This window comes from Microcoleus sp. OTE_8_concoct_300, from assembly GCF_031383065.1.
Taxonomy (GTDB): Bacteria; Cyanobacteriota; Cyanobacteriia; order Cyanobacteriales; family Microcoleaceae; genus Microcoleus.
This window is the reverse complement of the sequence record NZ_JANMZH010000009.1, coordinates 1-48150: the sequence shown is the minus strand read 5'-3', so window position 1 is coordinate 48150 and position 48150 is coordinate 1. Positions and strand designations below refer to the sequence as shown.

Annotated in this window: 35 protein-coding genes and 1 tRNA gene; 15 read left to right on the top strand and 21 right to left on the bottom strand. The window is 44.6% G+C overall.

The features are described 5' to 3' along the window. The first annotated feature begins 317 nt into the window (after positions 1 to 317). Both ACUVJL_RS00690 and ACUVJL_RS00685 read left to right on the top strand, forming a co-directional pair. On the top strand, positions 318 to 530 hold the full coding sequence (locus ACUVJL_RS00690; protein WP_445244079.1) for a MerR family DNA-binding protein: 213 nt from the start codon (positions 318 to 320) through the stop codon (positions 528 to 530). Then, entirely contained in the window at positions 527 to 667 is a 141-nt protein-coding gene (locus ACUVJL_RS00685; protein WP_445244077.1) for a hypothetical protein, read from the top strand. Before ACUVJL_RS00690 ends, ACUVJL_RS00685 begins: the two co-directional genes overlap by 4 nt. A 423-nt stretch (positions 668 to 1090) precedes the next feature. Here ACUVJL_RS00685 and ACUVJL_RS00680 read toward each other — a convergent pair whose 3' ends face one another. The 5 genes from ACUVJL_RS00680 to murA form a co-directional block, all read right to left on the bottom strand. Then, entirely contained in the window at positions 1091 to 2014 is a 924-nt protein-coding gene (locus tag ACUVJL_RS00680; protein WP_445244076.1) for a spermidine synthase, read from the bottom strand. A 217-nt stretch (positions 2015 to 2231) separates the two neighbouring features. Beyond that, positions 2232 to 3107: a DMT family transporter gene (locus ACUVJL_RS00675; RefSeq protein ID WP_445244075.1), complete on the bottom strand. Its 876-nt coding sequence runs from the start codon at positions 3105 to 3107 to the stop codon at positions 2232 to 2234. 159 nt (positions 3108 to 3266) lie between these two features. Further along, a tRNA-Leu gene (locus tag ACUVJL_RS00670) sits at positions 3267 to 3348 on the bottom strand. Next, positions 3327 to 4196 carry a M48 family metallopeptidase gene (locus tag ACUVJL_RS00665; protein WP_445244074.1) on the bottom strand — a complete coding sequence of 290 codons (870 nt, stop codon included), beginning with the start codon at positions 4194 to 4196 and terminating at the stop codon, positions 3327 to 3329. The genes ACUVJL_RS00670 and ACUVJL_RS00665 overlap by 22 nt, the downstream gene beginning before the upstream one ends. A gap of 249 nt (positions 4197 to 4445) precedes the next feature. Then, positions 4446 to 5864: a UDP-N-acetylglucosamine 1-carboxyvinyltransferase gene (gene murA, locus ACUVJL_RS00660; protein ID WP_445244073.1), complete on the bottom strand. Its 1419-nt coding sequence runs from the start codon at positions 5862 to 5864 to the stop codon at positions 4446 to 4448. 365 nt (positions 5865 to 6229) lie between these two features. Here murA and smc point away from each other — a divergent pair, with 365 nt between their 5' ends. Together smc and ACUVJL_RS00650 are read left to right on the top strand one after the other, a co-directional pair. Continuing rightward, positions 6230 to 10324: a chromosome segregation protein SMC gene (gene smc, locus ACUVJL_RS00655; protein WP_445244072.1), complete on the top strand. Its 4095-nt coding sequence runs from the start codon at positions 6230 to 6232 to the stop codon at positions 10322 to 10324. A 452-nt stretch (positions 10325 to 10776) separates the two neighbouring features. After that, positions 10777 to 11793, top strand: a complete 1017-nt coding sequence (locus ACUVJL_RS00650; protein WP_445244071.1) for a PRC-barrel domain-containing protein — start codon at positions 10777 to 10779, stop codon at positions 11791 to 11793. A gap of 98 nt (positions 11794 to 11891) precedes the next feature. Here the strand turns inward: ACUVJL_RS00650 and ACUVJL_RS00645 are convergent, their stop codons facing one another. Further along, positions 11892 to 12131 (bottom strand): hypothetical protein, encoded by a 240-nt coding sequence (locus ACUVJL_RS00645; protein WP_445244070.1) that lies wholly within the window; start codon positions 12129 to 12131, stop codon positions 11892 to 11894. 150 nt (positions 12132 to 12281) lie between these two features. Between ACUVJL_RS00645 and ACUVJL_RS00640 the strand changes: the two genes are divergently transcribed. From ACUVJL_RS00640 to ACUVJL_RS00625, 4 genes are all read left to right on the top strand, one after another. Further along, positions 12282 to 13340, top strand: a complete 1059-nt coding sequence (locus ACUVJL_RS00640) for an SGNH/GDSL hydrolase family protein (protein ID WP_445244069.1) — start codon at positions 12282 to 12284, stop codon at positions 13338 to 13340. 713 nt (positions 13341 to 14053) lie between these two features. Continuing rightward, positions 14054 to 15061, top strand: coding sequence for an SGNH/GDSL hydrolase family protein (locus ACUVJL_RS00635; protein WP_445244068.1), 1008 nt, complete (start codon positions 14054 to 14056; stop codon positions 15059 to 15061). 141 nt (positions 15062 to 15202) lie between these two features. Further along, a complete protein-coding gene (locus tag ACUVJL_RS00630; protein WP_445244067.1) occupies positions 15203 to 17383 on the top strand; it encodes a hypothetical protein in 2181 nt (726 codons plus the stop codon). A 129-nt stretch (positions 17384 to 17512) separates the two neighbouring features. Then, on the top strand, positions 17513 to 19345 hold the full coding sequence (locus tag ACUVJL_RS00625) for a DUF6798 domain-containing protein (protein ID WP_445244066.1): 1833 nt from the start codon (positions 17513 to 17515) through the stop codon (positions 19343 to 19345). 136 nt (positions 19346 to 19481) lie between these two features. On the opposite strand, the gene ACUVJL_RS00620 is transcribed toward ACUVJL_RS00625, so the two are convergent. The 4 genes from ACUVJL_RS00620 to rfbC all read right to left on the bottom strand — a co-directional run bounded on the left by ACUVJL_RS00620 (position 19482) and on the right by rfbC (position 23938). Beyond that, positions 19482 to 20456 (bottom strand): glycosyltransferase family 2 protein, encoded by a 975-nt coding sequence (locus tag ACUVJL_RS00620; protein WP_445244065.1) that lies wholly within the window; start codon positions 20454 to 20456, stop codon positions 19482 to 19484. A 92-nt stretch (positions 20457 to 20548) separates the two neighbouring features. Further along, on the bottom strand, positions 20549 to 22306 hold the full coding sequence (locus tag ACUVJL_RS00615) for a hypothetical protein (protein WP_445244064.1): 1758 nt from the start codon (positions 22304 to 22306) through the stop codon (positions 20549 to 20551). A 211-nt stretch (positions 22307 to 22517) separates the two neighbouring features. Further along, a complete protein-coding gene (rfbD, locus tag ACUVJL_RS00610) occupies positions 22518 to 23390 on the bottom strand; it encodes a dTDP-4-dehydrorhamnose reductase (RefSeq protein WP_445244063.1) in 873 nt (290 codons plus the stop codon). 2 nt (positions 23391 to 23392) lie between these two features. After that, complete coding sequence (gene rfbC, locus ACUVJL_RS00605; protein ID WP_445244062.1) at positions 23393 to 23938, bottom strand: dTDP-4-dehydrorhamnose 3,5-epimerase; 546 nt, start codon at positions 23936 to 23938, stop codon at positions 23393 to 23395. 50 nt (positions 23939 to 23988) lie between these two features. On the opposite strand from rfbC, the gene ACUVJL_RS00600 reads away from it, so the two are divergent. After that, a complete protein-coding gene (locus tag ACUVJL_RS00600; RefSeq protein ID WP_445244061.1) occupies positions 23989 to 24663 on the top strand; it encodes a class I SAM-dependent methyltransferase in 675 nt (224 codons plus the stop codon). A gap of 62 nt (positions 24664 to 24725) precedes the next feature. Here the strand turns inward: ACUVJL_RS00600 and ACUVJL_RS00595 are convergent, their stop codons facing one another. Continuing rightward, entirely contained in the window at positions 24726 to 25271 is a 546-nt protein-coding gene (locus tag ACUVJL_RS00595) for a Uma2 family endonuclease (protein WP_445244060.1), read from the bottom strand. Positions 25272 to 25465: 194 nt separating this feature from the next. Between ACUVJL_RS00595 and ACUVJL_RS00590 the strand changes: the two genes are divergently transcribed. Both ACUVJL_RS00590 and ACUVJL_RS00585 read left to right on the top strand, forming a co-directional pair. Beyond that, the gene (locus ACUVJL_RS00590; protein WP_445244078.1) at positions 25466 to 26068 is read left to right on the top strand and encodes a Uma2 family endonuclease; all 603 of its coding nucleotides are present in this window, start codon (positions 25466 to 25468) and stop codon (positions 26066 to 26068) included. 112 nt (positions 26069 to 26180) lie between these two features. Further along, positions 26181 to 26798: a hypothetical protein gene (locus ACUVJL_RS00585; RefSeq protein WP_445244059.1), complete on the top strand. Its 618-nt coding sequence runs from the start codon at positions 26181 to 26183 to the stop codon at positions 26796 to 26798. A 157-nt stretch (positions 26799 to 26955) separates the two neighbouring features. Here ACUVJL_RS00585 and ACUVJL_RS00580 read toward each other — a convergent pair whose 3' ends face one another. From ACUVJL_RS00580 to ACUVJL_RS00570, 3 genes are all read right to left on the bottom strand, one after another. Then, on the bottom strand, positions 26956 to 27414 hold the full coding sequence (locus tag ACUVJL_RS00580; RefSeq protein ID WP_445244058.1) for a hypothetical protein: 459 nt from the start codon (positions 27412 to 27414) through the stop codon (positions 26956 to 26958). Between the two features lie 221 nt (positions 27415 to 27635). Next, the gene (locus ACUVJL_RS00575) at positions 27636 to 28058 is read right to left on the bottom strand and encodes a hypothetical protein (protein WP_445244057.1); all 423 of its coding nucleotides are present in this window, start codon (positions 28056 to 28058) and stop codon (positions 27636 to 27638) included. 78 nt (positions 28059 to 28136) lie between these two features. Further along, positions 28137 to 28475: a hypothetical protein gene (locus ACUVJL_RS00570; protein ID WP_333372148.1), complete on the bottom strand. Its 339-nt coding sequence runs from the start codon at positions 28473 to 28475 to the stop codon at positions 28137 to 28139. A 326-nt stretch (positions 28476 to 28801) separates the two neighbouring features. Between ACUVJL_RS00570 and ACUVJL_RS00565 the strand changes: the two genes are divergently transcribed. Beyond that, positions 28802 to 29287 (top strand): helix-turn-helix transcriptional regulator, encoded by a 486-nt coding sequence (locus ACUVJL_RS00565; RefSeq protein WP_445244056.1) that lies wholly within the window; start codon positions 28802 to 28804, stop codon positions 29285 to 29287. Between the two features lie 347 nt (positions 29288 to 29634). On the opposite strand, the gene ACUVJL_RS00560 is transcribed toward ACUVJL_RS00565, so the two are convergent. The 7 genes from ACUVJL_RS00560 to ACUVJL_RS00530 form a co-directional block, all read right to left on the bottom strand. Next, positions 29635 to 30699 carry an NAD-dependent epimerase/dehydratase family protein gene (locus ACUVJL_RS00560; protein WP_445244055.1) on the bottom strand — a complete coding sequence of 355 codons (1065 nt, stop codon included), beginning with the start codon at positions 30697 to 30699 and terminating at the stop codon, positions 29635 to 29637. Further along, on the bottom strand, positions 30692 to 31453 hold the full coding sequence (locus ACUVJL_RS00555) for a glycosyltransferase family 2 protein (RefSeq protein WP_445244054.1): 762 nt from the start codon (positions 31451 to 31453) through the stop codon (positions 30692 to 30694). The genes ACUVJL_RS00560 and ACUVJL_RS00555 overlap by 8 nt, the downstream gene beginning before the upstream one ends. A 3-nt stretch (positions 31454 to 31456) precedes the next feature. Then, complete coding sequence (locus ACUVJL_RS00550) at positions 31457 to 33556, bottom strand: hypothetical protein (protein WP_445244053.1); 2100 nt, start codon at positions 33554 to 33556, stop codon at positions 31457 to 31459. A 450-nt stretch (positions 33557 to 34006) separates the two neighbouring features. Next, complete coding sequence (locus ACUVJL_RS00545) at positions 34007 to 36013, bottom strand: chromosome partitioning protein ParA (protein ID WP_445244052.1); 2007 nt, start codon at positions 36011 to 36013, stop codon at positions 34007 to 34009. A 56-nt stretch (positions 36014 to 36069) separates the two neighbouring features. Continuing rightward, on the bottom strand, positions 36070 to 39075 hold the full coding sequence (locus ACUVJL_RS00540; RefSeq protein ID WP_445244051.1) for a peptidase domain-containing ABC transporter: 3006 nt from the start codon (positions 39073 to 39075) through the stop codon (positions 36070 to 36072). A gap of 140 nt (positions 39076 to 39215) precedes the next feature. Then, entirely contained in the window at positions 39216 to 39965 is a 750-nt protein-coding gene (locus tag ACUVJL_RS00535) for a peptidylprolyl isomerase (protein ID WP_445244050.1), read from the bottom strand. Positions 39966 to 40284: 319 nt separating this feature from the next. After that, a complete protein-coding gene (locus ACUVJL_RS00530; protein ID WP_445244049.1) occupies positions 40285 to 44136 on the bottom strand; it encodes a glycosyltransferase in 3852 nt (1283 codons plus the stop codon). 369 nt (positions 44137 to 44505) lie between these two features. On the opposite strand from ACUVJL_RS00530, the gene ACUVJL_RS00525 reads away from it, so the two are divergent. The 3 genes from ACUVJL_RS00525 to ACUVJL_RS00515 all read left to right on the top strand — a co-directional run bounded on the left by ACUVJL_RS00525 (position 44506) and on the right by ACUVJL_RS00515 (position 48001). Beyond that, positions 44506 to 46179 carry a methyltransferase domain-containing protein gene (locus ACUVJL_RS00525; protein ID WP_445244048.1) on the top strand — a complete coding sequence of 558 codons (1674 nt, stop codon included), beginning with the start codon at positions 44506 to 44508 and terminating at the stop codon, positions 46177 to 46179. Positions 46180 to 46263: 84 nt separating this feature from the next. Beyond that, complete coding sequence (locus ACUVJL_RS00520) at positions 46264 to 47133, top strand: calcium-binding protein (RefSeq protein WP_445244047.1); 870 nt, start codon at positions 46264 to 46266, stop codon at positions 47131 to 47133. Positions 47134 to 47173: 40 nt separating this feature from the next. Continuing rightward, positions 47174 to 48001 carry a Uma2 family endonuclease gene (locus ACUVJL_RS00515; RefSeq protein WP_445244046.1) on the top strand — a complete coding sequence of 276 codons (828 nt, stop codon included), beginning with the start codon at positions 47174 to 47176 and terminating at the stop codon, positions 47999 to 48001. Positions 48002 to 48150: the final 149 nt, after the last annotated feature.

The window sequence follows — 48150 nt, the reverse complement described above, 5'->3', positions numbered from 1 at the left end:
GCTAACGTTACCCCAAAAGGGGAGGGAGACAACCATATCTCCAATGGAGGGGCAACCATACCCCTCCGCTCCGAAAGGGGTTTTGATTTAATGTAAAGCCGTCCTGGAAGGACGGGGTTTCTAACCCAGCAATTTCGATGACTCATGGCTAAAAGCTTCAACTAAGATTAATTAAATTAGGGTGGGCTACACCCGAATTAACGCCTGTGGACAAGAATGAGCCGACTCCCTTGGATGAAACAGGAAGCAGACCCTTCAGAAGTAATTCTGATTGAATGGTGAGACTTAAATAAGTTTAGCCAAGTTTTGTGTAGCAGATTAAGGATATTTTACAAGTTCGCGGTCGGGGAGAGTTGCCTTGCTCTGAAGCGAAGCAGCATCTAACGGCGAAGGTAGAGGAAATTTCCGTGCAAATTGCAGCCTTAGAAACTTTGAAGGGGGAGTTGCAAGGCATTCTCAACTGCTGGCAAGAGCAACCCTCGCCCGAGTCCATTACTCGCACGATTTGTCCGAACATTCAGCGGGATTGAGCAGCAAAAACATACAAAATAAGGGAAGGAATTATCGGTTTCCTTCCCTTGATGGTTTTGTTGGTGGTTTTGTTGCTGGTTTGGTCGATCGTATTGAACTTTTAACTGTTTTCGCAGAGTTTGCTGTTGCTTTTTGAGTTGCCGAGCCCTGGCTGAGCCGCCTTTGCCTTTGGAGTTTCTGCCCTCGCTGCGGGGAGACTCCCAACTTTTTAGTCTCATGTTTTTAATTGTTTGTACTACTTCTATAGTACACTGACGCAATTTCACTGTCAAGTATTTTTTAGACAGATCTTCGCTAATATCAACTATTGACTGATTCTGATTTGGTATGAGGACTTACGCACGGGTCGCCAGAAACCGGGTTTTTTAACCAAATACCTGGTTAAAACCCTCAATATCTGTTAAAAAATCCGCTTTTTTTGTGGGCGAGTACGTCAGTCATATAGCGGTTCTCAAGCGTGGTGAGGTATGCCCACGGAGGCCTATGCCCACGGAGGCCTATGCCCACGGAGGCCTATGCCCGCGAGAGCACCTCATGTTACTGAGAAAGGCTATATTTATCAGTCCAAATATCCTGCGGGTATTTCAGCATCTGTAAAAATTGGCAGCGTTTCCCAATTTTTTACCCATTCCGGCAATTCGGCTACTTTTTTTAGCTCAAGCGACATTTCTATTAAAGAAAATTGTAAATTGTGGAAATCTTGAATAAGTTCGGCTTTCAAGAAAATTTCCTTGTTAGCTAAATCGGGAGCATTAGTCGCAATGACAATGCTGTTGCCGGTGTCTAAATTGCATATATAAACTTGTGCGAACACAGTTTGAATTGTTTTCACCGCTGCGGCATTAAACTCTTGTTTGTGGAACAGGTGGACAACTAGAACACCTGCGCTTGACAAGCGAGTTTTGCACAGTTGGTAAAATTCTTGTGTCACCAACCAATAGGGCATATAGCCGCTGCCAAAACCAGCATCCACGATAATTATATCGTTTTTTACTGTGGAATTTTGTTGGGCTAGATATTCGCGCCCGTCTTGAATGGCTACTTTGAGTCTGTCGTCGAATTGAATACCAAAAAATTTTTGAGCTACTTCGACTACTTTTTGGTCAATATCTGCACATTCGACTATCGCGTTAGCGAAATAGTGGTGAAAAAAACTGGGGAGGGTGCCGCCACCAAATCCGATTACATAGATTTTTTTTGGTAGAGTTTTCCAGACTAATGCTAGCAGCACGGCTCGGGAATAGGGAAAGATTAAATTTAGTGGATTGTTGAGGTCGAGGATTGATTGAGCTACATTTGTGATTAAGGTTTCTCTGTCTGCTAAAAGCAGTAGTAGCCATGAGTTTATTTTTTTTACTGCTATGCAGTTGTCGCCGGAGTTTTGTTGAAATAGGATGCCGTCTGGCTGTTGCTGAAGCCAATTGATTTGTTGGTTAATAAGTGTTAAATTTCTAGGAGGCAGCTCGCCTTTATAATCAGTCATAGGATTTTAGATTTTAGATTTTAGATTTTAGATTGGGGAATCACTGATGACTATGCTGATCGCCTTTATAATCACTCATAGGATTTTAGATTTTAGATTTTAGATTTTAGATTGGGGAATCACTGATGACTATCATGGTGGGGAGGAAATCTACAGTTTCATTTTTTTGGGAACTGGTATCAAATCTAAAACCTTAAATCACTCTTCTCACCTTTAATCACTTCAAACCCAATAATAGCGAGATTCCGCCGATCGCAGCCACTACGCCCACAACAGCCCGAAGGCTTACTTTTTCGCCCGCCAGCACCGCTAAAGGCAGTATAAATAGGGGACTGGTAGAAGTGAGTGCTTGAGCTATTCCTGCGGGTGCATATTTCAGCGAAATCTGTTGCAGGAAAATCCCGAGATAGGTTCCTAAAAAAGCTGCTATAATTATTGCACCTAATATTTTTGGCGCTTTTAATTGTTGGAAAGTGTCAAGGTTTGTTGGGTTCAAGAAGCATAGCATGACTGCGATGCCACCGCTCAAACGCAAGGCTACTGTCCACAGGGGATCAATATCTATTTGAGTGAAGGCCGCCCGGGATAAAACTGCTCCGGCGGCGTGGCTTGTTTGTCCTAATAAACTAATGGCTAATCCTTGCCAAAGATGTTTTGATGATAAGGTTGTTTCGGCTGTTTGTTCTGCAATTACCCAAGCTACCCCACAGATTGTTAAAAGAATGCCTGTACAAGCAATGGGCGATAATTTTTCTTGCAAAAATATTAAGCCAAGTAAAGCTGTTAAAGGGGGAGATAGGGTTTCTAAAAGCAGCGTTCGCCTCGCGCCTAAATATTTTAATACGATAAAGAAAGCGGTGTCTCCGATGCCAATTCCTAGGGCGCCGCTGATGAGCAGCATTGCTAAAATATGGGGATTGAGTGCTGGTAAAGATGTGCCTAAAATTAGTACAGTGGCAAGGAGCATGAAAAGGGCGATCGCGCCTTTGAGCAAGTTTAGCACCACTGCGGGGATTTGCTGTCCCACTCGCTGCCAGATGGTGGAAGATAGAGCCCAGACAAATGCAGCGCCTAAAGCGGCGATTTCACCCATAAAATCTGTTGACTGTTGACGGTTGACGGTTGACTGTTGACTAATGACTAATGACTAATGACTAATGACTAATGACTAATGACTAATTCCCCATCCCATATAAATTAGGGTTCCAGACTTATCATCTGGAACCCTAGATTTATTAAGCTTTTCTAGCAGTGGGCGGGGAGAGAATCGAACTCTCATACCTTTCGGTGTCAGATTTTGAGTCTGATGCGTCTACCAATTTCGCCACCCGCCCTTTTTGTTGGTTTCACCATCATAACACACCGATCGATTTTGCACAAGAGATTCATAATCTTTTGAACTTGCCCAGCGATCGATCTCTCTGGCGCGCAATACTGGTACAGGATGGGACAACTGAGCCGTCTGAGCTTGTTTGAGCAGTTCTCCGAGTTGAGTGCTGCTGAGGTCGTCGTAGGCTCGCGCCTGCGCCAAAAACGCATCTACATTCAGTTTGGGAGCTAAAGTCGGCGAACCTCCGGCCAGTTTCATCAGCACCGATGCTACCACTTTTGGGTCTTGGGTGGCGAGCAAGGCGGCGCGATCGCACGTAAATTCGGCACACCGTAACCATTCCAACATTTGCGCCTGCAAACCCTGCACTAGCACGGTTCCCACAGGCGAAATTTGACCGGCGGCCAACACAATTAAATTAGCCAGAGTCAGGTAAACTCCGTGCTCGCACTTCAAATGCCCCAACTCGTGAGCGATTACTGCCTTAACTTCATCGTCTGTGAGCAAATCAATCAGAGAAGTGTGCATCACCACAAAAGGCTGTTTTCCCCGCATCGCAAAGGTGTAAGCATTCGGCATCGGATGCTGGCGGACATAAAGCTGCGGCACCTCCAAATCCAGAGTTTTGCAGGCATCCACCAGCAATTGATGCAGGTGGGGCAATTGATTTTCGCCGACTTGGACGCTGGAGGCGAGATTTTCGAGCATGAAAAACTGTTCGCCAAGTTGTCCCAGCAACTGCCGCACCATCAAATCCAGGCCGGGCAGTTGTTTGAGAGTGCTGGTGGCTTCCAAGTCTAGCGGGTGGCGAAACTGGTCTGCTTTCAAACCGATGAGCGGTATGTTCGACATTTTAATCCTGAGTCATTAGTCAATAGTCACTCGTCGTTAGTCATTGGTCATTGGTCATTGGTCATTAAAAATGAGTGATTTTTTTCTGCTTCATGCTAGACCTGAATTGCATAAATCTTTGATTAATACGAAAACCGCAGATTAAAGGCAGATAAACGCAGATAAACGCAGATAATTTCGAGAGAGGAAAGCGACTTATGCAATTCAAGTCTAGTGACTAATGACTGCTGACTAATGACCACTGACTAATTAACAGTTTAAACCCGATCGCACGGGATTGACAGGAGCCTCAGCAGTCGCCGGGTCTGTGCCCTCTTTGACGCGCCGCAACTTAGCTCCCAATTTTTGCAGTTTGACCTCTAACTGCTCATAGCCACGGTCTAAGTGCTGCAAGCTGCTGATGGTGGTGACACCATCGGCTGCCAGTCCGGCTAGCACTAACGCCGCCGAAGCCCGCAAATCTGTTGCCACTACTGGCGCACCCGACAGCAGCGACACTCCGCGCACAATCGCTACATTGCCTTTAAGCCGAATGTCGGCGCCCATGCGGTTGAGCTCTGCTACGTGGCGCAAGCGATTCTCAAACACGGTTTCTTTGATCAAGCTGTCTCCTTGGCTCAGGGTCAGCAAAGCCATAAACTGAGCTTGCATATCTGTGGGGAAACCTGGGTAAGGCAGAGTTTCGATGTCTGTGGCGGAGTGAGTTTGGCCCGGAACTATCCGCAAAAGGTCGGGGGATTCTGCAATAATTTTCGCCCCAATTGTCTTTAATTTGGCAATGACTGCGGTCAGGTGGTCGGGAATTACCGGGGACAAAGTGATTTCGGAGTGAGTGATGGCTCCTGCTACTAAAAATGTTCCGGCTTCGATGCGATCGGGAATAATTGAATAGTCTACTGCGTGCAGCTTGGGAACTCCCGAAATGACGATCGTATTCGTGCCGGCGCCTCGAATTTTTGCTCCCATAGCACGGCAGAAATTCGCCAAATCTGCGACTTCCGGCTCTTGAGCCGCATTTTCAATCACGGTTTCTCCTTCAGCCAGAGTCGCCGCCATCATCAAAGTTTCAGTTGCACCAACGCTGGGGTAGTCCAAATAAATTTTGGCTCCTTTGAGGCGGCGGTTCGGCCCTTTGACGTAAGCGTGAACCGTGCCGTGGTCGATGTGGACTTCGGCGCCGAGGGCTTGCAGACCGCGAACGTGGAGTTCAACGGGTCGGGCGCCGATGGCGCACCCACCGGGCAAGGGCACTTTGGCAAATCCCAAACGCGCTAGCAGTGGGCCGATGATGAAGAAGCTCGCCCGCAGTTGGCTGACTAATTCGTAGGGGGCTTGAGCGTCTATGAGGTTGCTGGCGTTGATGTCTAAAACGTCCCCGTTCTGCTGTAAGTGGACTCCTACAGCGGAGAGTATTTGCCCCATGCGGGCGACATCGACTAGACCGGGAACGTTGCGGAGACGGCAATCCTCTGGGCATAGCAGGGCTCCTGCCATGACTACTAAAGCCGAGTTTTTGGCGCCGCTGATTTTGACGTGTCCTTTAAGGGGCTCGCGACCCCAAATTTGTAATACTTGTTCGTCGCTTTCAGGTGAAGCTGGCAGGTTAGACGAGTTCTGAGCTGGTGTAATGGGTTTGCCCTCCATAATGCGCTTCGTTACTTTATACATTATTAATTTTGGTTCGATTTTACCGGAAAGTTTTTATATGTCTAGGGGGCACATGAGTAATTCCAGGCATTATATTTCCTGCCATTGAGTCTGGGTGAGGCTTTCAGGTACGATCGCACAAATAATGTCGATCGAGTCTGATGAAGTTATCTGTATCAAAATTTACGTTCGTTTGTGGGGGTCCCTCGGATCACAGATGTTGTACTTTTGTCAATAAGCTTTTTAAGTAAAAGCCGACTGGGTTGTTGACAAAGGTGTAAGATATCGGTTTGATCGACAATGCCGGAAAGTTCACACATTGTCGATCGCCCCATTGCCTGTGCTACCCTGTGACAACAACCTAGAGCCAAAGCTACTCCTAGCATATGGTTCACATTAAACGGATTGAACTAACTAACTTTAAATCTTTTGGCGGCACAACGTCCATTCCCGTGCTGCCGGGTTTTACTGTGGTTTCCGGGCCCAACGGTTCTGGCAAGTCCAATATCCTCGATGCTTTGCTGTTTTGTCTGGGGCTTTCGACTTCTAAGGGAATGCGGGCCGAACGTTTGCCGGATTTGGTCAACAGCGCCCAAAACAAGCGCGGTACGATCGAAGCTAGCGTTACTGCGACTTTTGCCCTGGAAGATGTGGGGGAGGAATGGTTCGCCCGGGATGAAGATGAGGATGAAAATGCAGCAGATGAGTTATCTGTTGAAGCAGAGGAAGTCGAAGGGATAGAAATTGCCGAAACTCAAGACAACAACGGCCAATCATCTCCTGTCAATCGAAAATCGCCTCTATCTGTTGAAGAAGTCGAAGGGATAGAAATTACCGAAACTTTAGACAATAACGGCAAGCCATCTCCTGTCAATCGAAAATCCAAAATCCCAAATCTAAAATCGCCAGAGTTATCTGTTGAAGCAGAGGAAGTCGAAGGGATAGACACTGCCGAAACTCAAGACAACAACGGCCAATCATCTCCTGTCAATCGAAACTCGCCTCTATCTGTTGAAGAAGCCGAAGGGATAGAAACTGCCGAAACTCAAGACAACAACGGTCAATCATCTCCTGTCAATCGAAAATCAAAAATCGAAAATCGAAAATCGAATGAGTTATCTGTTGAAGACGTAGCAGAGATTGAAATCGCAGAAAATCAAGACAATAACGGACAACTACTCGCTACCAATCGAAAATCGAAAATCGAAAATCGAAAATCGGATGAGTGGAGTGTGACGCGCAAACTTCGGGTAACTCGTCAAGGTACTTACACTTCAACTTATTACATTAACGGTCAACCTTGCACGCTGACTCAACTTCACGAACAACTCAACCGCTTGCGAATTTATCCCGAAGGCTATAACGTCGTCCTGCAAGGAGACGTTACCAGCATTATTTCGATGAATTCTAAGGAACGCAGAGAAATCATTGACGAATTGGCTGGGGTGGCTCAGTTCGATCGCAAAATCTCTTTAGCTAGGCAGAAGTTAGATGAAGTTAAGGAGGTGGAAGAACGTAGCCGAATTGTGGAAAAAGAGCTGATTTCTCAGCGCGATAGATTGGCTTCCGATCGCACAAAGGCGGAAAAATATCAAAAATTGCGGGCGGAATTTCAAGAAAAGTCGCAGTGGGAAATTGTGCTGAAATTCCGCCACTTGCAGCAGCAAGAATGGAAACTCCGAGAACAAATCGAAACGGGCGATCGCACTTCTGCATCTCTCACCGAACAACTGCAAACAATTAGCACCCAAATTCAAGAAGCAACCGCCGAACTTGACGCGCTGAATGCCCGCGTTAAAGCTTTGGGAGAGTCGGAATTGTTGGCTTTGCAAGCGACGATTGCCACTCAGGAAGCGGAACGGCGGCAACTGCAAAACCGCAAACAGGATTTGGAAACAACTGCGGGGCAAATGGCTGCTAATATAGCACAAACCGAGGAAGAAGTTCGGCAATTCCGGCAAAGTTTGGAGCAAATTGAGATTGAAATATCTTATGTTAAGTCTCAGCAGGGGAGTTTTCAGGAACAGCGGGACGCAGCCCAGCAAAGTTTAAATGAAAATCGGGAAGTTGCAAATGCGATCGCCTCGACGGCCGAAGTTTGGGTACAGCAGCAAACGGAACTGCACCGCCAAATCGAAACAATTCAACAAACTTTGGAACCACAGCGTACAGAACAAGCTACTATCGGAGAAAGAGCCGATCGCCTGGAAAGCCAAATTCAAGAACAAAACCAATCGCTGCAAGTATTGGAACAGGAAATTGCAGCGAAAAAAGAGCAGCAATCTCGCCTTGTGGAAACCAAAGGCCTGGCATCTTTGCAAGTAGAATCGCTGAATCAGATTTTAGTCGAAGCCGAACAAGAATTGCAACTGCAACAGGAAACTCAAACTCGTTTGTTGGAAGAACAGCGGGAAAGACAGCGCAAATTAGACAAACTAGAAGTGCAGTTTCAAGCACTGCAAGAAGCGACGGGAACGTTTACTGCAAAAATTGTCGCGCAAAGCGGAATTGGCGGAGTTTGTGGCTTGGTGGCTCAACTGGGCAGGGTAGAACCGCGCTATCAGTTGGCGCTGGAAATAGCGGCGGGCGGGCGCATGGGAAATATGGTGGTGGAAGATGACAGCGTGGCTGCTGCTGCGATCGAATTGCTGAAACAAAAACGGGCGGGAAGGATGACGTTTTTGCCTTTGAATAAGATTAGAGGCGGGAGGTTTTCGGTGAATGAAAATATGCGGCGCGCGGCTGGGTTTGTGGATGCGGCTGTTAATTTAATTGATTGCGATTCGCGGTATCAGGAAATTTTTGCTTACGTTTTTGGCAGTACGGTTGTGTTTAGCAACCTCAGTGATGCCCGCCGCTATTTGGGACAGTACCGGATTGTCACTTTGGACGGGGAAATTTTGGAAAGTAGCGGGGCGATGACTGGGGGAAGTTCTACTAACAGATCTACCTTGCATTTTGGCACGGTTGATGCTAGCGAGGCTGCTAGTGAAGCGCGGACGATCGCCTCTTTGCAAGAAAGGTTGGAGGAAATTGAGCGGATTTTGGAACGGTGCAAAATTGCGATCGACCGGGTGTCTATTTCAGTCAAAACTCGCAGCCAAGAATTGATGGAAGCGAAACAGAATTTACGCGAAAATCAGTTGCGCTTGGAACAGTTGGATTCAGAAATTAAGAATTTGCAAGCGCAACAGGCACAAGTGCGATCGCAAATTGCGAAAAACACACAGGAATTAACTAATTCGCGATCGAGATTGCAGTTGCTGGAGGGAGAATTGCCCGCACAGGAAACTCAATTGCAGCAGTACCGGCAAACTTTGGCGCAGTTGGAAGAGTCGAACAGTCACAGCGAATGGCAGCAAATGCAATCGAGTTTGCGCGCTCTCGAAGCACAACTGCAAGAGCGAGAATTAGCTCTGAGAAACGTCCAGCAGCGCCAAGGAGACTTGGAAAATCAATTCGGGCGTTTGTCAGAGAAAATTAAGGAAGGCAGCGAGAAATTGCAGGAATGGCAAGTGCAGCAAAACGCGGGGGCGGATGCGATCGATCGCATAGTTTCGCAGCAGTTAGAACTCGATCGGCAAATTGCCGAAGCTAGGGCAGCTTTGGGGGAAATAGAGGAAAAATTGGGCGTGCAGAAGGAAGATCGCGATCGGGCGGAATCTCAATTGCGAGAGAAGCATTTAGCCAAACAGCAGTTACAATGGCAGTTGCAAAAACTGCACGAAACCCAGCAAGAACGCCGGGAACAATTAGCCGCAGTCCGCACTCTATTGGAAACGCAGCGGGCGGAAATGCCCGACCCCGTGCCGTCGATTCCTGAAAATGTCGAGAAAGCCAATTTGACGGAATTGCAGCAGGAAGTAAAGGCGATCGCCAAACGCATTCAAGCCCTAGAACCAGTCAATATGCTAGCCTTGGAAGAGTACAACCGCACTCAAGAACGCCTTCTTGAATTGAGTCAAAAATTGACAACATTAGAAGGAGAACGCACTGAACTGCTGTTGAGAATCGAAAACTTTACCACGCTCAGGCGGCGCGCTTTTAAGGAAGCTTTCGACGCGGTTAACGAGAACTTTCAGACTATCTTTGCGGAACTTTCCGAAGGCGATGGCTATCTCCAGCTAGATGACCAGGAAGACCCCTTCAGCAGCGGCTTGAATTTGGTTGCTCACCCGAAGGGCAAACCCGTACAGCGGCTGGCTTCCATGTCTGGAGGCGAAAAGTCGTTGACGGCGCTGAGTTTTATTTTTGCGCTGCAACGCTACCGCCCATCTACGTTCTACGCTTTTGATGAAGTGGATATGTTTCTGGATGGGGCAAATGTGGAGCGATTAGCTAGAATGATAAAACGACAGTCTGAACAAGCCCAGTTTATTGTTGTGAGTTTGCGGCGACCTATGATTCAATCAGCCCAGCGTACAATAGGTGTTACTCAAGCACGGGGAGCTTATACTCAAGTCATAGGACTGAAGTTGTAGTCCCGGAGTTTCTGTTAACGCTCGTGTTGAGTGATATATGTACTTATTGACACTCCTCGACCTGAAGGTACGAGGATTCTTGGCTCACCCAGACCACTTAAACTAGATTCCTTGAAGTCTCTAGCCCAGAGGTGGGACTCTCCCCAAGCGTTAATTCGGGTATGCCCTACCCTATTTGCTTTTAGGCAAGTCCTGTTTCAGTTTGAAGCAAATTCGCTTCAAATGCTGTTTGTCTAGCTCCTCTGAATCTTTTACCTACTGCGAGGTGGAGTCTAGAAAAATGCAGTAGAACCGCTTAGATTCAATTTTCAAGGTTCAGCGCTTTGTCTTTTGACAGCTAGGTTTTTAGAGTGGTTGATTACCTTTCCACTACTACAAGCATACAGCAAAGCCGTGCTAGAAGCACGGGGGTTTTAGGCCCATTTTTATGATAAATCAGGATTAAAGTTAGAATGACATCAGAACAAATCTGCCAACGCTCCGATATTCTCGGCACTCAAGTCATCACTCGCGACAGAGGTAAACGCTTGGGGGTGGTTAGTCAATTATGGGTGGACATCGATCGGCGGGAAGTTGTGGCGATCGGTCTGCGTGATAATATATTCGCGGTCGCTGGAATGCCGAGGTTTATGTTCCTCAGCAATGTCAGCGAAATCGGCGACGTGCTGTTGGTGGAAGATGAGAGCGCGATCGAAGATGATGTTGATGTTGAAGTCTACAGCATTTTGATTAACAGCGAAGTTATTACCGAAACCGGCGAACTTTTGGGTAGGGTGCGGGGCTTTAGGTTCGACCCCGAAGACGGTAAGTTAGTTTCTATAATTATCGCTTCCCTGGGCATCCCCCAAATCCCCGACCAAGTTCTCAGCACTTACGAGTTGGGGATTGAAGAAATTGTCAGCAGCGGTCCGAATCGCTTGATTGTGTTTGAAGGTTCCGAGGAAAGGCTCAGGCAGCTTACTGTGGGTTTGCTAGAGCGCGTCGGTTTGGGTCAAGCACCTTGGGAACGGGAAGAGGACGAGCAAGGTTATTATCCGAAACCCGTGGCTACAGCAAATCAATTGGGCCCGGGCGTGCGGATACCTGCACCGGAAATGCGCAGCAAGGTAGCGCAGCCTGCGGTAGAGGAAGTCCCTTGGGATGAGGATTCGCAGTGGAATCGGCCTGCGGTGCGCCAGCCGATGCGCGCGGTGCAGCCTGAGCCGATTATCGACGATTACGAGGATTACGAAGAGGATAATTGGGGCGGCGAGGAGGACGATTACGAGGAGGAGTACGAGGAGAAGCCACAGTACACTCGCTCTGAGAGCTCTCGCCCGAAGCAGCCGGTGGTGGAGTACGAGTACGAAGATGATGTGGAGGCCGATGCTTGGGCTGACGATGAGGCGCCGAAGCCTTACAAGGCTCCTCGGGTGAATATCCCTGAGAAGACTAAGACTCCTGAGTACGAGGAGGAGGCTGGTTATTAGAAATTAATCAATTAGCTGAAACCAATATTTTGCACTCTTCTTAAGAACGGGCAAGATGCCCGTTCCACAATCAAGTTTATTTTTTGTGGAACGGGCTTCTAGCCCGTTGCTGATACAAGTTTATTTTTTGTGGAACGGGCTTCTAGCCCGTTGCTGATATTGGTGCAAGATGTGAGTTTAAACTGAGATGTTGCACCATTCTCAAGAACAGGCAAGATGCCTGTTCCACAAAGAATGAGTTTTCTTGTGGGGAGTAGGGGTTGGGCATCCTGCCCGCCCAAAAAAGGATTATTGATATTGGTGCAAGATGTGAGTTGAAACCAATATTTTGTAGCCACGGGTTTTACGAATAATATTTAATTCTCGTAAACCATCTAGTGGGGTAGGTTGGGGGATGCAGTGAAGGCGCTCAATCTAATTAAATTAGATCCATTAACTAGATAATACTCGCATGGCAGTTTACTGTACTTTTGCTGACATTTCATATTATGTTAATGATCGAAAAAGATTTTGCTAAAAATGTTGCTTTCAGATTAATAACATATGTAATTTTTCCAATTTTTTTATCTACCACTACGGCTGAAATTGTCTTGCGAGTTGCGGGATACAAACCCTGGCAAATAGAAAATGTTGATGTTGCCGTCGAACCAAAAGGTAACTTTTTTACCAAAGACTCGGAACTCGGCTACAAACATTTGCCGGGAAAATTCAAGGTAACACTTAACGGCAATTACTCATTTAATGCAACTCACCTCAATAATAGTCTCAGAATAACACATCCACTCAATACTTACAATTCCTCCTCAAAAAAACCTGAAATTTGGATATTTGGCTGTTCTTTTACCTACGGTTGGTCATTGAATGACAGCGAAACTTATGCTTGGTTGCTGCAAGAGAAATTACCCAAATATGAAATAGTTAATTTTGGCGTTAACGGCTACGGCACACTGCACTCGTTGATTCAATTCAAAGAAGCACTCAAACAAGCACATAAACCCAAAATTGCGGTGATTGCTTATGCGGGATTTCACGACCGTCGCAATACTTTGTTAAGGGCGAGAAGAAAGCAAATGGCTGCTTGGAATAAACTCGGTATTCTTTTGCAGCCTGATGCTAGGCTGAATGGAGAAAATAATTTTACCTACAAGATGGCCAAACTTGAATATCGCGAGTTCCCCCTGATGCGGGTTTCTGCATTAAGCCATTTTTTGGAGGTTAATTACAATCAATTTGAAGAGGGATTGTATAGAAGCCATGAGGTTTCTAAGGCAATTATTGAAGAGTTTAACCGTGTGGCTGAGGCTAAGGGTGTTAAGTTAGTTGTGGTGGGAATTAATAGCGGTTCTGCTAAGATGTTGCAGGAGTTAAGTCAGGAGGGAATTGCTACTGCGGATATTTCGGTTGATTTGAAAATACCTGCCAATAATAATTTACCTCATGACCTTCATCCAAGTGCGATCGCGAATCGGCAATATGCAGAAAAGTTGGAAGGTTTTTTGCAAGGGGCGGGTTTAACCAACTATATCGGCGTAAAACCAACAATATAATAAACCCGATACATAGATTGAAGTTACTGCAACTGTTACGAGAACAACTAAAAACAAGAAAAACCCATCAATCAGAAACTTACGAGGCAATTTAAAAGAAACAAAATCAAATAATCCATCAGTCTAGCAACCCTAAATCAATTGTATAGTCCTAGACGCACGGGTAGTCAGAAACCGGGTTTTTTTGCCAAAATCTTGCATCAAAGCCTTTAATTTCGGTAAAAACCCGGTTTCTTTGGTATGGAGGCGCGTCCAAGATTGTTACCTTAAAACAGTATCTACAATGGCCCTGGGGGGCTGGTTTTACAAACCATATTTGAGGTTCACAAAAATTTATATAAACCCGCCCCGACACAGCCGATAATCTAGATTAACCTCAGGTTCGAGCTCATCCAAAAAAATGTAGAGGCCGATTATTCCTTGGGCGGGGCGGGTTGATTATATTGTTGGTGTTACGCCGATATGGTTGGTGAAACCCGCCCCTACAATGGCCCGGAGGGGCTGGTTTTACAAACCATATTTGAGGTTCACAAAAATTTATATAAACCCGCCCCGACACAGCCGATAATCTAGATTAACCTCAGGTTCGAGCTCATCCAAAAAAATGTAGAGGCCGATTATTCCTTGGGCGGGGGCGGGTTGATTATATTGTTGGTCTTACGCCGATATGGTTGATGAAACCCGCCCCTACGATAAATTATGAAAAAAAAATCATGAAAACCTCTATTTTCAGATTAATAACATATCTAATTTTTCCAATTTTTTTATCTACCACCACGGCTGAAATCGTTTTGCGAGTTGCGGGATACAAACCCTGGAAAATAACAGATGCTAATGTTGCTGTCGAACCAAAAGGTAACTATTTCATCAAAGACTCGGAACTCGGCTACAAACATTTGCCGGGAAAATTCAAGGTAACACTTAACGGCAATTACTCATATAATGCAACTCACCTCAATAATGGTCTCAGAATAACACATCCACTCAATACTTACAATCAATCCTCAAAAAAACCTGAAATTTGGATATTTGGCTGTTCTATTACCTACGGTTGGTCATTGAATGACAGCGAAACTTATCCTTGGTTGCTGCAAGAGAAACTACCCAAATATGAAATAGTGAATTTCGGGGTTGGCGGCTACGGCACGCTGCCGTCGTTGATTCAATTCAAACAAGCACTAAAACAAGGAAATAAACCCAAAATTGCGGTGATTGCTTATGCGGGGTTTCATGACCTCCGCAATACTTTGGTAAGGGAGAGAAGAAAGGAACTTGCGGGTTGGAGTAAACTGGGTGTTCTGTTGCAGCCTGATGCTAGGCTGAATGGAGAAAATAAGTTTACCTACAGCATGGTAAAAGCTGAATATCGCGAGATCCCACTGATGCGGGTTTTTGCATTAAGCAATTTTTTGGACGATAGTTACAATGGATTTGAAAAGACATTGTATAGAAGCCATGAGGTTTCTAAGGCAATTATTGAAGAGTTTAACCGTGTGGCTGAGGCTAAGGGTGTTAAGTTAGTTGTTGCGGGCATTCATCCCAGTGCTGCTAAGATGTTGCAGGAGTTAAGTCAGGAGGGAATTGCTACGAGGGATATTTCGGTTGATTTGAACATACCTAGCAATAATAATTTACCTTATGACAGTCATCCAAGTGCGATCGCCAATCGGCAATATGCAGAAAAGTTGGAAGGTTTTTTGCAAGATACTGTTTTAAGATAACACTCTTGGACGCGCCTCCATACCAAAGAAACCGGGTTTTTACCGAAATTAAAGGCTTTGATGCAAGATTTTGGCAAAAAACCCGGTTTCTGACTACCCGTGGGTCCAGGACTATACAATTGATTTAGGGTTGCTAGACTGATGGGATTATTTGATGGTGTTTCTTTTAAATTGCCTCGCAAGTTTCTGATAGATGGGTTTTTCTTGTTTTTATTTGTTCTCGTCACAGTTGCAGTAACTTCAATCTATGTATCTAGGGAACATACTTTTTATTGGTGGGATTACGCGGGATACAATACCGCTACAGTCAACACGGCAAATTTATTTCGAGACTCGCCAGATCAAGCATGGCGCGGAGTTATAGAATCGCTATCTAAGGAAAAAAACCTGTTAATTTCTCTGCCGTTAGTGCCGTTTATTCTCTTATTTGGCGAGTCTCGGCTGAGTTACATTCTCAGCGTATCCCTGATTTATGTGCTGCCGTTTCGCCTGTTGCTGGGGGCAATTTCTGCAAAGCTAATTCCAGTTTATTCCCGCCGGGTGTTTTGGTCAACTGTGCTGCTGAGTTTATTAATTCCTATGAGTTGGATACCGACTCTGCGGGGATATCTAGATACTGGCGGCTGTGTGTTTGTAGCCTTGGCAATTTTGGTTTATTTGCAGGATGTTAAGCTGAAAGCTTGGTGGAACATCCCGTTGATTGGGTTTTTGCTGGCGGCGGCTATTCTGTGGCGGCGCCATTTTGCTTATAGTGCGATCGCATTTTTTTGTGCAGCGACTTTACAGGCTTTCATCGAGTTTATTGTACTAATATACCGTAGGGAAACGGCATTGTCGTCTCCAAAAGACAAGGAGGGGGTAGTGCCGTTTCCCTACAGATGCTTGTGTGAATCCGGCATCAAATTGGGCTTGATAGCTGTAACTAGCTTGACTATTTTAATGTTGGTAGCGGGAGATTTTACTCGCAGTGCTCTGACGGTTGACTACCGCAATTTGTATGTCGCTTGGAGTTTGCCTGTAAATGATATTTTAACTCGTTATGCGGATTTTTACGGTTTGGGGACTTGGCTGCTGGTACTGATTGGTTTCTCGGCGGGAATTCTCACTCGAATGCTGGTTCCTGCGGCGGCTATTTTTGTTTCGTTGTTTGGGGTTTTGTCGCTGATTGAATGGCTGTTAGTCTTGCGTTACGGCTACTTGCACTATACAATTCATATTACACCGATCGCACTTTTAGGACTATCCACATTTTTCTGGACAACTTGGCTGACTCTCAAGGGAAAAGTCCGGTATTTCATGCTGGCCGCGGCGGGTTTGTACCTGGTTTTGAATGCCGCAGTCGGGTTAATTCCTCTCAAAATTGATTTGTCAAGACTGTTTATGGCTAATTTTCCGCCGTTAGTGCGATCGGACTACGACGAAGTTGTAAAATTAGTAGAGTTTCTGCGAAAATTAGCACCCAACGAAGAACCGATTTATATTGTCGGTGCTTCTAACAATTTCAATGCTAACATCCTCAGGCAAGCCAACCGAAAATTAAACCCGCCGGAGGGTTGGTGGAAATTAAATACAATCGGGAGGCCGCAAATTGACTCGCGCGATACTTACCCGCTACCCGAGTTGTTGCAGTCACAATATGCGGTGGTTGCTGTACCTTTTCAGCAGGTGTTACCGACTGACGAACAAGTTTTGCGATCGCACGAACAAGATGTTGTTAAAGTTGTGTACGATGCCTTTACTCAAAACTGGGAAATTGCCCGTGATTTCCAATTGCTACCGGAACAGTTTAAGCTAGAAAACGGCGTGACACTCAGCGTTTACCGGAGGATGCGGCCGACTGATACAGCAACGGCAGTTAGGACTCTGGATGCGATGCAGCGGCAAATAGTCGATCGACCGGACACGCAGTTAGATTGGATTAGTTTGCATCAATCAATCTACACAAGTGCCAATTATTCAGTCAGTCAAGAATCGGATAACCTATATAATATTGTAACTCATCCAATTAAAAACAGCAAGAAACTCGATACATCTTTCCTGTATTTAGGTTCCATCTCAGACAAAGCGAAAGTTACCGGCAAACTCAATTTACCTAACAAACAATGTCCGGGAATTGCCCTGCGCTTGACTTTGTGGGACAACCAAGGTAAATTAGTAGACTCAGCAGAGATGGCTTATAGTCAAAAAAGTGCGATCGGCTTAAATCTATTAGTTGAGGGCAAAAATCCCCTTTATCTGCTGCTTGAGGTATTGAGTAGCAGCAAACAGGATTTAACAAACCAATGCCAACTGGAGATTAACAATTTAGCTGTCAGTAGGTAAATTGAACCGTAAATAAGACAAGATTGCCTAAATCATTAATAGATACAGAAACCGCAGATGTAAAGCAGATAAACACAGATAGACGCAGATGTATTTGAAGATGATTTGGGAATGATTGCAAGAGGTATAATGCAGAAATATCAAAAATCCCACAAGTATTTTAATTTATCTCTATATACTTTTGCCATCATCGCCTCCCTGATGGCAACTGGCTATATTTTCCCCATTGGAGGCAATTTTCCCGAAGTGCCGCCAATTCAATTTATGCTAAATCCTGAACTGTATAAAAATGATTATTACGTTCAAGAAATGGTGAAATTTAATCCCAGGTACTACTACTATTATATTATCTATTTGCTCGCCAACTTAGGAACAAGCATTCCCCTAGCGCACTTTATTTATCAATTCCTAGCCTTTGGTTCATTTATCCTAGCTTGCTACGCAATTATCAATATCTATACTAATTCCAAACTGCCTGCAGCAGCGATGGCTTTTTTATGTATAGCCGCTACATTTACAGATGTTGGTAACACCCTAATATTTTCCACCAAATCAGTACCCAGTACCTTCGCAATGGGTTTCGCAATCTGGGGAATTTACTTTAGTTTGCGCCAGAAATGGCTGACCGGCTATTTATTTTTTGGACTGGGTTGTTTGCTGCAATTTTTAGTGGGTTTGTTGCCGGGATTGATGATGGTTCCCGTTTTAGTTATTCAATCTGTAAGACAGCGGAATTTCAAAACATTGATTTTGGCGATCGCACTTTTAGCAGCAATGGCAAGTATCGTTTACGTACCGATGTTATTAACAGGTACTACCAGCACTCACACTATCGACAACGCCGAGTTTGTCTACATTCACGCCAAAGTCCGCAACCCCCACCACATCCTCCCGTCAAATTGGGATTTTGGGAATTGGTTCAACTTTATATGTTTCATAAGTGGTGGCTTGCTGTGCATCAAAAATGCCGAATTATTGCGAAAACAAGACAAGGTTAATTTTTATGTAATTGTTGGCACCTCAATTTTTGCACTGTTTCTAAATTACATATTTGTCGAAGTTTACCCTTTGGCTTTTATCGCAAAACTACAGTTAGCTAGAACCGTACCTTTTGCTCAATTAATCATATTTATTGCTGTTTGTTTGACCGTTGATATACTTTACCGACAAAAAAAAATAGCTATTAGCTTGTTGCTGTTAGTTGTACTAACTTTGCCTTTTAGGGGTATTATTTTCCTAGGATTATCAGTTTGGCAAACAAAAAAATTCGTATTTCCCAAACGATATAATATATTGTTGTGGATTTTAGCAGTAGGAACGGTAATTTTCAGCTTGATATATCCGGTGACTGATTCATGGGAAATAATGGGCGATCGAATAATTAGCATCCCAGTCCTTTTCTCAATCCTCGCCTTCCCATTCATTTTAGAAGAAACATCCCTTGCTGCATCTATAAAACAGACTATAACTCACACATTAGCCTTAATAACTACCGTCACCTTAATTTTTGGAGTAGCAGGAATTCTGCCCAAACCTATATTAAATGTATTTCAAACAAGAATTAATATCAATGCCGTTTCCAGTGACGACTTAAGCAGATTAGCTGTGCGATTTTCGCAAATTAGCAGCCGCGATTCACTCGTATTAATTCCACCTTCAGTTACCAGCTTCCAGTTTTTCTCCGAAAGAGCGATTGTCGTCAACTTCAAGAACTTCCCCTTTACCGAAAAAGGCATCAAAGAATGGCAAAATCGCATGGAAGCTGTTTTAGGAGTTCCCTTAAACCCGCAAATGATTTGGGGAGGAAATGACTTATTCATCCGACGCAGCAGTGCGGATTTAGTCAAAGTCGCCCGAAACTATCATGCCGATTATATCCTGACTCGTACTGACTGGCACCCAAATATTCAAGGAGAAATCGCAGACAAACAAGGCAAATGGATACTGTATAAAATTAGGTAATAGATAATTGGTAAAACTTGTTAAATCCAAAAATGACCTTTATCTTAATCTACGAACCCAGACCTTGCTTGTATAGAATAAATTTCAAGATCCGATTTATCTGCGTTAATCAGCGTTAATCAGCCTTAATCTGCGGTTAAATATCAAAACCCGAATCATCAATAATTTCGCTAATTTGCTTGTCCACATAATCAGCATCCACATTCCGCGCCATCAACTCAGCTAAAATCCCCAAAGAAATCAACTGCACCGACAGAATTGTACACAAAATCCCAAAAAATAACAAAGGTCGATTCCCGATCGGCCCAAAATTCATCCCCGCCAAATTCAGAAACCAAATAACTATCAAATAACTCAGCGAAACAGTTCCAACCAAGCCAAAACACAATCCCAAACCCCCAAACAAATGACCCGGTTTGTGTAAATACTGCGTCGTGGCTAACACCGTCAACAAATCAAGAAATCCCCGCGCATAACGTTCCCAGCCGTAATTCGATTTTCCGTGCTTGCGCGGATAATGTTCCACAACTACTTCCCCAATTTTAAACCCTAAATTGTTTGCTAAAGCTGGAATGTAGCGGTGCAATTCCCCGTACAATTTAATCGACTGCAAAACTTCCCTACGGTAAGCTTTAAAGCCGCAATTCATATCGTGCATTTGCACCCCAGTCAGCAAACACGCAACGGCATTAAACAGCTTGGAAGGTAAAGTTTTAGAAAGCGGGTCGTTCCGCTGTTTTCGCCAACCAGAAACTAAATCAAATCCCGATTCTAAATGATGTAAAAATTTGGGAATTTCAGCGGGGTCATCCTGAAGGTCAGCATCGAGAGTAAAGATAATTATCCCTGCTGCCTTGCGAAATCCTGCTGAAAGTGCGGCGGATTTGCCAAAGTTGCGGCGCAGTTTAATCGCTTTAATGAGTTGGGGATGTTGGCTGGCTAAATCTGTGATTTGTTGCCACGAATAATCGCGGCTACCGTCATCTATGAAAATGACTTCGTAACTGTCAATTTCTGTTTGAAACATGACAAGTTGGATTTTTTCAAACAGCACTTTGAGGGTGGCTTCTTCGTTGTGAACGGGGATTACGAAGCTGAGATGTTTTGGCATAGGGCTATTCTATTTCATTGGTGTTGTAAATGAGATTTTTTTATTGACCGCAGAGGGCGCAGAGGGCGCAGAGGAGGAGAAAGAGAGGTTTTTTAGTTTTTATTGATAACTTGGGAGTTTCGCAATGCTACCCAACCTTGGCGGTTTTTAAATGAGGCATAGGCTGTCAATAATTTATCTGTGGGTGATGTTTGAATGTATCCTCTCCAAGCTGCGAATTCGTAGGAAGGGCCAAACAAGTTAACTAAGTCTGGGCGCGGAAATCCTGACATGGCAAAACCTCTAACGACATTTTCTTGGTTGAGAATGGCAATACATTTTACATTGTTTTCGGGGTCTCCTACCCAGCCAGTTACTCTCGCTGCTTTTGGTGCAAGGTTGGTGACTGTATCAAAATATCCGGGTACTCCGTCTTTGGGTGCTGACAGTAAGTTTGGAGCGATTTTTGTGGCTAATGCTGCACAGAAATTGTGTTTTTTGATGTCTCGGTTAAATGGCACTAAATTGTTAGTTTTTAAGGCGTCGATTAACCCGATAAAAGCGGCAGGTTTATTGCCTACGCGGTCTTTAATTAGCGTTACGTCGGTGATGCCTAATTGGAGTGATAATGCTACTAACGGTTGATAGGTTGCTCTGCGGGCGATCGCCATTGCAGTTTCGCCTCCCACCCCGTACATTAAAATAATGGCGACTGTGGCGACTGCAAACAGCGGTGTCAGCCAACGCCCTTGGATTCTTGGTGTTGGCTGCAACTCGCGCACCCACAATACTGTCAGCACAATTGTGCTCATCCAAAACAAAGCTGGGAGTGTGGCGTAGCGGGAAGCGGTGGCTTGTTCGACGCCAAATCCCGATCGACTAACCGCAGCCATTAACGCCGTTTGCAGCGTGTAAAGTTGGATTGATAGCCAAGGCAGCCAATCCGGGCGATCAACCTTTTTTACAAATAGCCAATAACCCACAAAACCCGTCACTGCAATCAAACCAATTATACCAATAATTGAAGCAACAATAATATTTTCGCTAAATATTCCGCCGAGATAAGTGGGAATATATTCGAGACTTTTGATCGGGTTAATCTTAGTTAAAGAAGGGTGATGAGATGGAGTTTTATAAGTTAAAAAATAAATCCCTATCACTGCAATCGAAGCAATGAAATACAAATAAGTTATTCGCCGAGGAAACCGCAGCACAACAGCAGCAGCACACAATATCGGCCACAAAGCTAAAGCAGTGCTGTAACTAATACAGCCTAAAACGCCAAAAACAATGCTGCCAATTACCCAACCATTCCGTAGGGGCGGTGCCCCCGTGCCCGCCCCCGGTGTACCCAAAAAAGTCACATAGGATTGCAAACAAAATATCGAACAAATCACAAATAAATTAGCAATTATCCAGTGAACGCCGCTGAATCCCCGCATCCAATTGTGAGCCGCCGCCGGAGTAAAATTAAAAATAGAAATGCAAAGCAGTAGCGAGATAAATAGCAGGGGAAAATGCCTCAATTTTAACGGCAGCAGAGCAATTAATACGTGGCACTGAATCCAAGCCAAGAACCAGGCCACTAAACATAAACCAATATTTGAACCTTGGGTGACAACTATATTCAAGCCATAAATAATTGCCGGAATCAAGACAAAATGCTCGTTCGCCCGAAATATCCAATTAAAAGGATTTGTAGAGAAACCGTCTACTGAATAAAAATTCCACGTCATCCACCAATAATCAAAATTAGACAAGTCTCCCGCTTGCGATATCAGGTACAAAATATATGACGCTGGTATTAGAATGCCGAGAACTGATGCGGCAATTAAAATATATTGTTGCTTGACTTTCATGGATTCAAACATGGGGAGATTTTTATTAATTGGTAGGGGCTAGTTTAGGTGAGAAACTTTGCATTAGCTGAGGCCGATATAAATTTTACAGTCAAGTTTGATGAAATTATTGTGGGGTGGGCGTCCCGCCCGCCCGAAAAATACAACGCAAGATGCGGGACAACTTATAACAGATGATTTCTGAACAAAACTCGCCCTCGCGTTTTGAGTTTTCCTCAATTTTTTATTTCACTTCTCTTGCCAGCATTTGTCTGAGCCCTTGCCGCCAGTGGGGAGGATACGTGCCTAGAAGTGCTGATATTTTTACCGTAGAGAGGACAGAAAAAGCGGGACGTTTTGCGGGTGTCGGATATTCGGAGGTGGTGATGGGAATTACGCGCTGAACTTTTAGGGGAAGGCCGAGTTTGGCTGCTTCCTCAAAAATGGCGATCGCAAAATCGTACCAACTACAAACACCGCTATTAGTGTAGTGGTAAGTCCCAAAAGTTTCTGGCCCAAGGAGAGGAATAATTTGGGAAGTCGCCGCACTTAAATCGCCCGTCCAAGTAGGACTTCCGATCTGATCTGCTACTACTCGAATTTCTTCCCTTTCCTTTCCCAACCTCAGCATGGTTTTGACAAAATTACCCTTGCCACCGTTGCCGTAAACCCATGCGGTTCTAATAATAATATGTCGGTTTCCTGCTTTCCGAATAGCTTCCTCGCCTGCTAATTTCGACTTCCCGTAACTTCCCAGCGGGTTTGTAGAATCTGTTTCCAGATAAGCAGAACTGTGGCTGCCGTCAAATACATAATCAGTAGAAAAGTGAACCAAACTTGCTCTCAGTTTTTCGCATTCTTCTGCGAGAATTCCGGGGGCAATGCCGTTGACTGCGTTTGCTAATTCCGGTTCGCTTTCCGCTTTGTCTACCGCAGTGTAAGCGCCCGCATTGACGACTAAATCCGGTTGAACTTCAGCCATTGCTTGACGGATGCTTTCGGGTCGGGATAAGTCGAGGCGAGTGCGATCGACCGCAATTACCTCTCCCGAAGATAATAAAATCGGCTGCAATTCTTGAGCTAGCTGTCCGCTGCCACCTGCGAGTAAAATTTTCATTGTTAAAAAAGTTCAGCTTTTTTGAAGGTTTGTCCCGCTTGGTCTTTAGCTGATAAGATTGGTTGGGCACCATCTAGCGGCCAGTCGATCGCCAAATCGGGGTCATTCCACAGGATACACCGCTCGTGTGCCGGTGCATAATAATCTGTAGTTTTATACAAAACTTCAGCCGTCTCCGAAACCACTAAAAAACCGTGAGCAAATCCCGCCGGCACCCAAAGTTGCTGCTTATTTTCAGCACTCAGCAAACACCCCACCCACTTTCCGAAAGTCGGCGAACTTTGTCTAATATCCACCGCTACATCAAATATTTCTCCAGCAACTACCCGCAGCAATTTGCCTTGAGGCTGCTCCATTTGGTAGTGCAAACCGCGCAACACATTTTTAGAGGATTTGGAATGATTGTCTTGAACAAAGGCTGCCGTCACACCTGTTTTTTCGACAAAAGCTCGGTGATTGAAACTCTCAAAAAAGAAACCGCGATCGTCTCCGAAAATTTTTGGCTCAATGATCAGGAGTTCCGGTATTTCAGTAGATATAACATTCATAGTTGGCTGTATCGCGTGATAAACTCATACTCAGTCAAGGCTATTTTACTATGAAAACTGACACATATCTCAAAAAGTTGTACGCCAATCGCTTTGATTCCCGACAAATGCAAGCTAAGATTGCACTCTGGAAAGTTTTAATTGACGATTTTTTACAAAATTATGTTCCTCCCGAATCAGCGGTTTTAGATATAGGTGGCGGTTACTGCGAGTTTATTAATCAAATTATGGCTGATAAAAAATGTTTAATTGACCTTAATCCCGATTCAAAATTATTTGCTAATGCGGATGTAAATGTGCTTAATATTGATGTGTTGAATTTTGACGCTTACACATCTTTTACCGAACAGTTCGATCGTATTTTTATCTCAAATTTTTTTGAACACCTCCGCAACAAAGAGGAACTTGTAGAAATTATCTCCTTTTGCTTTGATGTCCTCAAGCCTAGCGGTTCTCTGTTGGTAATCCAGCCTAATTTCAAATACTCCTACAAGGAATACTACGATTTTATCGACCATCAATTACCGATAACGCATTTATCGCTACAAGAGCTTTTACAAACTGTCGGGTTTGAAATTGACCTGATTCTTCCGAGATTTTTACCGTTTTCGACGAAAGGTAGACCGGCCTCGCCCTTGCTGTTAAAAGTTTACTTGAAATTGCCTTTTTTGTGGCTATTTTTGGGAGGACAAATGTTTGTTAAAGCATCGAAACCAAACAATTGAGGATCTTCCTCAATATCGCCACTTCCCGTCAGAGGCTGAAAATGAGAATGTAGGGAAATTGCTCATTTTAATAATTCATCTACTGGAATGCTAAAACCGGGTAAAACAATTTGGGTGCTAATAACTTCCCCAGCAATAAAGATGCTTCGGGTTTGTTTTGTTACTACAATAATCCATTGGTTTTCAGGATATACCAGCCAAACTTCCTCACTTCCCGATTCTAAATATTCTGTAGCTTTAGCAATTACATCTTCCGCCAAATCTGTTGGCGAAACAATTTCAGCACATAAAGGAAAACTTTGCGGCAGCACTTTGAGATTGCCAAATTGTGCTGCTAATTCCGGGGGAAGGTAGGCAACATCAGGATAGCGTCCCTGGTTGTTTGTGCGGCAGGGAACATCAGTATAAACTTTTCCTCCCTGTCCGCTGGATTCTTTGTACGTTCTCCAATAAAAGTAAAGATTTCCTTGCACCTTGCTATGCTTGAGTGTTATGCCATTTTTCTCTAATAATTCGCCATCAACCCACTCTTGCCGATCGGGTGGACTTTCCATCCATGCTTCTAGAGAGTAGATTTTCGATTGGGCAACAACTCTAGAAGTTATCATGTTTTTGCGTCTGGGCGGGGAACTTTTTTTCTATGATACCAGATGCGATCGAGCTTTGGTTGACAAAAGGGCGATCGCACTTTGTAGATTCGACTTTTAAGTGTTATCATAAAATTTACAAAGTATCCAGCATTTCCGGCTTTGCCAAATTAGGATCGAGCTGCCATAAAAGCATCACTTTGAGGACAAAAATGATGACACAAACTCAATCATCCGCTGCCCTTGCAGTCAATATTCCACTAACACTAACACTCACCGTTACCCACGAACAGTTCGTTGAATTGGCGATCGCCAATCGGGAGTTACAATTAGAACGCACAGCAACAGGAGAATTAATCGTGAACCCACCAACCGGAGGCGAAACAGGATACAGGAACTCTGATTTAAATGGGCAACTCTGGCTGTGGAACCGCCAAACTAAACTGGGAAAGACATTTGACTCTTCTACTGGTTTTCACTTGCCCAATGGGGCCGATCGCTCTCCTGATGCGTCTTGGGTGCGTCAAGAAAGGTGGGACGCACTTACCCCAGAACAAAAAGAAGGCTTTCTTCCCTTAAGTCCTGATTTCGTGGTAGAACTTCGTTCTAAAAGTGACAATATGAAGCCACTGCGAGAGAAAATGAAAGAATACATGGAAAACCAGGTTCGTTTAGGTTGGTTGATAGATAGGAAAAATCGAAAAGTGGAGATTTACAGGCAAAATCAGGAAGTGGAAGTGCTGGACAATCCTGCAACTTTGTCGGGTGAAGATGTGTTGCCGGGGTTTGTTTTAGATTTGACACAAGTTTGGGGATAAATGCTGAGTCGTGTTAAAAATGGGCGATCGCGCGATCGCTCATACTTCATCTTCTAGGCGGGGAAAAATTGATAGATAATATACAAACAAACACATTGCGATTTCAAACTTTATGATCGATCGCAAAATCTTACAAGAATATCGAGAATATAGCTTTCGTTCATACTTTGAATTACCTTACGAAACAGACGAAATTTTAGCAGAATTTGATTACTCGCTAATTAAAGCTGAGTTATGTCTGCCGCATACCTCTAGAGAACTAGAAGAAATAGACTCTCTCAAACAAAGAATTAGAGCAACTTTGCCTTTTCTCAGTCTCAGCAGCGAAACAGCTAGAAGAGAATCTTTAGTATCGCCTGTTTTGCTGGACATTGTTCGATACTGCCAATGTCAACTGCGATTTGAGTATACTCTAAACGTTAATAGCTGGTTAAAAGGAAATTTAGATTATCTCGTGCAGTCAAACCAAGACTTGCTAGTTATTGCAGCCAAAAACGACGATATGACTAGAGGATTTACTCAACTAGCTGTAGAATTAATTGCTATGTCGCACGTGGCCGACAAAAATATTTTTTACGGGGCGGTGACAATGGGAGATGTCTGGCGATTTGGCAAGTTAGATACAAGTAAGCAGACCATTTTTCAAGATGTCAATTTGTTTAGAGTGCCTGATGATTTAGAAGATTTAATTAAGGTAATGGTGGGAATTTTAGACGGTGCGGTAATATAATTATCTCAAATATTAACATTAGGAATTAGGAGCGATCGCTTTTGGCAAACATTTATTATACCTACTTAATCCAAGGTAGCAGATTGCGATAATTTAGCTTTCTACATATTTAAAATGGCTGTGAATGTGTTGTCAGGAGAGATTAGCTAAGTATCAATCAATTTGGCAAAGAAGGTGGTGGTGGCGGAGATTGAGAGGGTCTAGGAATATAGGTAGGTTTGGGACGACAAGCTTCTATAACCGCATTTCTAAACTGTTCTACCCGTTCACTTTTTCTATAAAACAGAATTACATTGGTTCTAGTGGTGTAAATGGCAATATAGCGCTGTTTGACAACAAAGGCTAAAACAATGAAAATAATGCCAATGAAGAACCACAGGGTACAAATTCCTAGCCAAAACAGCCACCAAGTGCAGCCTTCTCCAATTTCAACTGCTTTGACATCTTGAATCGGAACGACAATTTCTTTAGTTTCTAATCCGAAAAATTCTTCAGATTTAGTTTGTAAGGTATCGCCGACAATTTTAATAGTCACGTTGCCACTGGTTTGGACAGCAACCACGCCGATGAATTTACCAGTAGTACCACTAATTTGCGTAACAGAATTAGATTTCATGTTATTCAAAATAACTTGTGATTAAATTGATTAGCATTGCCTTCATTTAGAAATAACAAAGGGTATAGAAGTAGGCTCGTCCTTCTTGACTTAATTTTGAGGTTTCGATATACTCTGGGGAGACTTAGAATTCCATTTGCAGCCTTTCCAAGGTACATCATGAAAGTAAACTTTCGAGCCATGTGAACACTCAGCAATTAGGTTTTGCGTCCAAGATTGAATTAGGCAATGGTGTAGAAGTAGGCTCGACCTTCTTTAGTTAGACTTGCTTTACTTAATGCCACAAGTACCACTAATGCTTCCTGAGCGTAGTAGTCAAGTTTATGATCATAGTTATAGGGAAGATTCAAGTTTTTAGCGACTGGCTGGAGAACGGTAGCAGCATCTTTTGGTGTAACTTTACAACCCTTAAGTTTGTTGTATAGATACTCCACAGCTTTGTCAGGAATGTCGTAAGAGTAAGTCACTTGTTCCCGATTAGGGTTGATTTGCTCTACTCGGTAAGAATCCTCTTGGTAGTAGACTCGGCGAGAGTTACGCAGTTCGACTTGCCCAATAAACTTAATCAATGGTTCCTCCTCTTTTAGTTGAGCGATCGCATTTTTCCAACATCCTCCTGTAGCGGTAAGGTGGGCAATGTCCACCTTACAGATAGAGCCTGTGCGTAAATCCTGTTCGTGTTTAGAAACAGAAGGGTTACCAAGCCTAATTCTACCTATCTTTTAACAGCCAAACTCTTCGTTAAGTCTGCGTCTCATTTCCCCAGAGATAGGTAAATTCCGAATTTCTCCGCACAGACGCGACTTTGATTCTCCGTTTTGAAGGCGCTGTGTGTAAATTCCAATTAGCAATGCTTCAAGACCATACTTAGACAACATTTCTGTAGCTAAACCGATGATTCCAAGCAGTGCAATTCCGCCTAACATACCTGCTGGGCCACCTAACGCTGCTAAAGCTGTTGTAATTGCAGCCGCACCTGCTAAACCTGTAGTTCCCATCACAATTAACAGCATAATTGCGGGCAATCCCAATGCCGCAGCTTTTCTAACAAATTCATCCATTTTACGATACCTCACTCTTTTAATTAAAAAGTCCATCCATGTCCTGGATAGTCAAGGGCTGTTCTGACAGATGTCAAATCAGCCAGGTCTTTGAAAGGACTAGACTTAGATATTTCGGTAATTGAAGTCTTCGATCGCTTGATAACTCTGTCTAGCAGAAAACGGTACCTCGCAAGAAGTGAGCCTTCCCCGGATTCCCGGTGTACAATTAATCACGATTCTGCTTTCCCTGATACTAATCTAACTACCCTTAACAAAAAAACTAATAAGCATTAGGAATTGTGTTAGACTTTGATTATAAAAAATCCAGAAACCTATCCCCTGCAATGGCATCCTCTAACGATCGCTTCCCGGAAGCTGCCCGCGACTGGGACTTAGAAACCCTCTACACAGACCTCGCATCCGCCAAGGGAAAGCGGCTCACGCCCACAGAGAAACAACATCTACGGGGTCTACTCTGCGGCTACAGTCCCGCCGAAATTGCGGAAACCCTCAGTAAAAACCCCAAGGGAATTGCCGTAGATTTCTGTAATACTTTATACCAATATGTAAAAAATCTTGTAGGAAAAGCGGATGAAAAGGTAGAAAACTGGAGGAAAATTTGTGAATGGCTGGAGGACGCAGGATATAAAACTCAGTCGTCTCCCGAACCTGAATCAGGCGATTGTTTACCAATTAAATTCTTAATAAAAAAAGCCAATGTAGTTGTTGATAAAAATCAAATTATAGTTGATATCAACCTGCGAATAGTAGCCTCTTCACCTTCAGAAATTCCCATCATCGAAAACCTCGACCTCAACGGCAATAATTAACAGAAGACTTACGCATCTAAATTGAATAAAGAGACGGGCAGGATGCCCGTTCCACAAGAATTGTATAAAAATTGACTGTCAAATTAGATGCACAGCAGCTTATCAAGGGCTAGAACCAAGAATTGTCATAAACCAGCCCAGTTTCTGCGTAAGGATCGCGAATTAAATAACTTACAATTTTAATTGTTATTGTGGGATGGGCGTCCCGCCCGTCCTTTTTGGACGGGCGGGACGCCCATCTCACAAACTTATGGAAGTTATTTAATTCTCATTCCTAAGTCTTACAGCCTATACCAGGTTTATGAAGTACACCCAATTGCACAAAACATCTACGGTACAAAAAATCCCTACAAAATCGAACTTAAAACTACCTCATTAGCCGCTATCCAATCATAAATATCCTGCAAAGCCGCTTCTGGCCCAATAACAGGCTGCCACCCTGTGCGCTCCATCACCCTAGAAGAATCAGTAATAAAAATCGGAATATCCCCCGGGCGTTCCTCCAACACAGGGTTAATCGGAATAGACTTTCCCGCAATTTTGCGGCACAAATCAGTCGCTTCTACTAAAGAAAGACTATTGCTCAAACCGCCGCCTACATTAAAAACTTCGCCGTCAAATTCAGCAAAATGTTCTAACTGATAATTAACTAACCTCAACAAATCTTCAATGTGCAGCAAATCCCTAACTTGCTTCCCGCTGCCACCAAAACCGATATAACTCAGCGACTTTTGAAAATAGTGAGCCGCCACCCACAAACCGTAAACACCCTGATCTACTTTACCCATTTGCCAAGCACCAGTAATTAACCCGCAACGGTTAATAATTGCCGGCACATTGTATGCTTCCCTGTATTCCTCAATCAGCAATTCCGAAGCTAATTTAGTTGCTCCGTACAGCGAACGGTGTCCTTTTAATGGGAAGTCTTCTGAAATGCCCAACTCGGATATACCGGGTAAAGTTTGCTCAGGCGCGATCGCAAATCTATTCGGCAACTCTAACAGCTTAACAGATTTGACACTGGCGATCGGATAAACCCGACTCGTAGACAAAAACAGCAAACTCGCACCCGTTTGTCTCGCCAACTCCAAAACATTCACAGTGCCCAGTAAATTCGTCTGCAAAACGTACTGTGGCGAACTAAAGCCAGCCAGCACAGAAGGCTCCGCAGCACAATCTATAATGCAGTCAGCATTGAGTGCAACTGGATCTAAATCTGCCGTTGTGCGAATATCCCCGTAAACAAACTGAATCCCGCAACTTTTAAGCCGAGGCAGATTCAATTCTGAACCCCGGCGACGCAGGTTATCTAAACAAATTATTTGCCATTCCGGGTGCAGTTTCTCCAGGCCAATTGCCAAACAACTGCCGATGAAACCCGCACCACCAACAATTAAAATTCTCTCAGGCATTCACTTTTAACTTTGCTATCTTTCTAGCCCGGTGGTAGTCGCCACGAGAGAGATGTTTTTCCAGCCAGACATACAAGACAATAAACAAATACCGACTGCCCATCTCTTTTATTTTCAGCTTAGAAATACCAGCAGTCCGATTGTACCACCTCAGAGGAATCACCGTATAGGAAAAACCTCGGACAATTGCTTTTAAAGGCAGTTCTACTGTCAAATTAAAATGATGGCTCAAAATCGGTTGCACGCCTTCAATCACTTCTCTGCGGTAAATTTTAAAAGCATTGGTGACATCGTTGTACCGCAAGCCGAAAATACTTTTGACAAACCAGTTTGCTAAGCGGTTAATTGCTAACTTGTGAATTGGATAATCAACTATAAAGCCGCCTTTGATAAAGCGGGAACCGAAAACGCAATCATATCCTTCTTGCAACTTGCGGTATCCTGCTACCAAATCTATCGGATCGTCGGAAGCATCGGCCATCACAATTGCTGCAGCATCTCCGTCAAATTCCGCCAATCCCCGTCGCACGGCAAATCCGAAACCGTTGGGAGGTTGATTGTTGATGTATCTAACTGTGGGAAAAGTCTCTGACAACTCCTGGCAAATATCAATTGTTCGATCGACACTGTTGTCATTCACAATCAAAATTTCGTGCGGAATCCCTTCTAAATCGAGCGTCTGGGCGATCGCCCGCACAGTACCGTACAAACAGCCCTCCTCATTGTGGGCTGGTATTATCACAGAAATTTTCACTCCTCATCCTCCGCGCAACTGGACAAACTGGTTGTCAACAGGATTATACACCCAAGCTTTAATTTCTGTTTGGGCGATCGGCAAATCATTACCAGACAAATCAACAGCCCACCTTGCATTATTGTATAAATCAGATTTTAAACTCTTAGCAATGTCGGGACTGTCTGAGTTGACATAAGCGTTAGCAAAAAAAGATTGTTTATCGCCGACAGATAGCAGTACAATTTTCGGCTGTTGCAAATTTCCTCGCAAAACCGCCCAACCAGCCGCCTTGACAGCATCATTTTGCTTAACAGTCAAGGATTTATCGCTGATTTGAGGTTGGTCTAAATAGCCGTAAACTTTCTCGGTATTAGAAATAAACTCTACATTTTTCGCGAACTTTATCCAACCTATTTTGTCGATAATTGCAGCGCCTTCTCTCACCAGCCAAGTTTTTTTGCTCAGCACCCTCAAACAACTTTCCGGCGAATTTTTGAAAAAATCCGAGGGCTCCAGATAGTTAATTAACTGCAAACAATCTTGAGCGCCTTGTTTGTAAAGAAGTGCTGAGCGAGATTGGGCGATCGCCTGTTGAGAGTTAAGAATAATGGTAGCAATTAACAGCCCTGCCACTACCCGATAAATAAATTTATAATTACGTTTTAACGTTGCTTTTGTTTCTCGATCATTACCTCGGACAAACAATTGCCCTAGCTGAACCACAGCAATTAATAGCAAAATCGAATTAGTCGTATATCTAGACGATTCTAGCGCCTGAATTGCCCCAAATTCAGCCCTTCCCGCCGTAATAAACAGAGCCGATAAAACCGAAAAAAAACCTATTGCCAGCCAAGGTAAAGCCTGATATTGCACTCCTAAATCAATATTGGAATTAGTATCTTGCCGTAATCCTAAATGAATTGTGGGATGGGCATCTTGCCCGTCCAGCGTCGCAGTCTGAACCACGTTCATAACTGAGTTGGGATGGCTATAGCTTTCAGAAATATCATTCCTATCTGTCATTGCCAGAGGCGAAGCGATCGCAGGGGCGGGAGATGGCTTCGCAGGGTTCCCAATGACAAAGAAATAGAATACCAAAAATAAGAAACTTGCAAATATTAGCAATCCAACTAATGCTGAAATTCCAGGCGATCGAACAATTGGCGAACCCAGCAAACTTAAAAAGTAATCAATAACCACAAGCGGCTTATTCAACAATGAAATAATACTTGCTTTCCGACTAGGATGATAATCAATTGAGTAAACAGCACAAGTTGCCACAAATAGCAGCATCCAGACAATAAGTCTTTTTCGTTTCTGCGCTGCATTTCCCTCCAAAGCCGCTACAGCCGGAATCGCAGCCAACCAAGACAGCAAGCCTTGAGCAAGCGAAAAACTAGCAATAAAGCAGAATAAAGCCGCAATCGATATTTGAATATCGTAGGGACACGGCAGTGCCGTGTCCGTACTCTGTTTGATCTGAGGTGTTGCATCATTCTCAAGAACGGGCAAGATGCCCGTTCCACAAAAATTCAATGTTCTTGTGGAACGGGCATCTTGCCCGTTCCTAAATAGCTTATTGATCGTGGTGCAACATCTCTGTTTCATCCGATTGAAAACTGCGATATTAGGCAATAATTTGTGATTTGAAACCAGCGCATAAATCGCAGCTACAAAACAAAAATTTACGAAAAACCACGCTAATTGAAATCCCCAAAGCCAGTTTTCGTGCTGAACTAGAGAGCAAAGCAAAATACAAGTTAAAATATTAGCTAAATGCCACAAATCATCCGCGACATTCTTAACTTGCATCGAGGATAACTTGCACATAGCGATAAAAGTTATCGCCGCCAAACCTATGCTGAGACACAACTGATAATTAATATTCCATCGGGAAGCAAAAGCCAGAACCGCAATAATTATCTTAGGGAAAACTATGCGGTGGTTGCTGTGCAAAGCCCAAAAATCGTTAAAAGTTACATTTCCCTGAGCTATTTTTTCAAAAAGGCTAGCTAATCTCCACTCGTCATCAACGGGAACGTTAACGCTAAAATTCGCTACAAATCCGATTAATAAGAGGACAGGAATTACATATAAAGTAAATAAGATTAATTTTTTCATTAATATCAAATCCGGTAGCATCGGAATTGTAAAATCTAGTCATATCATGTCCGATCGATTAACCATAATATCCCGGTCGGGGCGGGTTTTTGAGATTGTCAATTATTCGCAGGTATTGTTGGTGAACCCGTATCATGTCCGATCGATTAACCATAATATCCCGGTCGGGGCGGGTTTTTGAGATTGTCAATTATTCGCAGGTATTGTTGGCTCATATCAAATCCGTTGACATCGGAATTATTATCACTCTCTTCTCTTTCTCTGTGTCCTCTGTGCCCTCTGTGGTTTAATCATTCCGATATAACCGGAATTGATATCACGGGCCCCTACAAAAATCGCGATCGCTCGACCGGACATGATATCATCAGCTTTTCGACTGACAATCAACTCTCAACTCTCAACAGTCAACGGTCAACCGTCAACCGTCAACCGTCAACCGTCAACTGTTCGCTACTTAACAGTCTTGAATGTATCCAATTTGCCCGTAAATCGGTTGATAAACATCTGCAAAACAGTCCGCTTGCCGATATTGATATTAGAACTCACGGACATTCCCGACTGCAAGTTAACCGCCACTTCATTTGGCTTGCCCTTGTTCAAAAGAAACTTCTGATTCTTGAGCTTAATTTTGGTTTTGAAAGCGTAGTATTTCCGCAGTTCAGTAGGAGGCTCAGCATCGCTGCTAATCTCTTTCACTTCACCCTCAGCAGTACCAAACTCCAGAGCCGGGAAAGCTTCTACATTCACTTCCACAGGCACGCATTGGTATTTAGTCAAACCCAGTTTCTCTCTGTTAATTTCCTTCTCTGGACAAACGCAACTTTTACCTTTTTCGCAGTCAACCTTTTCTCCGTCTAATTGTTTGCCGTGATACGGCTCCAATTTTTCCCGCTTCTGTCTCAAAGCATCCAATACCAGAGCCACATTGCTGTTTTCCAGGTAAACAACTGCTTCCAGACCGTTTTCGTCATCCAAAACCTTGAGTAGCTTTTCAGTTTGCTGCGCTTCGTAATAAGCTTCTTCGCAGCGTTGTGGGCGCGGTTCGCCCGGTTTCACCACGGAATTAATAATGGATTGGCAGATCGGATCTTTCGCGATATCCAGCTTAGCGTTCTCCTTCTTAGAAGGTTTCAAGTCGAAGATTACCCCCGATACCGGAGCCTTCAGAATTTGAGTATCGCGGTTTTGTTGAGCCTTTTCTAGCTGAGCATTCACTTCGGACAACTTTTTCAGGTTTTCCACTTTGAAGCGGCTTAGCTGAGAATCGCTGCTGGCAATTTGTTTCTGGTTTTCAGCAATTTTGCTGTAAAGTTCTTTTGCCCAGGCATCCTTGGTGTTTTTTAACTGTTCTTTGGCGCGCTTGATCGACTCCTGAATGCGGTCTTGCTCTCCTTGTTGACGCTGTATTTCAGCAGTAATTTTTTTGATTTCGCCTTGGCGAGCGTTAATTTCACCTTCGCGCGTATTGATTTCACCTTCGCGCGTGTTAATTTCGCCTTGGCGAGCGTTGATTTCACCTTCGCGCTGCTTGATTTGATCTTGCTGTTTGAGAACGTCGCTTTGGCCTCTTAAAACATCTTGCTCTTGACGTTCTTTTTGCAGTTCAGCGATGGCTCCTTCCTGCACCAGGGGGCGGAGTCTGTCTAGAATGTTTTGATTCGACTTCAATACTTGTTCGGCTTTCGCTGACTGTTCTTGGGCCAAACCTTTCTGGGCCTTAGCCGATTCTACTTGCTGTTTGGATGAAGCTAACTGCTGCTTGGCATAATTTAATTGCTTTTCGGCAAAACCGAATTGTTGCTGTGCTACCGTCATTTGATCCCGGGCGGCTTTCTCAGCATCCTCAGCTTGCTTCTGTTGTTTTTCCAACTCCTGAACTTGCCCTTGGGCTGCAGCTACGCGAGACAGAAACTCCGATCGATAATTAACATAAAGTCCTTGCTGAGCAGCATCAAAATTTCCGCTGGCTCCCCTGTTGAGGTACAGCTCGTCAATCAAAGCTTGCAGCACTTGATTTTGTGCCGTGAGGCTCTGTCTGTCTTTGATAGTTGATTCTAGGCTTGAAGGAATAGGTCCTCGAATTTTGCCACTCACAACATCTTCGTAAAATTTATTTTCCTTTTCCAGAGCTTCTTTAGTTTTCTGAATTGATGTTAAATCGGCACTGGGTGCAAGGGGGTTGAAAGTGAGCAGAGGCTGGTTTTTTTCCACGCGATCGCCATTTTCGACGTGAAGTCTCACCACAGCGCCAGTAGCAGGTGCTTGGATGTCTCTAGCACCATCTTTTAGCTCCAATTGGCCCACAGCGGGGACAGCTTGCTCTACGCGAGCAAAATAAGCCCAAACTACAGCAGAAGTGGTCATCAGCATGATCATCCACAAAAACAAGTGCGACCAAATCGCTGGTTTTTCGAGAATGACTGGTTGCTCAGAAAGTATTAACGATTTCATAGCCATTTGTTAGTTTTCAGTTGTTAAGCGTTAGCGATCAGTTGTGAATTAATTGTTAGATATCAGGTATTCGATGACTCTTGTTGTTGGAAGAGGCAGTAGTAACGCCCTTTAAGAGCCATTAATTCTTTATGAGTTCCCCGCTCGACTACAGAACCTTGATCCATCATGATAATTATGTCGGCGTTTTGGATTGTAGTCAGGCGGTGAGTAATGAAAAACACCGTGCGGCCGGCGAAAGCTTCTGCTAAGTTATTGCAAACTTGGCGTTCGGAATGGTAGTCGAGGGCGCTTGTAGCTTCGTCCAAAATTAGCAGTTTCGGGTTTTGCAAAATCGTGCGGGCGATCGCCAAACGCTGCCTTTGACCCCCAGAAAGCGACGCACCCCGCTCTCCCACCACCGTATTGTACCCAGCAGGCAAGCCCATAATAAAATCGTGAGCTACCGCTAATTTCGCAGCTCGCACAATCTCATCCGTACTCGCATCAGGATTACTCAGAGCAATATTTTCCTGCACAGTACAGTTAAACAGCAAAGTATCTTGCAGCACCACCCCAAGTTGGCTGCGGAGCGAGTACAGTTCCACCTTAGCAATGTCGTACCCGTCTATAAAAATCCGGCCCGACAGCGGCGGATAAAGACGCTGCAACAGCTTCATCGCCGTACTTTTACCGGAACCGCTTCCCCCCACAATTCCCACAAAACAGCCAGCGGGAAATTCCAAATTCACATTCGCCAGTTGCAGCGGCCCGCTTTCTAGAAATCGGAAGGAAACCTCCTCATAGGTAACCTGCCCTTGAATGGCCGGCAGCGGGATATTGCTCCGGTCTTCTTCGCTGGTTTCCGTCGGCGTATCGACCACATCCTTAAGCATATCGATCGACATCGAGACTTCTTGGAAACTCTGCCACACGCTGACAAAACGCAGCAGCGAACCAGTCACGTTCCCGGAAATTATTCGGAAAGCAATCAACTGACCCAAAGTAATCTCATTTCCCAGTACCAAATAAGCTCCCACCCACAACTGAGCTAAGTTACCCACCTGGTTTAAAAAGCTGCTAACAGTACCGGCCGCAGTCCCCGTGATAATTGTTTTAAAACTGGCTGTAATGTATTTTGCGTAGCGGCTCGACCATTCCCAGCGGGATTTCAATTCAATATTTTGAGCCTTAACAGTTTGAATCCCGCTGACTACTTCCACTAGATAAGATTGAGAGTCAGCAAAACGCATATTTCTCTGTTTGATCAGGCGCAGCACCAGCGGATTGATTAGAACAATCATCAGCCCCAGTATCGGTACCACTGCCAAAGATACAAACGTTAGCTGCACACTGTAAGAGAGCATAACGGCGACGTAAACCACCGAAAAAACCGCATCGAGAACCACTGTCAGAGCTGTACTCGTCATGAATTCCCGAATCTGGCCCATCATGCTGAATTTGTAAACCAGATCTCCGACGCGCCGATTGTCAAAGTAATTCTGGGGCAGCCGGAGCAAGTGGTCGATGACTTCTGCACTCAATTTGACATCAATGCGGTTTGAGGTGTCTATAAACAAAAAGGTACGCAAACCGTTGAGCAGTCCTTCAAACAGAGCAACACCTAACAGAAAGGCCCCCAAAATATCCAAGGTGTCAACGCTGCGCTGACCTAATACTTTATCAATAATTACTTGGCTGATTAATGGGTTGGCCAGACCAAATAACTGTACAAAAAACGAAGCGAGCAACACCTCAAAAAACACTGTCTTGTGTTCCATGAGCGCCGGCACAAACCACCAGAAGCTGAACTGCTCTTTTTGTTCAACTTGCGGAGCTTGCAGCAGCAGGACTTCTCCTGATTCTCCCCAGATTTCTTTAAACTGAGGTAGCCGTTTCCGCATCAGCCCCTGTTCGGGCGTGGCTATCACCAATTCTTGCTCGGTGATGCTGTAAATAATGGCAAAGCTATCTTGCCATCTAATCATTACCGGGGCTTTGATGCGGTTGATGGCTTCTGCTGGCACTTGCGCTAATTGAGGCGTGAGGCCGATGCTTTGGGCGATCGCCCCGCAGGCTTGCAGACTGATAGAACCAGCGGTTTTTAACTGATTTTCTAGAACTTTGCGGATGATATCTCGACGAAATTTTAGACCGAAATACTTGCTCAACATTTGGAAGCAAGCTAGCGGGCCCTCAATCTGCCCTTTGGCACGGAAAACTGGGTATCTCGCCGAATCCTTTGGTTGGTCGGTTGCTGGTTCTGGGGGACGCTCTGGGGCTATCTTAATGTCGAGCAATTTTCCTGCCGGATTCTGGCTATCGACAGCAGGCTCTGTCGTGCCATTTAATGGGTCTGGCTCGGGTTGGGGTTCTGGAGGTTCCCGGAAGCCGACCAAGCGGGCACCGAGGCGGCCTTCTACTTTTAACGATTTGGCTGCGTTTTCCACTATGAAGCGGCTGCCGGTGGGAAAGTCGCCCAAGACGCCGCTGCTGACGAGCCAAACTCGATCGGCATCTAGCTCTTTGGCGAGGTCTTGAGTTTTTTTGTTGCCGTTTGGTACGTTGACAACTGTCGCGTCTTGCCAAGCTTGCAGGGTGAGTTCCTTGAGATTGGAAGTGCCGTCGGCTTGGCGCTGCAACTCCAGGCTCAACAGTTCAAATACTTCGCTCAAGGAACAATGTTCGCGAAAGGCTTCTCCAAATGTCGGCTGTTTTTCCAGTACGCTCAGGAAATCTTCGGCAGGTAGGACGATCGCGATCACATCTGTAGAGGCGATCGCCGTCTCGCAGGGAACTCCCCGGAGCAAGCCAGCCCAGCCGAGAATTTCCTTCGACTGCACCAAGCGCAAACTTACGTGGCGCTGCGAGCGCTGGTCAAAGCCCAGCAGCCTGGCCTGGCCTTGATAGATAATTGCCACCTGAGTCGGCATTTTTTCCCGTTCAAACAGGGGTTGCCCCGTCCGGTAGCCGAGGAGTTGGCATTTAGCCACCAAGGCTGACAGAGCCGTCTGTGAGAGTCGGTCAAAGGGAGGTGTTTTAGCTAGGAAATCCTGGATCTGGGAGAGGGAAACAGCGGAAGAAGTCATCCGATTTTAGATTTTAGATTTTAGATTTTAGATTTTAGATTTGAATCCACAGATGAATCCGGAGGCTTTTTGTCAAGATGCTACGCTTTTTAAAGTCTCCACGGGTAAATCCGGGGGTCCCAGAGCAAAATTGCTTTCGGTCATGATATTGAAGACACGGAAGAGAGGGGCTGTAGCGGGCCTATTTGGGATATCTGTTCGGCGAGCCAGCTTTCAAAGAGTTCGTTAATCAAGTGCAGCCGCATCGATTCATCGAGCTGGGCTGGCATGAACTTTTCTAGTCGAATAATCACCATCCATTCTGCCAGAGGACGCGGCGTCCAGAGTTGATTTGGCTGGCTGACGGACAAAAGTTTGCTGATTGCCGGGTGGGGCTGGGATAGCGGTACTGGGCCCAACAAGCCGCCGGACTTGGACTCGGGCCCTTCGGAAAAGTCGCGCGCCACTTCGGCAAAGGTTTGTTCCCCTTCAAGGATGCGAAAGTAAAGTTCGTTTGCCAGTGCTGGATTTTTGGTGCGTATCAGGGAATAGACTACGTGGTCTAGGCTGGCTTTGCGGGTTAAAAAATAATTATCTACTTTAGGTCTCCAAGTGGCTTGCTTAAATTTTTCGATCAGCAAGGGCCTAACTGCCATCTCTTGAAGTTCTTCTTCCGTCATGTTTTGGCTGCGCAGCCAAGCTTCTTTCGCTTCGGGGGCTGTCAGTTGGTATTGTGCCAGAAAGTTCTCGACGGCGGAGTGGCGTTCTTCGTCGCTGCAACTAAAGGATGCGATCGCTTGGTCTACTATTACACCGCGCAAGAATTGCGGCATTAACTGGTACCGCTTCAGGAGCGATGGCATATCCTGAGCTTGCAGTAATTTATCGCCTATTTGAAAAAGTCCTGTCATTTTTTTATCTCCAACTGACTTGCGCTTCTCCTTTTAATTTAGCTGTGGCAGGAAAAGAGCGACAACCACTAACCCGTCGATTCCCCGATGATAGCAGGCCGTCAGTGGGCTAGCGCTATTGCTGTCTATTTCTTGACGATCTGCCGAAGGAGGGGTTCCCCGCCTGCCTCACAATGGTAGCTGGATAAGGCGAGAGTGGGAGAATGTCCGAGTGGCAAAATCTTTCTTCTGCCATCTTTTTTCTGCCATCTTCCTTCTTGCCTCAACATCCATCCGTTAAATCCCGTACACTGTTTCGTTGCCTTTCTTCCTTCTTGCTTCACTCTCCCAATAGTCTTTCAAAGAGTGTTCCGAGTTGCGTCGAGCAAGCGCGACTGTCGAGATATTTAGGGTTTGCCGCCATTTTTTCCTGGATTCGATCGCGGTAGTGCTGGCGGAGTTCTGGGTTGGTTCCCAGTGCTGTACTCAGCTCTACATAAGACTTCTCGCTGTTTGCTACCATTTCCGGAAGTAGCAGTTCTTCAAGCACTGCAGCTGATTGTCGCGATCGAGTGGTTTGCCCTTTTCTTACCACTACAGGCAACCCGACCAACAGCGCTTCTGCTAAGGAGTAGACACCGCTGTATGGATAGGAGTCTAAATATATATCAGCCAATTCCAGACATTTTATGTAATCGGCGCGAGATGGCAGCGTTTTAATCACAACTAAGCGCTTTTTGTCAATCCTAAATTCCGCAAAGAGCGATCGAATTTGTTTGTATAAAGGCACCGTCGGATAGTTTCCATTGGGGGAACTAAAGGGATACAAAACTAAAATAGAATTCGGTACCGCAGCAATAATTTTTGCCCAAGTTTCTCTCACTTCTGGGATAATTGTAAAAGCTGGAGCGCTGGACATGAACACTACAGATTCGTCGGTGGCTCCCCAACTTCTGCGAGTCGGTTCAACTCGGGCAGGTGCTGAGCCTACAGTATAGCTTAAACAAACTCCCGAGCCTTTTAAAGTAATTAATTTTTCGCGATACTCTGCAGCAGCACCTGCGAGCAATGTCAAATCTCCGGCAATGAAATAATCGATATTTCGGATTCCGGTGGTTGCGGGTGTTGACGCATTCTTCGCTATTTGCACCCGCGCTAGTCGGTGCAGGCACAGCAGCGCGCTTGGTTGGGAAGTGTCGGCGGTATTGGTGCAGATTAGCAGAATATCTAAATCGTGCGATCGAATTTCTCGGACTTGATTTGGCAAATCTTCTGATAGTTGCACCAGTTTGTCAGCGCAATTTCCGCAATATTTCCCCAGTCGCTCGTCTTCTACCTGGAAATGGTACACGATAATTTCAAATTTGCTTCTGTCTAAGTATTCAAAACTCGCAATTGCAGCACGAGTCTCGGATTCATCACTAATTTTGTCAAGCAAAAACCCCACTCTAATTTTACTTTTTTTAGATTCTATATGAGCAGAACTCCAGTCTATTCGACAGCCCATATTTTTTAAATAAAATTCTAATATCTCAGCTCGCTGCCTCAATATATCGAGCAAATTAGCCTCGCTCAAATACAAAGCTTTGAAGCTCACATTCTGCGCCATAAATGCCGCCAAATAACGCCAAACTTCAGAATCGGGAAAACTGGCGATATTAGCAGCGACGTACTTGATTAGCTGCTGGAAATATTCAGAGTACCTTTCAACTTCCCACTTTTCTTGAAAATAACTGGGAGACTGAAATAAGAATTTCAGAAAGTCGTCAAAAAACCACTGGGGAATCGCTGCATTTTTATACTCAAGCGGCAACTGATAAGCGTCGCGGTACAGCATCGCTACCAGGAGATATTGAATCTTATCGGCAATTTCCCCTCCTTCAGCAAGTTTCGAGGATAACTGCTGGACAAAACTTTGTTCAGACTCAGTTAAAGTTTCATTTTTGAGACCGCTATCTAGTAGCAATTTATGAGCTTTCCCCACTTCTTGCGAGTAAGCACTTTCTAATTTTTCCGCTGGCAAATCCAGCCAATTTCTAGCTATCTGTTGGCGGTATTCCCGCAGTTGCGCGAGAAGAGACTGGTTTGATGGCGCTTTTTTGTACTGCTCAACCAGTGCTGACAAGTCAGATCTACTAGGCTGGGTTCTTAATGCCAATTTATGACGAATTCTCTGTTTAATTTGTTGATTCAGGAAGCTGTAATCAGGACTATTTAATAGTTTATTGTAAAATCTGACTACATCCTTATGATTTTCCCCAGCAGCGAAGTTTTTCCAAGTTTGTTGTTCGGGATGAATCCGCAGTGACGACAGTTTTTCGTCTACAAATCCGATGTGATAATTACCCATGATTCGCCACCACATATCTAAGTCTACATACTGAGATAATCCCGAATCAAATAATCCTATTTCAGTAAAGACTCGGGCGGCAATTAAGACGGTACTCGGTTCGCCAATTTTGTTGATGGGGTTGCTCAAGCAGTTAGTATCTGCCAGTAATTCTTTTCCGGGCTGAATAGATTTTAAATTCGTCCAACTTTTATGCAAATCTTTAATTGATTGGGAAGCTTTCCGCAAAATCGGGTTAGATTCATCTTCAGCTATGGTGATGCCACGCGGGGAGAAAACCATACCTATTTCTGGGTGTTGTTGGGCGACTGCGACCATTTTCTCAATACATTCTGGTGCGAGCAAGTCGTCTTGAAATAGAAATTTAATGTATTGACCTTTTGCTTGGGATATGCAGAAGTTCCAGTTTTGTGATAAGCCGTAGTTGCGGTGCAGTACGATGCGGAAATCGACTGAGGTTTGTAATTGGAATGATTGGGCGATCGCAATTGTGCGGTCTGTGGAGCCGTCGTCGGATATAATCAGTTCTATGTTAGGGTAGGTTTGGGCCAAAGCACTTTTGATTGCTTCCCCAATAAATGCTTCTCCGTTGTATGTCGGAATGCAAATGCTCACCTTCGGCTGCTCGTTTGGCAGTTCTCCTTTTGATTGACTTAGTTGCTTTGATTGTGGCAAGTTAGCCCTAATTTTGGCAGACTTCGCTTTGGCTGTTCCTGACAGAGGTATGCTTTGAAAGTTATCGGTAATTTCGGCAATATATTCGAGACGTTTTCTAATTTTATTACCTGTAACTTGCGGGTTGAGTAAGGTCTTAATTTCCTCAGCAGCTATTGCTCCAATTTGTTGAGCTTCCCGGTAATTGTTGAAGACGTACCGCATTAAATCAGCAGCGTGTTCGACATCCGCTTCGGCCCAAACATTGCCTTTTTTGTAAGGCCCGCAATCTTTCTCAAGTGGGATTAACTTATACTTGACTAAATAGCTGTTGCCGACATTCATAAATTCTGTATTTGATGAATAGCCCGTGGCAATTACGGGTTTGCCGTAAAACATGGCTTCAGCCATTGTTAAGCCAAATCCTTCGCAGCGGTGCAGGGATAGATAACTGTCGCAATTGTACAGCAAACCGTTAATTTCCTCTTTGGACAAATACCCGTCTAGATGTTTGATATTTGAAAAATCTTCTATGGAGAAATTTAACAATTTTTGCTGCTCAAGATTTTTGTCGGAGTTGGAAGATTTGAGAATTAACAAGAGGCGCTCATCTTCGCCAAAAGCTTGTTTAAATGCTTGAATGACCGCTAAAGGATTTTTGCGCTCGATGCGGCTGCAAAAGTCGAATACAAACAAGAAAATAAATTTATCTTTAGGTAAATTCAGTGCTTCTCTGTTAAGGGAAGGGGCGGGGAGAGCAATACTCGGCATGATTTTGATAACGGGAATTGGCGAGACTGCGGAAATTGCCTCGGCGCAATAGTTGCTATAAGTCCATATTTCGTGAAAGTGATTAAATGCTGGCTGCCATGCTGGGGGAAATGCGGGAAGTTCCCAGGCCCAAAAGCCGATATTGTATTTGTTTTCAAAATAGCTGGAACCTGTATGTTTGATAAAGGTTGCAACTTCATCGGCGTTGATTTGAATTAAGTTTACGGGATGGGGATTGTCTTGGCTAAAATTTTGATAGGTGGTGTCTTGTTTGCGGTGGAGACTGCGGGTAAAATTGTTGATGACGAATGGAATGTTGGCGCTTTCGGTAGCTCTGATGTTGGCTCGGACACCTTCTCCTATTCCAAATTCGCCGCTGATGTAGCCGGCGATGTTAATTCCTAGATTTGAGTTCATAGTTTATAATGTATTCAGCAAATGGTTGTGTTGATTTTTGGGAAACAACCAGAATTCATTGAGATCCTCAATCGCGCTTAATGAGGGTATGGGTTGAGAAAAAATTATAATTTTGCTCGATATTTGCTAAGATATAGCAATCCTTGCAGGATGGGTGAATAAGATTAAATGAACCGCAGAGGGCGCAGAGAACGCAGAGGAAGAGAAGAGAGGGAAGAGAGAGAGTTGGTAACAGAAAATTGGGTGCTTGACAAATGTGCCGATCGCCATTGTATACTGGCATCGCAATGCTAACCTTCGGCTGGTCGTCTGTTGGCATGGGTGGCTCTGTTTTATTTGACGATAAACTAATTAGGAATTTTAGAGAAAGTGATCGATCGCGTCAACCACGACCTCTTGAAGCTGCTCCCGCCGGATGCTAAAGTCCTTGTTGAAATTGGCTGTGGTACGGGTGCGACGGGCCAAGAGTACAAGCTGATCAATCCCCATTGTCAGTATATTGGCATTGAATGCGATCGGGAAAAAGCTAAAATTGCAGTTGATCGCCTAAACTGGGTGACGTTCGCCAATATTGAAGAAATTGCCATCGAAAGTCTCGACATCGGCCCAGGAACCGTCGATTGTTTGGTTTTTGGGGACTTGCTACCCTACCTCAAAAACCCTTGGGATATCCTCAAGCAGTACACTGCTTTGCTGAATCCAGAGGGGCAAATTCTCGCCAGAATCCCCAATGTTCAATACTGGCGGCGAATTGTCAATCTGCTGCGCGGACATTGGGAAAATCCCGACAGCAAGATGCAGCACTGGTTTACCCTAGAAAGTATTAAATCACTATTTGCTCAAGCCGGATTGCAGGTTTATGAATTTCAAGGAAAGGGACACAAAACCGAAAATTTTGTCCAGTTTCAGAAATTGCTGCATCCAATGGTACAGGCTTTAGAGCTAACATCGAGCAGTTTTGCTACGGAAACCGGTGCTGAATATTATATCGTGCGATCGACCAAATCGACCGTACCTGCGCGCAGACTCCTGATTCAGACTATCATTATGGCTCCAACAGGGTGCGATCGCGTGCGAGTTTTGGAACCGGACAAGTTTAGCGCCACAATTCCCGGTGTCCGCACCGTATCCGGCGTGAAAGCAGCAGAATTAATTCCGCCCCTGTCTGGAGAAGAAAAAGTCTTCATCTGGCAGCGGACAATCATGCAATATCCCGCCTATATTCCCCAAATCAAAGAACTCCTTCAACAAGGCTATTTAATAGTAGCGGAAATTGACGATAATCCCGTCCGCCGCCGCGAATATGCAGACAATAATTACCTCAGCTATCGCGGCTGTCACTGTGTTCAAACTTCTACAGAACCGCTAGCAAAAATTTTGCGGCACTACAATCCCAATGTTGCCGTATTTCCCAATCAATTAGCTTATCTACCTCCGCCGCGAATTTATCCGGCAGAAGATACAGTCACAATCTTTTTTGGTGCGCTCAACCGCGAAAAAGATTGGCAGCCGATTATGGCAGCGCTAAATCGAGTTTTAGTTGCACACAAACACCAGATTCGAGTTAAAGTAATCCACGATCGCAGATTTTTTGAAGCCTTAAAAATACAACAAAAAGAATTTGAACCCTTTTGCAGTTACGAACGGTATCAAGAAATTATGTACAGTTGTGATATCGCTCTGTTGCCGCTCGTTTCCAACCCGGTTAATGAAATGAAATCCGACTTAAAATTTATTGAATGTGCAGCGCGGGGAGTAGCGGTACTGGCAAGTCCCACCGTGTACGAACATTCGATTGTCGAAGGTGAAACCGGATTGATTTATAGATATGAAAACGAGTTTGAAATGAAGCTGAATTCGCTGATATCTGACACTTCTATGCGCCGGGAAATAGCCGCGAATGCTTACGAATGGGTGCGCGACAACCGCTTGCTGTGCGGGCACTACCGGCAGCGGCGAGATTGGTACTTACAAATGCGGGACGAGTTGCCCCGTTTAAATGCTGAGTTGCGCGATCGCCTGCCGGAGTTATTTGGTGACTAAATGCGGTAAGATTTATAGGCGTTATTGCCCGCTCTTTCTGTTTTATTGTTTTATTGTTTAATTTTTAATTGTTACTCCACGCCAATGCGAATTCTATTCACTATTGCTCACTTTTACAATCCCAGCGGCGACGGGAAACACGCTTCCCAGCGAAATGATCCGCAACCGCGACTAAATGCTTTAACCGCTTGCGTGACATCGCTGCAAGCTTTGTACGGCAAATCTCAGTCCATGATTGACATTCGCGAATGTGCAACTATCCCAGCCAATCAATCTCAACAGCACGAAATTGACATTGTTGTTTGCACTACTCAAGGTTATCATCTGTTGCATCAACTCCCAGTGCAGCCCAGATGTTTTATGCACCACCCTACAAAATGCGAACCGCTACTGTTGGGGTTTGAATGTCAAGCAGTTTTGCGAGCGTGTCTTGACAAATACGATTATTTCTGTTACTTGGAAGATGATTTAGTTCTGCACGATCCGTGGTTTTTTAGTAAATTAAAGTGGTTTACGCATCACGCAGGAAATGGGAATTTGCTGCAACCTAATCGCTATGAAATAGCGCCTCAAGGGGCTGTTTTTAAAGCATATATTGATGGTGATTTAGCGGACGCAGCTACTTCTTCCTTTCAAAATGTAGGGGAGCAGCGGCAGTTAATGGGAAAAATTATGGAACAAACAATCGCTTTTGAGCGCGCTTTGAATCCTCATTCCGGCTGCTATTTTTTGAATGCGGAACAGATGGCACACTGGGCTAAGCAGTCTCATTTTTTGGACAGGGATACTAGCTTTATCGGCCCGCTGGAAAGCGCGGCGACTTTAGGAATTATGCGGACTTTTAGAGTTTACAAGTCAACTCCTTCTTATGCTAATTTTTTGGAGGTTCAACATTTTGGAGCGAGTTTCCTGAAGTTGATTGGTAATAAGGTAAGGATGCGGGAAGAAGGATGAGTTAAGATATTCAGGTAAGCTGCAATACTTGAGAGGTAGCATGACCCCGGCAACCGAAAAAATTGTCCTTCCCTCTCCTTTCCCCGACCACACTCAACTGCCAGAGGAAGACGGCACTTTTGTGAAGAATTTTCAGGAGCATCCCCAGAGCATTATTTTGACTGATTCTATTGGGTCGGTATTGCAACGGCTTCATCCCGATGGGCAATATGCTATAGGGCAAGACTGTGGCATCTACTGGCGAGAAACTGACCCGCAAGAAAGGGGCGCGGAAGCTCCTGATTGGTTCTACGTGCCCAACGTGCCACCAAGACTAGGAAATCAGATTCGTCGCTCTTACGTGCTGTGGCGCGAATTCATGGCTCCGATGATTGCTTTGGAGTTCGCATCGGGAGACGGTTCAGAAGAGCGGGACACAACCCCACTATCGTACTCGGAAGTTGGAGCGGCGCAAAGGCCTGGGAAGTTTTGGGTCTATGAGCGGATCGTGCGGATTCCGTATTATGGCATCTATGAGATCAATAGTGGCAGGCTGGAGGTTTACAGCCTGAACAATGGGTTTTACCAGCAGTTGCTTCCGAACGATCGCGCTCATTATCCGATCGCGCCAATGGGCGTAGAATTAGGACTGTGGCAAGGCAGTTATCAAAACCAGACAATGCTGTGGCTGCGGTGGTGGGACAGCGAGGGCAATTTGCTGCTGACAGGTACAGAACGAGCTTCCTTAGCAGAGCAGGCTTTGAGTGCAGAAGCCCAAGCACGGCGGGATGCGATCCCTCGGTTGTTGGCAATGGGATTGAATGCACAGCAAGTGGCAGAAGCACTCGGTTTATCCGTAGAGGAAGTTAGCCAGCATTCACAATCTTAAGGTTGCTTTTTATTAAGAGACTATTAGACCTCTTGCAAAAATAATTAGGACGGGCAAGATGCCCATCCCACAAGAAAAAATAACTCTTGTGGGATGGGCACTTGCCCGTCCCATCAATTGAGGAAAAGGATTTTTGCAAGAGGTCTAAT

Excerpts from the sequence above, each read along its gene's own strand:
- ACUVJL_RS00680 (WP_445244076.1), bottom strand. The coding sequence starts at position 2,014 with ATGACTGATTATAAAGGCGAGCTGCCTCCTAGAAATTTAACACTTATT.
- ACUVJL_RS00675 (WP_445244075.1), bottom strand. The coding sequence starts at position 3,107 with ATGGGTGAAATCGCCGCTTTAGGCGCTGCATTTGTCTGGGCTCTATCT.
- ACUVJL_RS00665 (WP_445244074.1), bottom strand. The coding sequence starts at position 4,196 with ATGTCGAACATACCGCTCATCGGTTTGAAAGCAGACCAGTTTCGCCAC.
- murA (WP_445244073.1), bottom strand. The coding sequence starts at position 5,864 with ATGTATAAAGTAACGAAGCGCATTATGGAGGGCAAACCCATTACACCA.
- smc (WP_445244072.1), top strand. The coding sequence starts at position 6,230 with ATGGTTCACATTAAACGGATTGAACTAACTAACTTTAAATCTTTTGGC.
- ACUVJL_RS00650 (WP_445244071.1), top strand. The coding sequence starts at position 10,777 with ATGACATCAGAACAAATCTGCCAACGCTCCGATATTCTCGGCACTCAA.
- ACUVJL_RS00640 (WP_445244069.1), top strand. The coding sequence starts at position 12,282 with ATGTTAATGATCGAAAAAGATTTTGCTAAAAATGTTGCTTTCAGATTA.
- ACUVJL_RS00635 (WP_445244068.1), top strand. The coding sequence starts at position 14,054 with ATGAAAACCTCTATTTTCAGATTAATAACATATCTAATTTTTCCAATT.
- ACUVJL_RS00630 (WP_445244067.1), top strand. The coding sequence starts at position 15,203 with ATGGGATTATTTGATGGTGTTTCTTTTAAATTGCCTCGCAAGTTTCTG.
- ACUVJL_RS00625 (WP_445244066.1), top strand. The coding sequence starts at position 17,513 with ATGCAGAAATATCAAAAATCCCACAAGTATTTTAATTTATCTCTATAT.
- ACUVJL_RS00620 (WP_445244065.1), bottom strand. The coding sequence starts at position 20,456 with ATGCCAAAACATCTCAGCTTCGTAATCCCCGTTCACAACGAAGAAGCC.
- ACUVJL_RS00615 (WP_445244064.1), bottom strand. The coding sequence starts at position 22,306 with ATGTTTGAATCCATGAAAGTCAAGCAACAATATATTTTAATTGCCGCA.
- rfbD (WP_445244063.1), bottom strand. The coding sequence starts at position 23,390 with ATGAAAATTTTACTCGCAGGTGGCAGCGGACAGCTAGCTCAAGAATTG.
- rfbC (WP_445244062.1), bottom strand. The coding sequence starts at position 23,938 with ATGAATGTTATATCTACTGAAATACCGGAACTCCTGATCATTGAGCCA.
- ACUVJL_RS00600 (WP_445244061.1), top strand. The coding sequence starts at position 23,989 with ATGAAAACTGACACATATCTCAAAAAGTTGTACGCCAATCGCTTTGAT.
- ACUVJL_RS00595 (WP_445244060.1), bottom strand. The coding sequence starts at position 25,271 with ATGATAACTTCTAGAGTTGTTGCCCAATCGAAAATCTACTCTCTAGAA.
- ACUVJL_RS00590 (WP_445244078.1), top strand. The coding sequence starts at position 25,466 with ATGACACAAACTCAATCATCCGCTGCCCTTGCAGTCAATATTCCACTA.
- ACUVJL_RS00585 (WP_445244059.1), top strand. The coding sequence starts at position 26,181 with ATGATCGATCGCAAAATCTTACAAGAATATCGAGAATATAGCTTTCGT.
- ACUVJL_RS00580 (WP_445244058.1), bottom strand. The coding sequence starts at position 27,414 with ATGAAATCTAATTCTGTTACGCAAATTAGTGGTACTACTGGTAAATTC.
- ACUVJL_RS00570 (WP_333372148.1), bottom strand. The coding sequence starts at position 28,475 with ATGGATGAATTTGTTAGAAAAGCTGCGGCATTGGGATTGCCCGCAATT.
- ACUVJL_RS00565 (WP_445244056.1), top strand. The coding sequence starts at position 28,802 with ATGGCATCCTCTAACGATCGCTTCCCGGAAGCTGCCCGCGACTGGGAC.
- ACUVJL_RS00560 (WP_445244055.1), bottom strand. The coding sequence starts at position 30,699 with ATGCCTGAGAGAATTTTAATTGTTGGTGGTGCGGGTTTCATCGGCAGT.
- ACUVJL_RS00550 (WP_445244053.1), bottom strand. The coding sequence starts at position 33,556 with ATGAAAAAATTAATCTTATTTACTTTATATGTAATTCCTGTCCTCTTA.
- ACUVJL_RS00545 (WP_445244052.1), bottom strand. The coding sequence starts at position 36,013 with ATGGCTATGAAATCGTTAATACTTTCTGAGCAACCAGTCATTCTCGAA.
- ACUVJL_RS00540 (WP_445244051.1), bottom strand. The coding sequence starts at position 39,075 with ATGACTTCTTCCGCTGTTTCCCTCTCCCAGATCCAGGATTTCCTAGCT.
- ACUVJL_RS00535 (WP_445244050.1), bottom strand. The coding sequence starts at position 39,965 with ATGACAGGACTTTTTCAAATAGGCGATAAATTACTGCAAGCTCAGGAT.
- ACUVJL_RS00530 (WP_445244049.1), bottom strand. The coding sequence starts at position 44,136 with ATGAACTCAAATCTAGGAATTAACATCGCCGGCTACATCAGCGGCGAA.
- ACUVJL_RS00520 (WP_445244047.1), top strand. The coding sequence starts at position 46,264 with ATGCGAATTCTATTCACTATTGCTCACTTTTACAATCCCAGCGGCGAC.
- ACUVJL_RS00515 (WP_445244046.1), top strand. The coding sequence starts at position 47,174 with ATGACCCCGGCAACCGAAAAAATTGTCCTTCCCTCTCCTTTCCCCGAC.